Source organism: Kitasatospora sp. NPDC023118 (assembly GCF_055560875.1).
Genome location: NZ_JBVHHW010000025.1, coordinates 1 through 56,643, shown reverse-complemented (window position 1 = coordinate 56,643; position 56,643 = coordinate 1). Strand labels below are relative to the sequence as shown.

The 56,643-nt window shown below is 71.7% G+C and carries 52 protein-coding genes and 2 pseudogenes (1 of these 54 only partly in view); 23 read left to right on the top strand and 31 right to left on the bottom strand.

What is annotated here, in order from left to right; genetic code table 11:
- From tpiA to uvrA, 9 genes are all read right to left on the bottom strand, one after another.
- A protein-coding gene (gene tpiA, locus ACZ3UD_RS28060) for a triose-phosphate isomerase (RefSeq protein WP_465593433.1) crosses the window boundary here: on the bottom strand, positions 1-479 show its 5' portion. Its footprint begins 307 nt before the window's first position; only the first 479 of its 786 coding nucleotides appear in the window; its start codon is at positions 477-479; the stop codon falls past the left edge of the window.
- Between the two features lie 5 nt (positions 480-484).
- Complete coding sequence (locus ACZ3UD_RS28055; RefSeq protein WP_465593430.1) at positions 485-1,687, bottom strand: phosphoglycerate kinase; 1,203 nt, start codon at positions 1,685-1,687, stop codon at positions 485-487.
- A gap of 152 nt (positions 1,688-1,839) precedes the next feature.
- Positions 1,840-2,847, bottom strand: coding sequence for a type I glyceraldehyde-3-phosphate dehydrogenase (gene gap, locus ACZ3UD_RS28050; protein WP_465593427.1), 1,008 nt, complete (start codon positions 2,845-2,847; stop codon positions 1,840-1,842).
- A 442-nt stretch (positions 2,848-3,289) separates the two neighbouring features.
- Positions 3,290-4,270, bottom strand: a complete 981-nt coding sequence (gene whiA, locus ACZ3UD_RS28045) for a DNA-binding protein WhiA (protein ID WP_188308910.1) — start codon at positions 4,268-4,270, stop codon at positions 3,290-3,292.
- The gene (locus tag ACZ3UD_RS28040; RefSeq protein WP_465593618.1) at positions 4,261-5,346 is read right to left on the bottom strand and encodes a gluconeogenesis factor YvcK family protein; all 1,086 of its coding nucleotides are present in this window, start codon (positions 5,344-5,346) and stop codon (positions 4,261-4,263) included. The genes whiA and ACZ3UD_RS28040 overlap by 10 nt, the downstream gene beginning before the upstream one ends.
- A gap of 65 nt (positions 5,347-5,411) precedes the next feature.
- Positions 5,412-6,419, bottom strand: coding sequence for an RNase adapter RapZ (rapZ, locus tag ACZ3UD_RS28035; RefSeq protein ID WP_465593423.1), 1,008 nt, complete (start codon positions 6,417-6,419; stop codon positions 5,412-5,414).
- On the bottom strand, positions 6,416-8,440 hold the full coding sequence (gene uvrC / locus ACZ3UD_RS28030) for an excinuclease ABC subunit UvrC (RefSeq protein ID WP_465593420.1): 2,025 nt from the start codon (positions 8,438-8,440) through the stop codon (positions 6,416-6,418). The genes rapZ and uvrC overlap by 4 nt, the downstream gene beginning before the upstream one ends.
- Positions 8,441-8,506: 66 nt before the next feature.
- The gene (locus tag ACZ3UD_RS28025) at positions 8,507-8,962 is read right to left on the bottom strand and encodes a Rieske (2Fe-2S) protein (RefSeq protein ID WP_465593417.1); all 456 of its coding nucleotides are present in this window, start codon (positions 8,960-8,962) and stop codon (positions 8,507-8,509) included.
- 116 nt (positions 8,963-9,078) lie between these two features.
- On the bottom strand, positions 9,079-11,988 hold the full coding sequence (uvrA, locus tag ACZ3UD_RS28020) for an excinuclease ABC subunit UvrA (protein ID WP_465593414.1): 2,910 nt from the start codon (positions 11,986-11,988) through the stop codon (positions 9,079-9,081).
- A gap of 267 nt (positions 11,989-12,255) precedes the next feature.
- Here uvrA and ACZ3UD_RS28015 point away from each other — a divergent pair, with 267 nt between their 5' ends.
- From ACZ3UD_RS28015 to cutA, 3 genes are all read left to right on the top strand, one after another.
- Positions 12,256-13,020 (top strand): maleylpyruvate isomerase family mycothiol-dependent enzyme, encoded by a 765-nt coding sequence (locus tag ACZ3UD_RS28015; protein WP_465593411.1) that lies wholly within the window; start codon positions 12,256-12,258, stop codon positions 13,018-13,020.
- Between the two features lie 48 nt (positions 13,021-13,068).
- Positions 13,069-13,722 carry an MBL fold metallo-hydrolase gene (locus tag ACZ3UD_RS28010; RefSeq protein ID WP_465593408.1) on the top strand — a complete coding sequence of 218 codons (654 nt, stop codon included), beginning with the start codon at positions 13,069-13,071 and terminating at the stop codon, positions 13,720-13,722.
- Between the two features lie 120 nt (positions 13,723-13,842).
- Entirely contained in the window at positions 13,843-14,169 is a 327-nt protein-coding gene (gene cutA / locus ACZ3UD_RS28005; protein ID WP_465593405.1) for a divalent-cation tolerance protein CutA, read from the top strand.
- A 4-nt stretch (positions 14,170-14,173) separates the two neighbouring features.
- On the opposite strand, the gene ACZ3UD_RS28000 is transcribed toward cutA, so the two are convergent.
- The gene (locus ACZ3UD_RS28000) at positions 14,174-15,415 is read right to left on the bottom strand and encodes a helix-turn-helix transcriptional regulator (RefSeq protein ID WP_465593402.1); all 1,242 of its coding nucleotides are present in this window, start codon (positions 15,413-15,415) and stop codon (positions 14,174-14,176) included.
- A 259-nt stretch (positions 15,416-15,674) separates the two neighbouring features.
- On the opposite strand from ACZ3UD_RS28000, the gene ACZ3UD_RS27995 reads away from it, so the two are divergent.
- The 7 genes from ACZ3UD_RS27995 to ACZ3UD_RS27965 all read left to right on the top strand — a co-directional run bounded on the left by ACZ3UD_RS27995 (position 15,675) and on the right by ACZ3UD_RS27965 (position 19,502).
- Positions 15,675-15,914: a hypothetical protein gene (locus tag ACZ3UD_RS27995; protein ID WP_465593399.1), complete on the top strand. Its 240-nt coding sequence runs from the start codon at positions 15,675-15,677 to the stop codon at positions 15,912-15,914.
- 106 nt (positions 15,915-16,020) lie between these two features.
- On the top strand, positions 16,021-16,215 hold the full coding sequence (locus ACZ3UD_RS27990; protein ID WP_465593396.1) for a hypothetical protein: 195 nt from the start codon (positions 16,021-16,023) through the stop codon (positions 16,213-16,215).
- 48 nt (positions 16,216-16,263) lie between these two features.
- The gene (locus tag ACZ3UD_RS27985; RefSeq protein ID WP_465593393.1) at positions 16,264-16,848 is read left to right on the top strand and encodes a hypothetical protein; all 585 of its coding nucleotides are present in this window, start codon (positions 16,264-16,266) and stop codon (positions 16,846-16,848) included.
- Positions 16,845-17,606, top strand: coding sequence for a radical SAM protein (locus tag ACZ3UD_RS27980; RefSeq protein WP_465593390.1), 762 nt, complete (start codon positions 16,845-16,847; stop codon positions 17,604-17,606). The genes ACZ3UD_RS27985 and ACZ3UD_RS27980 overlap by 4 nt, the downstream gene beginning before the upstream one ends.
- An 8-nt stretch (positions 17,607-17,614) precedes the next feature.
- Positions 17,615-18,037, top strand: coding sequence for an SPASM domain-containing protein (locus tag ACZ3UD_RS27975; RefSeq protein WP_465593387.1), 423 nt, complete (start codon positions 17,615-17,617; stop codon positions 18,035-18,037).
- Positions 18,034-18,303 carry a phosphopantetheine-binding protein gene (locus ACZ3UD_RS27970; protein WP_465593384.1) on the top strand — a complete coding sequence of 90 codons (270 nt, stop codon included), beginning with the start codon at positions 18,034-18,036 and terminating at the stop codon, positions 18,301-18,303. Before ACZ3UD_RS27975 ends, ACZ3UD_RS27970 begins: the two co-directional genes overlap by 4 nt.
- A 2-nt stretch (positions 18,304-18,305) precedes the next feature.
- Positions 18,306-19,502, top strand: coding sequence for an enoyl-[acyl-carrier-protein] reductase FabV (locus ACZ3UD_RS27965; protein WP_465593615.1), 1,197 nt, complete (start codon positions 18,306-18,308; stop codon positions 19,500-19,502).
- A 313-nt stretch (positions 19,503-19,815) separates the two neighbouring features.
- On the opposite strand, the gene ACZ3UD_RS27960 is transcribed toward ACZ3UD_RS27965, so the two are convergent.
- The 6 genes from ACZ3UD_RS27960 to zapE form a co-directional block, all read right to left on the bottom strand.
- Positions 19,816-20,796 (bottom strand): TerC family protein, encoded by a 981-nt coding sequence (locus ACZ3UD_RS27960; RefSeq protein ID WP_465593381.1) that lies wholly within the window; start codon positions 20,794-20,796, stop codon positions 19,816-19,818.
- 189 nt (positions 20,797-20,985) lie between these two features.
- On the bottom strand, positions 20,986-21,564 hold the full coding sequence (locus ACZ3UD_RS27955; protein ID WP_465593378.1) for a TerD family protein: 579 nt from the start codon (positions 21,562-21,564) through the stop codon (positions 20,986-20,988).
- A gap of 233 nt (positions 21,565-21,797) precedes the next feature.
- Entirely contained in the window at positions 21,798-23,891 is a 2,094-nt protein-coding gene (gene uvrB, locus ACZ3UD_RS27950) for an excinuclease ABC subunit UvrB (protein WP_465593375.1), read from the bottom strand.
- 44 nt (positions 23,892-23,935) lie between these two features.
- Entirely contained in the window at positions 23,936-24,244 is a 309-nt protein-coding gene (locus ACZ3UD_RS27945) for a helix-turn-helix domain-containing protein (protein ID WP_465593372.1), read from the bottom strand.
- Positions 24,241-24,618, bottom strand: a complete 378-nt coding sequence (locus ACZ3UD_RS27940) for a type II toxin-antitoxin system RelE/ParE family toxin (protein ID WP_465593370.1) — start codon at positions 24,616-24,618, stop codon at positions 24,241-24,243. Before ACZ3UD_RS27940 ends, ACZ3UD_RS27945 begins: the two co-directional genes overlap by 4 nt.
- A gap of 57 nt (positions 24,619-24,675) precedes the next feature.
- The gene (zapE, locus tag ACZ3UD_RS27935; RefSeq protein WP_465593368.1) at positions 24,676-25,761 is read right to left on the bottom strand and encodes a cell division protein ZapE; all 1,086 of its coding nucleotides are present in this window, start codon (positions 25,759-25,761) and stop codon (positions 24,676-24,678) included.
- Between the two features lie 85 nt (positions 25,762-25,846).
- Here zapE and ACZ3UD_RS27930 point away from each other — a divergent pair, with 85 nt between their 5' ends.
- From ACZ3UD_RS27930 to msrB, 4 genes are all read left to right on the top strand, one after another.
- The gene (locus tag ACZ3UD_RS27930) at positions 25,847-26,638 is read left to right on the top strand and encodes a pyrimidine reductase family protein (protein WP_465593366.1); all 792 of its coding nucleotides are present in this window, start codon (positions 25,847-25,849) and stop codon (positions 26,636-26,638) included.
- A gap of 51 nt (positions 26,639-26,689) precedes the next feature.
- Positions 26,690-27,151 carry an indole-3-glycerol phosphate synthase gene (locus tag ACZ3UD_RS27925; protein WP_465593364.1) on the top strand — a complete coding sequence of 154 codons (462 nt, stop codon included), beginning with the start codon at positions 26,690-26,692 and terminating at the stop codon, positions 27,149-27,151.
- A gap of 129 nt (positions 27,152-27,280) precedes the next feature.
- Complete coding sequence (murC, locus tag ACZ3UD_RS27920) at positions 27,281-28,669, top strand: UDP-N-acetylmuramate--L-alanine ligase (RefSeq protein WP_465593612.1); 1,389 nt, start codon at positions 27,281-27,283, stop codon at positions 28,667-28,669.
- A 22-nt stretch (positions 28,670-28,691) separates the two neighbouring features.
- The gene (gene msrB, locus ACZ3UD_RS27915) at positions 28,692-29,096 is read left to right on the top strand and encodes a peptide-methionine (R)-S-oxide reductase MsrB (protein ID WP_465593361.1); all 405 of its coding nucleotides are present in this window, start codon (positions 28,692-28,694) and stop codon (positions 29,094-29,096) included.
- 42 nt (positions 29,097-29,138) lie between these two features.
- Here the strand turns inward: msrB and ACZ3UD_RS27910 are convergent, their stop codons facing one another.
- The 8 genes from ACZ3UD_RS27910 to ACZ3UD_RS27875 all read right to left on the bottom strand — a co-directional run bounded on the left by ACZ3UD_RS27910 (position 29,139) and on the right by ACZ3UD_RS27875 (position 36,630).
- A complete protein-coding gene (locus ACZ3UD_RS27910) occupies positions 29,139-30,332 on the bottom strand; it encodes a cytochrome P450 (protein ID WP_465593358.1) in 1,194 nt (397 codons plus the stop codon).
- Positions 30,329-30,979, bottom strand: a complete 651-nt coding sequence (locus ACZ3UD_RS27905; protein WP_465593355.1) for a GTP-binding protein — start codon at positions 30,977-30,979, stop codon at positions 30,329-30,331. Before ACZ3UD_RS27905 ends, ACZ3UD_RS27910 begins: the two co-directional genes overlap by 4 nt.
- Positions 30,957-31,319: a DUF742 domain-containing protein gene (locus ACZ3UD_RS27900; RefSeq protein WP_465593352.1), complete on the bottom strand. Its 363-nt coding sequence runs from the start codon at positions 31,317-31,319 to the stop codon at positions 30,957-30,959. The genes ACZ3UD_RS27905 and ACZ3UD_RS27900 overlap by 23 nt, the downstream gene beginning before the upstream one ends.
- A 179-nt stretch (positions 31,320-31,498) precedes the next feature.
- Positions 31,499-31,930, bottom strand: coding sequence for a roadblock/LC7 domain-containing protein (locus tag ACZ3UD_RS27895; protein ID WP_465593349.1), 432 nt, complete (start codon positions 31,928-31,930; stop codon positions 31,499-31,501).
- Positions 31,927-33,606, bottom strand: coding sequence for an ATP-binding protein (locus tag ACZ3UD_RS27890; RefSeq protein WP_465593346.1), 1,680 nt, complete (start codon positions 33,604-33,606; stop codon positions 31,927-31,929). The genes ACZ3UD_RS27895 and ACZ3UD_RS27890 overlap by 4 nt, the downstream gene beginning before the upstream one ends.
- A gap of 46 nt (positions 33,607-33,652) precedes the next feature.
- Entirely contained in the window at positions 33,653-34,663 is a 1,011-nt protein-coding gene (locus tag ACZ3UD_RS27885) for an MBL fold metallo-hydrolase (protein WP_465593343.1), read from the bottom strand.
- A gap of 121 nt (positions 34,664-34,784) precedes the next feature.
- Complete coding sequence (locus tag ACZ3UD_RS27880; protein ID WP_465593340.1) at positions 34,785-35,588, bottom strand: hypothetical protein; 804 nt, start codon at positions 35,586-35,588, stop codon at positions 34,785-34,787.
- Positions 35,589-35,703: 115 nt separating this feature from the next.
- Positions 35,704-36,630: a GNAT family N-acetyltransferase gene (locus tag ACZ3UD_RS27875; RefSeq protein ID WP_465593337.1), complete on the bottom strand. Its 927-nt coding sequence runs from the start codon at positions 36,628-36,630 to the stop codon at positions 35,704-35,706.
- 267 nt (positions 36,631-36,897) lie between these two features.
- Here ACZ3UD_RS27875 and ACZ3UD_RS27870 point away from each other — a divergent pair.
- From ACZ3UD_RS27870 to ACZ3UD_RS27860, 3 genes and pseudogenes are all read left to right on the top strand, one after another.
- Positions 36,898-38,399 (top strand): annotated as a pseudogene (locus ACZ3UD_RS27870) (MbnB/TglH/ChrH family RiPP precursor modification enzyme).
- A gap of 27 nt (positions 38,400-38,426) precedes the next feature.
- Entirely contained in the window at positions 38,427-39,446 is a 1,020-nt protein-coding gene (locus ACZ3UD_RS27865) for a TIGR04222 domain-containing membrane protein (RefSeq protein ID WP_465593334.1), read from the top strand.
- 69 nt (positions 39,447-39,515) lie between these two features.
- On the top strand, positions 39,516-40,298 hold the full coding sequence (locus tag ACZ3UD_RS27860) for a TIGR04222 domain-containing membrane protein (protein WP_465593331.1): 783 nt from the start codon (positions 39,516-39,518) through the stop codon (positions 40,296-40,298).
- Positions 40,299-40,363: 65 nt separating this feature from the next.
- Here ACZ3UD_RS27860 and hemQ read toward each other — a convergent pair whose 3' ends face one another.
- The 3 genes and pseudogenes from hemQ to ACZ3UD_RS27845 form a co-directional block, all read right to left on the bottom strand.
- Positions 40,364-41,089: a hydrogen peroxide-dependent heme synthase gene (gene hemQ, locus ACZ3UD_RS27855; protein WP_380614165.1), complete on the bottom strand. Its 726-nt coding sequence runs from the start codon at positions 41,087-41,089 to the stop codon at positions 40,364-40,366.
- Entirely contained in the window at positions 41,086-42,516 is a 1,431-nt protein-coding gene (gene hemG / locus ACZ3UD_RS27850; protein ID WP_465593326.1) for a protoporphyrinogen oxidase, read from the bottom strand. The genes hemQ and hemG overlap by 4 nt, the downstream gene beginning before the upstream one ends.
- Before the next feature lie 34 nt (positions 42,517-42,550).
- Positions 42,551-42,844: pseudogene (locus ACZ3UD_RS27845) on the bottom strand (Uma2 family endonuclease); the annotation flags it as partial.
- 39 nt (positions 42,845-42,883) lie between these two features.
- Between ACZ3UD_RS27845 and ACZ3UD_RS27840 the strand changes: the two are divergent.
- Positions 42,884-43,114 carry a 2-thiouracil desulfurase family protein gene (locus ACZ3UD_RS27840; RefSeq protein ID WP_465593323.1) on the top strand — a complete coding sequence of 77 codons (231 nt, stop codon included), beginning with the start codon at positions 42,884-42,886 and terminating at the stop codon, positions 43,112-43,114.
- 174 nt (positions 43,115-43,288) lie between these two features.
- Here ACZ3UD_RS27840 and hemE read toward each other — a convergent pair whose 3' ends face one another.
- Entirely contained in the window at positions 43,289-44,335 is a 1,047-nt protein-coding gene (gene hemE / locus ACZ3UD_RS27835; RefSeq protein ID WP_465593609.1) for a uroporphyrinogen decarboxylase, read from the bottom strand.
- A gap of 203 nt (positions 44,336-44,538) precedes the next feature.
- Here hemE and ACZ3UD_RS27830 point away from each other — a divergent pair, with 203 nt between their 5' ends.
- The 5 genes from ACZ3UD_RS27830 to ACZ3UD_RS27810 all read left to right on the top strand — a co-directional run bounded on the left by ACZ3UD_RS27830 (position 44,539) and on the right by ACZ3UD_RS27810 (position 51,332).
- Positions 44,539-45,201 carry a DUF3000 domain-containing protein gene (locus ACZ3UD_RS27830; protein WP_465593320.1) on the top strand — a complete coding sequence of 221 codons (663 nt, stop codon included), beginning with the start codon at positions 44,539-44,541 and terminating at the stop codon, positions 45,199-45,201.
- 320 nt (positions 45,202-45,521) lie between these two features.
- Positions 45,522-46,238, top strand: coding sequence for a LuxR C-terminal-related transcriptional regulator (locus ACZ3UD_RS27825; protein WP_465593317.1), 717 nt, complete (start codon positions 45,522-45,524; stop codon positions 46,236-46,238).
- A 206-nt stretch (positions 46,239-46,444) separates the two neighbouring features.
- Entirely contained in the window at positions 46,445-47,692 is a 1,248-nt protein-coding gene (locus tag ACZ3UD_RS27820) for a ribonuclease D (RefSeq protein ID WP_465593314.1), read from the top strand.
- A 245-nt stretch (positions 47,693-47,937) separates the two neighbouring features.
- Positions 47,938-49,182, top strand: a complete 1,245-nt coding sequence (locus ACZ3UD_RS27815; RefSeq protein ID WP_465593311.1) for a thiolase family protein — start codon at positions 47,938-47,940, stop codon at positions 49,180-49,182.
- 2 nt (positions 49,183-49,184) lie between these two features.
- A complete protein-coding gene (locus ACZ3UD_RS27810) occupies positions 49,185-51,332 on the top strand; it encodes a 3-hydroxyacyl-CoA dehydrogenase NAD-binding domain-containing protein (protein WP_465593308.1) in 2,148 nt (715 codons plus the stop codon).
- Positions 51,333-51,417: 85 nt separating this feature from the next.
- Here ACZ3UD_RS27810 and ACZ3UD_RS27805 read toward each other — a convergent pair whose 3' ends face one another.
- The 3 genes from ACZ3UD_RS27805 to ACZ3UD_RS27795 all read right to left on the bottom strand — a co-directional run bounded on the left by ACZ3UD_RS27805 (position 51,418) and on the right by ACZ3UD_RS27795 (position 56,438).
- Positions 51,418-52,944: an ArnT family glycosyltransferase gene (locus tag ACZ3UD_RS27805; protein WP_465593305.1), complete on the bottom strand. Its 1,527-nt coding sequence runs from the start codon at positions 52,942-52,944 to the stop codon at positions 51,418-51,420.
- 161 nt (positions 52,945-53,105) lie between these two features.
- Positions 53,106-55,010, bottom strand: coding sequence for a 1-deoxy-D-xylulose-5-phosphate synthase (dxs, locus tag ACZ3UD_RS27800; protein ID WP_465593301.1), 1,905 nt, complete (start codon positions 55,008-55,010; stop codon positions 53,106-53,108).
- Between the two features lie 249 nt (positions 55,011-55,259).
- On the bottom strand, positions 55,260-56,438 hold the full coding sequence (locus tag ACZ3UD_RS27795) for an ROK family transcriptional regulator (RefSeq protein ID WP_380614155.1): 1,179 nt from the start codon (positions 56,436-56,438) through the stop codon (positions 55,260-55,262).
- Positions 56,439-56,643: the final 205 nt, after the last annotated feature.

Sequence of the window (56,643 nt, the reverse complement as noted above, 5' to 3'; positions counted from 1 at the left end):
ATGCCCTCCAGCGCGCCGTCCAGCTGGGCCAGGGTGTACTCGACGTGGTTGCCCGCCTTGCGGACCTCCAGCGGCTCGCCGATGCACAGGATCGGGGTGACCCCGGCCCGGTAGGCGGCCTTCACCTTGGCGTTGACGATCTCCTCGTTCTCGCCGTGGTACTGGCGGCGCTCCGAGTGGCCGATCACCGCGTAGGTGCACTGGAGCTTGGCCAGCATCGGGCCGGAGACCTCGCCGGTGTAGGCGCCGCCGTCGTGCTGCGAGATGTCCTGCGAGCCGTACTTGATCTTCAGCTTGTCGCCGAAGACCAGGGTCTGCACCGAGCGCAGGTCGGTGAACGGCACCAGGACGGCGACCTCGACGGCCTCGTAGTCCTTGTCGGCCAGCGCGAACGCCAGCTTCTGGGTGTGCTGGATGGCCTCAAGGTGGTTGAGGTTCATCTTCCAGTTGCCCGCCATCAGCGGGAGACGCTCAGTCATTGTTTTCAGTCCTCCAGAGCGGCGAGACCGGGGAGGGTCTTGCCCTCCAGGTACTCGAGGCTCGCGCCGCCGCCGGTCGAGATGTGTCCGAACGCGTTCTCGTCGAAGCCCAGGATCCGGACGGCCGCGGCGGAGTCGCCGCCGCCGACCACGGTGAACGCGCTGCTGTCGATCAGGGCCTGCGCGACGGCCTTGGTGCCGTTCGCGTAGTCCGGGTGCTCGAAGACGCCCATCGGGCCGTTCCAGAACACGGTGCCGGCGTCGGCCAGCTTCGCCGCGTACAGCTCGCGGGTCTTCGGGCCGATGTCCAGGCCCTCCTTGTCGGCCGGGATCGCGTCCGAGCCGACGAGGTCCGGGTGCGCCGGGGTCTTGCCCTTGAGGTCCGGGAACTCGGCGGAGACCAGGACGTCCACGGGCAGGACGAACTCGACGCCGCGCTGCTCGGCCTGCGCCAGGTACTCCAGGCAGACCGGGATCTGGTCCTCCTGCAGCAGCGAGATGCCGACCTCGTGGCCCTTGGCCTTGAGGAAGGTGTACGCCATGCCGCCGCCGATCAGGATCCGGTCGGCCTTCTTCAGCAGGTTGTCGATCACGCCGAGCTTGTCGGACACCTTGGCGCCGCCGAGCACGACCACGTAGGGGCGCTTGACGTCCTCGGTGAGCTTCTTCAGCACGCCGACCTCGGTGGCGATCAGGTCGCCGGCGGCGTGCGGCAGGAGCTTCGGCAGGTCGTAGACCGAGGCGTGCTTGCGGTGCACGGCGCCGAAGCCGTCGCCCACGTACAGGTCGGCCAGGGCGGCCAGCTGCTCGGCGAAGGCCTTGCGCTCGGCGTCGTCCTTGCTGGTCTCACCGGCGTTGAAGCGCAGGTTCTCCAGCAGCACGACCTCGCCGCCGGCCAGCGCGGCAACGGCGGCCCCGGCGCTCTCGCCCACGGTGTCGGCGGCGAAGGTGACGCTCGTGCCGAGGATCTCGCCGAGCCGCGTGGCGACCGGGGCGAGCGAGAACTTCGGGTCCGGCTCGCCCTTGGGGCGGCCGAGGTGGGAGGCGACGACGACCTTGGCGCCGCGCTCCAGGAGCTTGGCGATGGTCGGCGCGACGGCGCGGATCCGGCCGTCGTCGGTGATCGTCTGGCCGTCCAGCGGGACGTTCAGGTCGGCGCGCACGAAGACGCGCTTGCCGGCGACGTCCAGGTCTTCGATGGTCTTCACTGGTTCTTCGGTCTCCCGGGGAGATGGTTGATGCGCAGAGGCGGCACGGCGCAGGGGCCGCCTGAGAAGTCCTTGTACGCGGAGCGAGGGCCCGGTCGGCACGATTTCGCCGTCCGGGCCCTCGCCCCTACATCACGTCAGCTCCCACTGCGTCAGAGCTGCTCACCGACGAGGGCGGTCAGGTTGACGAGGCGGTTGGAGTAGCCCCACTCGTTGTCGTACCAGCCGAGCACCTTGACCTGGTTGCCCTGGACCATGGTGAGCTGGGAGTCGAAGATGCAGGAGGCCGGGTCGTTGACGATGTCCGAGGAGACGATCGGGTCCTCGGTGTAGGCCAGGATGCCCTGGAGCGGGCCCTCCTGCGCAGCCTTCTGGAAGGCGGCATTGACCTCGTCCTTGGTGACCTCGCGCTCCAGGGTGACGACCAGGTCCGTGATGGAGCCGGTCGGGACCGGGACGCGCAGCGAGGTGCCGTCCAGCTTGCCCTTCAGCTCCGGCAGAACCAGGGCGGTCGCCTTGGCGGCGCCGGTCGAGGTCGGGATGATGTTCTGCGAGGCCGCACGAGCACGGCGCAGGTCCTTGTGCGGGAAGTCCAGGGTCACCTGGTCGTTGGTGAACGCGTGGACGGTGGTCATCAGACCCTTGACGATGCCGAAGCTCTCGTTCAGCACCTTGGCCATCGGCGCCACGCAGTTGGTGGTGCAGGAGGCGTTGGAGATGATGTCGTGCTTGGCGGCGTCGTACTTGTCGTCGTTGACGCCCATGACGATGGTGACGTCCTCGTCGGTGGCGGGCGCCGAGATGATGACCTTCTTCGCGCCGGCGGCGAGGTGCTTCTTCGCGGCCTCGGCCTTGGTGAAGATGCCGGTGGACTCGACGACGATGTCGGCGCCCAGGGCGGCCCACGGCAGGTTGGCGGGGTCACGCTCGGCGGTCACCTTGAAGGTGCGGCCGTCGACGGTGATGCTGTCCTCGGTGTGCGAGACCGTGCCCGGGAAGGTGCCCAGGGTGGTGTCGTACTTGAGCAGGTGAGCCAGGGTCTTCGTGTCGGTGAGGTCGTTGACACCGACGATCTCGATGTCCGCGCCCTGGGCCTTGACCGCGCGGAAGAAGTTGCGGCCGATGCGGCCGAAGCCGTTGATGCCTACCCGGATCGTCACGAACCGATCTCCTCGTTAGGTACGCCGGCGTGAAGCCGACGGGGATGAGATTTGGGAAGTCCCCGACCGCCTATGACCCTACCCCTCCCGACGCGACGAGGGCACATCGCGCCACCTCGTGAGACTGGGCGTGGCGCACCGTAAACCCGATTTCAGGCCGTCCGGCCTTGGCCCGGCAGGCAGTTGGCCCCGGGCCAATGGTCTCTACCAATTCGGCGCCGTCGGACCGGCCGGAAACGACTACGGCCGGTGCCCGTCATCCGGACACCGGCCGCTGTGATTCGCCCACTCGTCGCTGTGATTCGCCTGCTCGTCTCCGGGCCGCGCCTGGCCCGGTGCCGACGGTCGGCGCTCCGGCGCTCGTACCTCGCTGGCCGCCTCCCCCTTTCGGCACCAGCGCGCCCCTTCGACTCGGGGCGGGAGCGCTCACGGAGCGTGATCGTCAGTTGAGCGCCATCTCATCGGTCAGGTTGGCCTCGGTGCTCGGCAGGCCGAGCTCGGCGGCGCGCTTGTCGGCCATCGCCAGCAGCCGGCGGATCCGGCCGGCCACCGCGTCCTTGGTCAGCGGCGGGTCGGCGAGCGCGCCCAACTCCTCCAGCGAGGCCTGCTTGTGCTGCATCCGCAGCTGGCCGGCCGCGGCCAGGTGCTCGGGCACCTCCTCGCCGAGGATCTCCAGCGCGCGCTGCACCCGGGCGCCGGCCGCGACCGCGGCGCGGGCCGAGCGGCGCAGGTTGGCGTCGTCGAAGTTGGCCAGGCGGTTGGCGGTGGCCCGGACCTCGCGCCGCATCCGGCGCTCCTCCCAGGCGAGCACCGACTCGTGCGCGCCGAGGCGGGTCAGCAGCGCGCCGATCGCGTCGCCGTCGCGGATCACCACCCGGTCCACGCCGCGCACCTCACGGGCCTTGGCCGGGATGCCGAGCCGACGGGCCGCACCGACCAGGGCGAGGGCGGCCTCGGAGCCGGGGCAGGTGATCTCCAGCGAGGAGGAGCGGCCCGGCTCGGTGAGCGAGCCGTGCGCCAGGAAGGCCCCGCGCCAGGCCGCCTCGGCGTCGCAGGTGGCACCGGAGACGACCGCCGGGGGCAGGCCCCGGATCGGGCGCCCGCGCCCGTCCACCAGTCCGGTCTGGCGGGCGAGCAGCTCGCCGTCCTTGACCACCCGGACAACGAAGCGGCTGCCGCGCCGCAGTCCGCCGGGGGCCATCACCACGAGGTCGGAGGAGTGCCCGAAGATCTCCAGCAGGTCCTTGCGCAGCCGCCGTGCCGCCGCCCCGGTGTCCAGCTCCGCCTCGATCACGATGCGGCCGCTCACGATGTGCAGTCCGCCCGCGAACCGCAGGATCGCCGACACCTCCGCCTTGCGACAGCAGGCCCGGGTGACCGGGAGCCGGCTGATCTCGTCCTTCACCGCTGGAGTCATCGCCATGGCCCGATCCTTCCATGTGTCCGGAAAATCCGGTCGTACGCGGCCGCCAACAGCTCCGGGTCGTGTCGCGGGGTGCCGTCGGTGCGGGCCACCGTGCCGAGCACCAGAGCGGCGCCCATCCGTTCGGCGGCCTTCTCCAAACCGGCCAGGTCGGCCTGGCCGAAGGCGCCGCCCGAGACGGCGCGCTCGTCCACCAGGATCGCATCCACGGCGAGCTCCGGAGCGTGGTCGGCGATGACCTCCAGGTGACGCTGCGGGGTGAAGCCCTCGGTCTCCCCGGGCTGCGGGGCCAGGTTGAGGGTGAGCAGCCGGCGGGCGCGGGTCTCGACCAGCGCCTTGGCCAGCTCGGGCACCAGCAGGTGCGGCAGCACGCTGGTGAACCAGGAGCCGGGGCCGAGCACCACCCAGTCCGCCTCGCGGACCGCCGTGACCGCCTCCGGGACGGCCGGCGGCTCATCCGGCAGCAGCCGGATCGACTGCACGGTGCCGGGGGTGACGGCCACGTTGGCCTGGCCGCGGACGGCCGAGACCTCGGCGGGGCGGGCCGGGTCGTGGCCGCGCACGCTCGCCTCGATGTCCAGCGGCACCGCCGACATCGGCAGCACCCGGCCCTGGACGTTCAGCAGCCGGCCGACCCAGTCCAGCGCCGCCACCGGGTCGCCGAGCTTCTCCCAGAGCGCCACGATCAGCAGGTTGCCGACCGCGTGCCCGCCCAGCTCGCCGTTGCCGGTGAAGCGCTGCTGGATCACCTCGGACCACGTGCGGCCCCAGTCGTCGTCCCCGCACAGCGCGGCCAGGGCCTTGCGCAGGTCGCCGGGCGGCAGCACCCCCAGCTCCTCGCGCAGCCGGCCGCTGGAGCCACCGTCGTCGGCGACGGTGACCACGGCGGTGAGGTCGCTGGTGAGCCGGCGCAGCGCGGACAGCGAGGCCGACAGGCCCTGGCCGCCGCCGAGCGCGGTGATCCGGGGTGCCGGATTGGCCCGGGCGGGGCTGCTGCGCGGACGGCCCGGCGCCGGGCTGCCCGCCCGTTCGCCGGTCCTGCTCTGCGGCTGTCGCCCGGGCACGTATCCCGCCACACTCACCTCGCGTTCCTCGGCCCCGCCACCGGCTCCGCCGGGGGGCCCGGCAGGGAAGGCGGCGGTTACTCCCGTCCCATGTCACGGTGGACGAGCACCGTCTCGACTCCGTCGGCGATGAGACGCTTGGTCAGACGCTCGGACATGGCGACGCTACGGTGCTTGCCACCGGTGCAGCCTACGGCAAGCGTCATGTAGCGCTTCCCCTCCCGCCGGTACCCCTCGGTCACGATGCGCAGCAGCTCGGCGTAGCCGTTCAGGAACTCGTTGGCCCCGGGCTGCTGGAACACGTAGTCGGCGACGTCCGCGTCGGTGCCGGTCCGGGCCCGCAGCTCGGGCACCCAGTGCGGGTTGGGCAGGAAGCGGCAGTCCACCACGAGGTCGGCGTCGACCGGCAGGCCGTACTTGAAGCCGAAGGACATCACGGTGGCGCGCAGCTCGGGCTCGTCGTGGTCGGCGAACTGGGCGTCCAGCTTGGCGCGCAGCTGGTGCACGTTGAGGTTGGAGGTGTCGATCACCAGGTCGGCCTCGCCGCGCAGGTCGCGCAGCAGGTCGCGCTCCTGGGCGATGCCGTCGACGATCCGGCCGTCGGCCTGCAGCGGGTGCGGACGGCGCACGCTCTCGAAGCGGCGCACCAGCGCATCGTCGGAGGAGTCCAGGAAGACCACCCGGAGGCGGACGCCGCGCTTCTCCAGCTCGTCCAGCGAGGTGAGCAGGTCGTCGAAGAACTGGCGGCCGCGGACGTCCACGACCACGCCGATCCGGGCGACGTTGCCCTGGGAGCGGGCGCCCAGGTCGACCATGGTGGGGATCAGGGCCGGCGGCAGGTTGTCCACCACGAACCAGCCGAGGTCCTCCAGGCACTTCGCGGCGGTGGAGCGGCCGGCTCCGGACATGCCGGAGATGATCACCAGCTCCGGCGCGTTCTCGGCCACGTCTGACACGGTCACTTCGGTTCCCCGCTCTCGGTCTTTCTGCTGGGGAGAACGCGCACGGCACGGCCGCCCTTCCCCCGTCCCGGGCAGGCGGGCGGAGTCGGGGCGCGCCGGCAGACGGGCGGCGTCGGCCGTCATGGCGTCTCCTGGGATGGTGCGGTCTGGGGTGCTGCGGCCACCGGCTCGGCCCCGTCCTCGATGATCTCGCCGGTCGCGGTGTTGACCGCGGGTGCGGCGGGTGTACGGGACGACAACGCCGCCGCAACAGTCTCCGCGGTGCGGCGTCCGATGCCGGGTACCGCGCAGAGTTCGTCGACGGTGGCGGCCCGGAGCTTCTTCAGCGAGCCGAAGTGCTTGAGCAGCGCCTGGCGGCGAGTCTCGCCGAGGCCCGGGACGGAGTCCAGCTCCCCGGCGGTGAGTCGCTTGGAACGCTTGTTGCGCTGATAGCTGATCGCGAAGCGGTGGGCCTCGTCGCGGACCCGCTGGAGCAGGTAGAGGCCCTCGCTGGAGCGCGGCAGTACGACCGGGTCGTCCTCGCCGGGCAGCCAGACCTCCTCCAGTCGCTTGGCCAGGCCGCACAGCGCGACGTCGTCGATGCCGAGCTCGTCCAGGGCGCGCTTGGCGGCGGCGACCTGGGGCTGGCCGCCGTCGACCACCAGCAGCTGCGGCGGGTAGGCGAAGCGCTTGGGGCGGCCCTCCTCGTCCCGGGCGCCGGTTCCGGCCTCGGGCTCCGCCTCGGGGACGGCCCACTCGCCGGTCTGCTCGCGCTCCTGGAGGTAGCGGCGGAAGCGGCGGCTGATCACCTCGTGCATCGAGCGGACGTCGTCCTGACCCTCGAAGCCCTTGATCTGGAAGCGCCGGTACTCGCTCTTGCGGGCCAGGCCGTCCTCGAAGACGACCATGGAGGCGACCACGTCCTCGCCCTGGAGGTGGGAGATGTCGTAGCACTCGATCCGCAGCGGGACGGAGTCCAGCTCCAGCGCGTCGGCGATCTCCTGCAGGGCGCGGCTGCGGGTGGTGAGGTCGGAGGCGCGCTTGGTCTTGTGCAGCGCCAGCGCCTGCTGGGCGTTGCGCTGCACGGTGGCCATCAGGTCCTTCTTGTCGCCGCGCTGCGGGATGCGCAGGTCGACCTGGCTGCCGCGCAGGGCGCTGAGCCACTCCCGTAGCGGGGCGACCGGTTCGGGCAGGGCGGGGACCAGCACCTCCCGCGGGACTGACTCAGTGGCCCCGCCGTAGAGCTGCTGGAGGGCGTGCTCGACCAGGCCGGCGGTGTCGACGTCCTCGACCTTGTCGGTGACCCAGCCGCGCTGGCCGCGCACCCGGCCGCCGCGGACGTGGAAGATCTGCACGGCGGCTTCGAGTTCGTCCTCGGCCAGGGCCAGCAGGTCGGCGTCGGTGGCGTCGGCGAGCACGATGGCGTTCTTCTCCATCGCGCGCTTGAGGGCGCCGATGTCGTCCCGCAGCCGGGCCGCCTTCTCGTACTCCATCTCCGCGGCGGCCTCCTGCATCCGCTCTTCCAGCCGGCGCAGGTAGTTGCCGGTGCGCCCGGCCATGAAGTCGCAGAAGTCCTCGGCCAGCGCCCGGTGTTCGTCCGCCGAGACCTTGCCGACGCAGGGCGCGGCGCACTTGCCGATGTAGCCCAGCAGGCAGGGCCGGCCGACCTGTCGGGCGCGCTTGAACACGCCGTTGGAGCAGGTGCGGACGGGGAAGACGCGCAGCAGCAGGTCGACCGTCTCGCGGATCGCCCAGGCATGCCCGTACGGGCCGAAGTAGCGCACGCCCTTCTTGTGCGCCCCGCGCATCACCTGGACCCGCGGGTACTCCTCGTTGAGGGTGACGGCGAGTTCCGGATAGCTCTTGTCGTCGCGGTACTTGACGTTGAACCGCGGATCGAACTCCTTGATCCAGGAGTACTCCAGCTGGAGCGCCTCGACCTCGGTGCCGACCACGGTCCACTCCACCGAGGCGGCGGTGGTGACCATGGTCGCGGTGCGCGGGTGCAGGCCGGCCAGGTCCTGGAAGTAGGACGACAGGCGCGGGCGCAGACTCTTGGCCTTGCCGACGTAGATGACCCGGCCGTGGGCGTCACGGAACTTGTAGACGCCCGGGGAGGTCGGGATCGCGCCCGGCGCCGGGCGGTAGGTGCTCGGGTCAGCCATGTGTCCACCGTACCGAGTGCGGTCGGGGCCGCGGGGGCAAGATCAATCGAGAGGCGCTCAACTGCTTCAGCTCGGGGTGACCTTGAGGTTCCCGCCCTCGACCGTGACGGCATAGGCGGGCAGCGGGCTGGGGGCCGGGCCGTCCTGCACCGCGCCGTCGGCGATGCCGAACCGGCTGCCGTGGCAGGGGCACTGGATCTGCTCCTTCGTGACCTGGTCCACGATGCAGCCGGCGTGGGTGCACTTGGCGCTGAAGGCCTTGTACTGGCCGGCGGTCGGCTGGGTGACGACGATCTTCTGCTCGCGGAAGACCTTGCCGCCGCCCTCCGGGACCGCCGAGGCCGGGCCGAGGTCCACCGGGCCCTTGGCGGCGCTGCTGCCGTCCGAGGAGCCGGCGGAGGAGCCGGAGGAGGAGCCGCAGCCGGTGAGCGCCACGGTGCCGCCGGCCGCCAGGACGGCCGCGGCCCCGCAGAGCAGGGTGCGGCGGGAGGTGGCGGGGCTGTTCTCGGGGGCCTCGGACATCGGTGCGCTCCTGGCGGGTTCGGCTGCGGGACGGGCCACGGCTCGGTGGCCCGTGGAAGTCTATGCGGCACGCGCCCCGCCGCTCCGGGGTGGGAGCGGGCGGGGCGCGCTCCGGCCTACTTCTTGGCGACGGCCCGCTTGCGCGGCGCCTTCTTGACGGCTGCGACGACCGGGGCGTCCGCGAAGTCGCCCGGCAGGATGTCCCGCAGGAACTTGCCGGTGTGACTCTCCGGGACGGCCGCGATCTGCTCCGGAGTGCCCTCGGCGACCACCGTGCCACCGCCGGAGCCGCCCTCGGGGCCCATGTCGACGACCCAGTCGGCGGTCTTGATCACATCGAGGTTGTGCTCGATGACGATCACCGTGTTGCCCTTCTCGACCAGCCCGCTGAGCACCTTGATCAACTTGCTGATGTCCTCGAAGTGCAGGCCGGTGGTGGGCTCGTCCAGCACGTAGACCGTCCGCCCGGTGGAGCGCTTCTGCAGCTCGGAGGCGAGCTTGACGCGCTGCGCCTCGCCGCCGGAGAGCGTCGGCGCGGACTGGCCGAGCCGGACGTAGCCGAGGCCGACGTCGTTGAGCGTCCTGAGGTGGCGGGCGATCGCCGGGACGGCCTCGAAGAAGCCCAGTGCCTCCTCGATCGGCATGTCCAGCACCTCGGCGATGGACTTGCCCTTGTAGTGCACCTCCAGCGTCTCCCGGTTGTACCGGGCGCCGTGGCAGACCTCGCACGGCACGTAGACGTCCGGAAGGAAGTTCATCTCGATCTTGATGGTGCCGTCGCCGGTGCAGTTCTCGCAGCGGCCGCCCTTGACGTTGAAGGAGAACCGGCCGGGCAGGTAGCCGCGGACCTTGGCCTCCTGGGTCTCCGCGAAGAGCCGGCGGACGTGGTCGAACACCCCGGTGTAGGTGGCCGGGTTGGACCGCGGGGTGCGGCCGATCGGCGACTGGTCGACGTGCACCACCTTGTCCACCAGGTCGGTGCCGGTGATCCGGGTGTGTCGGCCGGGCACGCTGCGGGCGCCGTTCAGCTCCCGGGCGAGGTGGGTGTAGAGGATGTCGTTGACCAGCGTCGACTTGCCGGAGCCGGAGACGCCGGTGATCGCCGTCAGGGTGCCGAGCGGGAAGCCGACCGTGACGTCCTTGAGGTTGTGCTCGCGGGCGCCGTGGACGGTCAGCTGGCGCTTCCTGTCCCGGTCGCGGCGGGCGGCCGGGATCGGGATGGACCGCTTGCCGGAGAGGTACTGGCCGGTCAGCGACTCCTTGTTGGAGAGCAGCTGCTTCAGCGAACCGGAGTGCACCACCTTGCCGCCGTGCTCGCCGGCGCCCGGGCCGATGTCCACCACCCAGTCCGCGGTCTTGATGGTGTCCTCGTCGTGCTCGACCACGATCAGGGTGTTGCCGATGTCGCGCAGCCGCACCAGCGTCTCGATCAGCCGGTGGTTGTCCCGCTGGTGCAGGCCGATGGACGGCTCGTCCAGCACGTACAGCACGCCGACCAGGCCGGAGCCGATCTGGGTGGCCAGCCGGATGCGCTGGGCCTCGCCGCCGGACAGGGTGCCGGCCGCGCGGTCCAGGGAGAGGTAGTCCAGGCCGACGTCGACCAGGAACCGCAGCCGCTCGTTGACCTCCTTGAGGACCCGCTCGGCGATCTGCTTGTCCCGGTCGTTGAGCTTCATCGCGCCCAGGAACTCGGCGCAGTCGCTGATCGACATCGACGAGACGTCGGCGATCGACTTGTCCTCGACGGTGACCGCGAGCACCACCGGCTTGAGCCGGGTGCCCTGGCAGGTCGGGCAGGGCACCTCGCGCATGTAGCCCTCGAAGCGCTCGCGGCTGCTGTCGCTCTCCGCCTCGGTGTGCCGGCGCTGGATGAACGGGACGGCGCCCTCGAAGCCGGTGCTGTACGAGCGCTCGCGGCCGAAGCGGTTGCGGTAGCGGACCTGCACCTGGTGCTTGTGCCCGTACAGCAGCGCCTTCTTGGCGCGGGCGGGCAGCCCGGCCCAGGGGATGTCGGTGCGGAAGCCGAGCTCCTCGGCGAGGGCGTCGATCAGGCGCTGGAAGTACTCCTTGGCGTGCCCGGCCGACCACGGGTGGATCGCGCCCTCGTCCAGCGAGCGCTCCGGGTCCGGCACGACCAGCTCCGGGTCGACCTCCATCCGGTTGCCCAGGCCCGAGCAGTCCGGGCAGGCGCCGAACGGCGAGTTGAAGGAGAACGAGCGCGGCTCCAGCTCCTCGAACGACACGTCGTCGTACGGGCAGTAGAGGTGCTCGGAGTACATCCGCTCGCGGTCCGGGTCGTCCTCGGGGAGATCGACGAAATCGAGGACGACCATGCCGCCGGACAGCCGCAGGGCCGTCTCCACCGAGTCGGTGAGCCGCCGCTTGGCGCTCTCCTTGACGGTCAGGCGGTCGACGACCACCTCGACGGTGTGCTTCTCCTGCTTCTTGAGCTTCGGCGGCTCGGCGAGCTGGATCGTCTCGCCGTCGACGCGGGCGCGGGAGTAGCCCTTGGACTGGAGGTCGGCGAAGAGGTCGACGAACTCGCCCTTGCGCTCGCGCACCACCGGGCTGAGCACCTGGAACCGGGTGCCCTCGGCGAGCTCCAGCACCTTGTCCACGATTGCCTGCGGCGACTGCTTGGCGATCGGGCGGCCGCAGTGCGGACAGTGCGGCTTGCCGATCCGGGCGAACAGCAGGCGCAGGTAGTCGTAGACCTCGGTGATGGTGCCGACGGTCGAACGGGGGTTGCGGTTGGTGGACTTCTGGTCGATTGAGACGGCCGGGGAGAGGCCCTCGATGAAGTCCACGTCGGGCTTGTCCATCTGCCCGAGGAACTGGCGGGCGTACGAGGACAGCGACTCGACGTAGCGGCGCTGGCCCTCGGCGAAGATCGTGTCGAAGGCGAGCGAGGACTTGCCGGAGCCGGAGAGGCCCGTGAAGACGATGAGGGAGTCGCGGGGCAGGTCGAGCGAGACGTTCTTGAGGTTGTGCTCGCGAGCTCCGCGGACGATGAGGCGGTCGGCCACTGCTTCTGGCGCCTTTCTCCGGGGCGAGATGGCTTGCGGTGAGATTCGGTCTTCTTCCAGCATGCGGCAGCCAGCCTATAGCTCAGACGTTCGAATCTCGACTCTGTCCAGTGGAGACCACCCGAACGAGTGAGGGCCACCCCGGGGCCGTCCGTACCCGGACCGAAAAAGGCCCTGCTCAGAGGCCTGATTCGGCGATAGCGTCGTCTGGTCAACGAGCGAAGCCCGCTCCGGGCAACGCGCCGTCTCGCACAGAAGGCAGATTCGATGTCCGACTCGCACTCCGCCGCCGCTCTAGCCACCGAGCGACTGCACCTGGTCGAGGCAAGCACCCGGCGGATGCTGGAGACCGTCTCCGCGCTGAAGCCGGAGGCCGTCGCCGAGCCCTCCGCGCTCCCCGGCTGGACCCGCGGCCACGTGCTGGCCCACATCGCCCGCAACGCCGATTCCCTGGTCAACCTGCTGACCGGCGCCCGCACCGGCACCGACATCCCGCAGTACGCCAGCGAGCAGGCCCGCGACCAGGGCATCGAGGACGGCGCCGGCCGCCCGCTGGACGCCCAGCTCGCCGACCTGCGCGACTCGCACGAGCGCTTCGCCGCGGCCGCCGCGCTGATGACCGACGAGAACTGGGCGGCCGAGGTGCGCCACCGCTCCGGCGCCGTCTTCCCGGCCGGCGAGCTCGTCTGGAAGCGCCTCGCCGAGGTCGAGTACCACCTGGTCGACCTGGACGCCGGTTACACCCCCGCCGAGTGGCCGGAGGAGTTCGCGGTCACCGAGTTCCACAAGCTCTGCGTCAAGCTGCACAACACCGAGCTGCCCCGCGTCGAGCTGATCGCCGAGGACACCAAGGACGGTGGCCTGATCGGCACGGCCTCGGGCGAGCGGACGCTGGCCGTCGAAGGCCCGGTCCGCGCCCTGACCGCCTGGCTCTCCGGCCGCTCCGACGGCGCCGACCTCAAGGCCCGCTTTGAGTGTGTCGAGTTCGAGGACAGCCGTACCGCACTCCCCCAGCTTCCCCCGCTGGGCTGACGGCGCGACGATGATCCTGACCCCTTTAGCCGGACTAGGAGCGGACTGATGACGTACCACGGAGCGGTCAAGGTCGGCGGACCGCCGGACGTGCGGGAGCTGGCCCACCTGATCATCACCAAGGTGGCCGTCGGCCCGTACGACAACAACGCCTACCTGCTGCGTTGCCGGGCCACCGACGAGCAGCTGCTGATCGACGCGGCCGCCGACGCCCCGGTGCTGCTGGAGACCGTCGGCGACGACCTCGAAACGGTGGTCACTACCCACCGGCACCACGACCACTGGGGCGCGCTCGCCGAGGTGGTCGCCACCACCGGCGCCCGCACCGCCGCCGGGGAGCACGACGCCGAGGGCATCGACGTGCCCACCGAGCTGCTGCTCGCCGACGGCGACAAGCTGCGGGTCGGCGACGTCGAACTCACCGTCCGGCACCTGGTCGGGCACACCCCCGGCGCGATCGTCCTGATCTACGACGACCCCCAGGGCCACCCGCACGTCTTCACCGGCGACTGCCTCTTCCCGGGCGGCGTCGGCAACACCTGGGGCGACCCGGCGGCCTTCAAGACGCTCTTCCGGGACGTCAACGAGAAGATCTTCGACGTGCTGCCGGACGAGGCCTGGGTCTACCCCGGCCACGGCAACGACACCACCCTCGGCGCCGAGCGCCCGCACCTTGAGGAGTGGCGCGAGCGCGGCTGGTAGCGGATTCCGGGCCGGTCGGCTCCCGCTTGAGCCGACCGGCCCGGAAGCCACCATCGGCCACCACTCCGCCCGAAACTGGAAGGGGCGTTCAAGGGGAGTCGTGCCGGGTAGCGTTCTGCCATGACGAACCGTGACTTCATCGTGGTCACCACCACTCATGACGACGAGACGAAGGCCCGCAACCTCGCGGCGGCGGTGGTGCGTGACCGACTGGCCGCATGTGCGCAGGTCTACCGCATCCAGTCCGTGTACTGGTGGGACGGCGAGGTCCAGGATGCCGCCGAGTGGCGGGTCGACTTCAAGACGCGTGCCGACCTCTCGGACCGCTTGGCCGCCCGCATCACAGAGTTGCACGACTACGACACCCCGGAGGTCGTAGGCGTTCCGGTAAGCACTGGCTCGAATGCGTACCTGGACTGGGTGAACGCGGAGACGAGCGCGGAGTAACCGGCTACGCCAAGGCAGCCCGGATCTCTGCCCGGAGGTCACGGGCCGCTGTTGTCTCCGGGAGTCGATCGGCGAGTGCGGACAGTCGGACGTGGCCCATCATGGTCTCGCTCGCTACCGTCGCGGCGAGGGCCCGCCGACCGATCTCCACGGCCTGGTCGACGGCGCCAGCGGTCAGGTATCCGGCCGCAACGTCGCCGAGCACCGCGACGCGAACCTTTCGGTCGTCCTCGCCCAGGTCGGACAACGTCTGATCAGCTGCGGCCCCGAGACCCTGATGCCGGAGACGGGCGTACGTAGAGACCTGCATCGAGCCGAGCCTGGCGCGCCCGAAGAAGGACATCCAGGCAGGGGCGGTCGCAGGGTCGGCATAGTCGAAGGCAGTTTGGGCGCGGTCGAGCGCACACACCGCAGACTCCCTGTCACTGGCAGCTGCGGCTTCCTCGGCCTCCCGCGCGGCGAGCCATGCCCGGGCCGCCGCGTGGTCGCGGCCACGCACGTGTTCCTGCGCGGCAGCCAGCATCGGCCGCGACTGATTGGGTGCAACGCCGTACGAGGCGTACCCCAGCACCAGGGCATGCAGCGGGCCGTGCCCGGACCAGTCGGCGGCCATCCGGGCCGTGCGGTAGTACTCCTTCGCCCGCTCATAGTCGCCCAGGTCCCAGCAGGTCCAACCGGCCAGCGCAGCCGCCTCCCCCGCTGCGATGGTCAACGCTGTTCGGTACGTGCCCGCGTTTGGCAGGACAGCGGTGATCGTGTCCAGGTGTGCGGACAACCGAGTCGCGAGTAGCCGGGACGGGGTGTGCTCTTCGACGCCGAACATGCTCGCGGTGATGTCCTCCAGGTGCGTCACCGTTGCTTGATCGACGCCGCTGCCGTCCAGTGCAGCGGCCAGCCGTCCCCACGGCTCGATCGCCACTCCAGCCGCTATCGCGACCGCGTCACGAGTGAAGCCGCGCCTGTTCACGTCGTCCTCCGGTACATCGTTGATCAGCAGTGCAGTTGACGCCGGGTTGGATGGTGTAGCCACTGTGACCGTATCGAGGACGAGAAGTTCCGCAAGCCCCGCTGGCGAGACCCGTAGAAGCTTCGCAATCTTGGGCCGCTGGTATGGCAACGGGGTGGCTTTGCCGGTCTCCCACCGCACAACCGTGGATGTGGCGACGCCGATCGCAATGGCGAACCGTTCCTGACTGTAACCGAGCGCCGCACGGCGCTCCGCCAGTTGATCACGCCTGGACGTCATCCGGCCCCCGGTTTGTGGATGGCGTTTCCCCTGGTCACATGCCGGAGTGCACAGGAGACGCCCGAGGAACGCTTCAACTCTGCTCTGGGAAAAGGTAGCTGACAGTTGCTTACTGGTCACGCTGAACTGCAGGAAACAGCCGGTCGCCCGGGCCTGGGACCTGCGGAGCGGCCGCCAGCGGCGGTCTTGCCTTGCATCCCCAGACGATGCGGGGCCGCCGCGCCAACTCCCTTACGCGACCGATCTGGAGCGCTTCCCCATGACCACCGTCGGCCGACCCCCGCATCCCTGGAGCCTCAACGGCGCCGCCGAACTCGCGAACCTCGACCCCGGCGGCGGGCGCCGACCGCCGCGTCAGGTCTCGCAGGAGAACGCCGCCGCCACCCGAACCCGGATGCTGCTCGACGACCACCGCAGCAACGGCGACCGATGCGTCCGCTGCGGCACCGCGTGGCCCTGCACCATCACGGCCGACGCGCTGTACAGGACCGCGTCGTGACGCCCTGCGCAGTCGACCTGGACCGAGCCCGACGCCGGCCCCTGGTCCTGTGGCAGATTTGGCAGATCAGCGAAGAGCACCGCCGTCTGCGCCTGCGGGGGCTGCGATGAGCCTCTCCCCCGACTTCGTCCCACCGGCCGCGCGCCGCCGCGGCCTTCACCTTCGCACCTACCAGGTGGACTCCGACGGCCGCCGGTACGACGTCTCGCCGGTCGTTGAGGTCCAGCCCGACGAAGGGGCGCCGGTACCGTCGCTCGACTTCTGGCCCGACCGCGTCTGCCCTCGGCACCGCGACGACTGACCCTGGCAACTACACGGACGTGGAACGCAACGAGGAGAGGAGAAGGACATGACGCAGAGCCTGTTCCCACCGGCTCCGGTGGAACAGTGGGTGCGCCGCCCGTACTACGAGCGCTGCGAGCGCTACGCGGTGGCGGCTGACCGGCTGATGACGGGTGGCCTGTCCGACCGTCACGCGCTGGTGGACATCGGCGCCGGGCACACCGAGTTAGACGTGTGCCTGCGGACCGTGCATGGCTGGCGCGGCCGGTATGTGCCGGTGGACCGGTGGACCGGCCACGTGGACCTGGAGACGTGGGTTCCTCCGGTGTGCTGGGAGTGGGTGGCCGCGCTGGAGGTCCTAGAGCACCTGCACAACCCGTTCCGGCTACTGCTGGACCTGATGGCGAGCGCCACTTTGGGGGTTGTGGTGACGACTCCCAACCCGGAGATGGTCGACGTGCTGGCCATGGACCCCACACACGTCACCCCGATCAGCCGCGAGCAGTTGGCGAAGGCCGGCTTGTACACGTCGCTGCACAATCTGTACGGCTCCGAGGACGACGGAATCTGCGGCGTCTGGTACCGGGAGGGCCTGCACGTGGTGGAACGCCAGATCACGGTCGAGTCCTACGAGGGCAGGGGGCGGCTGTGATCAAGGAAGGCGCATACACCTTCATCGCCGACCGCGGCCCGGTGACGCCGTTCCTGGGCAAGTACGCACCCAAGCGCGCCGACGTCTTCGAGGTGATCGAGCGGCGGTTCGCGGCGGCCGGGCTGGAAGGTGTGCGGTTTCGGCCGTTGCGTGTCGAGGTGGAGATCACCACGAAGTGCAACGACTCATGCCCGTCGTGCGGGATGGGCGCGCTGCCGCTCGTCTCCGGCATCACCCTCACCCCCGAGCAGCGGGCCCACCTGGTGGACGAGTTCGACTCAGTCGGTCTGCCGACCGTCGCCATCACCGGCGGCGAGCCGTTCGTCGCCACCCACGCCCTCTTCCCGTTCATCAGCGCGCTGCACGAGCGCCGGATCGACATCAGCAAGCTGACCAGCAACGGCGTGTGGGGAGCCGGCGAGCGCCGCATGACTCGCACCTTCGCGCGGCTGGAGGCGGCCGGCTTCTTCGACGGCCGCCTGGTGGTGCCACTGATCATGCTCAGCGTCGGCGAGCAGACGATGCCGCTGGAGTGGGTCGCCCGGATCCTGCACCACGCCGTCACCCAGTACAGCGACCGCGAGCTGAACGTCGCCGTCTCCTCCCTCGCAGACCCCGCCAGCCGTGACCACCGCATCTACGACCTGGTCGACACCTACGAAAAGCTGTACGGGGCCTTCCCCCATGACCGAGTGCACTCGACAACGAACGGCTGCCGAAGCAGAAGAAGGTGCAACGGCCAGGACACACCACCGTGAAGCGGTGGATGGACGCATGCTTCGACTGCTTCGCCCCGACGATGGGCACCTACATCCTGCCCAGCTCGCTGCTCAAGCAGGACGGCCGCTTCTACGCCTGCGCCAGCTTCGACGTCCCCGAGTCCCTCGGCTTCGGGAACGTCTTCACCGAGCCGCTGCGCGCGATCATCGAGCGCGCCAACGACTCCGAGTACCTGCGGACGATCGCCGACGGCGGCGGCCTCAAGGGCCTGCACGGCAAGGTGTCGGCCGAGTTCACCCAGAGCACCACCTGCGGCGGGTTCTGCGACTCCTGCGGCCTGCTGTCCGACCGCTGGCGCACCGAACGTGGCCTGCCGCCGGTTGTCCCGCTGCCGACCATCCCCACCCAGGACCTGCTCCGGCGCCTCCCGGCAGCCGGGGTAGCCGACGAAGGACACCCACCGCAATGACGACCCCTACAACCACAGCGCACATCCTCCGTCACGCTCTGGCACAGGCGGCGGTCACCGGCGCCGATACGATCCCGAACGACGCACACCTGCAGCACGATCTCGGGATCGACAGCCTCGCCCTCCACGAGCTCGTTGTCACCCTGGAGACGCGCCTGAACACGGTCATCCCGGACGAGGAAGTCGGCCGCCTGCACACCATCGGCGACCTCAACGACCTGCTCGCCCGGCACGGCCACCCCACCGGAGAGGGCACCACCGCGTGAGCATGCAGCAGATCACCCCCAAGCAGCGGGGCTACCTGATCGTCAACTCCCACCCCGACGGCAACCAAGCCACCGTGCACCGGCTGTGGCAGTCCATCACCCCCGCCACCCCCACCGGGCGGGCCCCGGTTGCCCTGGTGCTGGGCTCCAGCGCCGGGTACGGTCTGGCGATCCTGCTGGCCGGGCTTCGCCGCCACGGCATCCGCGGCGTCGGCGTCGCCTACGAGACGCCGGCCAGTGAGCGGCGCACCGCCACCGCCGGCTGGTACCGCACCGCCGAGGCCGCCGCCCTGGTCGAGGAGACCGGAGGCGATTTCACCTTCGTCAACGCCGACGCCTACGCGGACGCCACGCGCGCCGAGATCCTCGAACTACTCGCCGACCGGTACGGCCCCGTCGACTACCTCATCTACTCCCTCGCCTCGCCGCGGCGTACCGACCCGGCCACCGGTGAGGTTCACCACTCGGTGATCAAGCCGATCGGCCACCCCTACACCTCGCCCTCCCTCGTCTTCGAGGACGGCGTCCCGCACATCAGCAGCGTCGACCTCACCCCGGCCGACGAGGCCGAGCATGCCGCGACCGTCAAGGTCATGGGCGGTGAGGACTGGCAGCTGTGGGTACAGGCCCTGGCCGACAGCAACCTCCTGGGCCCTGACTTCACCACCGTCGCGCTGTCCTACGTCGGCTCCGAGATCACCGCGCCGGTCTACCGGCAGGGCACCATCGGTGCCGCCAAGGAGCACTTGGAGGCCACCGCCGCCCGGTTGCGGAGCGGGGTACTGGCCGGCCGGGGCCGGGCATTCACCGTCGTCGCCGGCGCCGCCGTCACCCAGGCCTCCACCGCCATCCCCTCCATCGCCCTCTACACCTCGCTGCTGCGCAAAGCCCTCGGCGAGGACGGCTGGCGCACCACCGCCGACCAGGCCGTGGACCTGTGGGAACAGCTGACCGACGCGAAGACGCTCGCCCTGGACGAGCAGGGTCGCATCCGCCTGGACAGCTGGGAACTCGACCCCGCCGTACAGGACCGGGTGCGGGAGCTGTGGACGGACCCTGAGACGGCGCTCGACGCCGACCCGGCCGCGCCGGCCTGGTTCTACAACCAGTTCCGGCAGCTGTACGGCTGGGACGTGCCCGGCGTCGACTACACCGCTGAGGTCGAGACGGCGGTTCCCTGGCCCGCCCAGCAGCGATAGCCCGCACGTCGGCCAGCGTCGGACCCGCTCGACGGAGCGGCGGCCCGCCGTGCGATGTCCGCGCGGCGGGCCGGGTCGGTCAGCAGCGGGCCGATCGCGGCTTGGAAGGCGTCCGGGGACGACGCGGCCGAGTTCCGCGAGAGCGGCTGGTGAAGGAGCCCGGGTGGGTCGGCTCTGACCGGAGCCGACCCACCCGAAAGTAGGCTGCGTTTGTGCTCGGCTCGCGCTGGGGTAGCCGAGTTCGGCCGTCGCCCACAGAACTGAGCCCCGCTACCGGATCGATCCGGCGGCGGGGCTCCGGGTCTTACACCGCTCAGGCGTCCAGCTTCTCGGGCTCGCGCTCGGCCTGCTCGGCCTTCTTCGAGGCCATCAGGCTGGTCACCGTCGTCACGGCCAGGACCACCACGATGAAACCGAGCGAGAACGGGATGCCGATCTCCGGGACGTGCGCGCCGGCCTCGTGGGCGGCGTGCAGGACCAGCTTCACGCCGATGAAGCCGAGGATCACCGAGAGGCCGTAGCTCAGGTGGACCAGCTTCTTCAGCAGGCCGCCGATCAGGAAGTACAGCTGGCGCAGGCCCATGAGTGCGAAAGCGTTGGCGGTGAAGACGATGTACGGGTCCTGGGTGAGGCCGAAGATGGCCGGGATCGAGTCCAGGGCGAACAGCACGTCCGTAGTGCCGATCGCCAGCATGACGATCAGCATCGGGGTGATCAGCCGGCGGCCGTTCTCCCGGATAAAGAGCTTGGTGCCGCGGTAGTCATCAGTGGCGGGGAAGCGCCGGGTGATCGACTTCAGCAGGCGGTTCTCCTCGAACTCCTCGTCCTCCTCGTCGGCCCGGGCCTCCTTGATCAGCTTCCAGGCCGTCCAGATCAGGAACGCGCCGAAGATGAAGAACACCCAGGAGAACTGCGCCACCAGCGCCGCGCCGCCCGCGATGAAGGCCGCCCGGAGCACCAGGGCGATGATCACACCGAACATCAGCACGCGCTGCTGGTAGATCCTGGGCACCGCGAACTTGCCCATGATCAGGATGAACACGAAGAGGTTGTCGACACTGAGCGACTTCTCGGTGATGTACCCGGCGAAGAACTCGCCCGCCGGCTGCCCGCCGGAGTGCCACCAGAGGAACCCGCCGAAGAGCACCGCCAGCACGACCCAGACGGCCGTCCAGATCCCGGCCTCCTTGATCGAGACCTCGTGCGGCTTGCGCCCCCCGATGAAGAAGTCGGCCACCACCAGTGCGATCAGCACACCGATCGTGGTGACCCACATGGTTACGGAAACGTCCACTACTGCTCCTCCGGCAGCTAGGCGAGACAGGTCGTCACTGCCGGAGGTCTCTTCCGCCCGTCGGGCCAGCGCCCCGGGGTGCCACGACGGGCACCCGTGATGACGGGGTCGGCTGTCGAGGAATACTCCCCTCCGCTGTCATCAAGAGTAACAGGGGAGGCAAAGAAAGGTAAAGAAGGTAAAGAACCGTCAGAGGAACGGCTCGATGGCCGGCAGCAGGTCCTGGAAGGTCCGTCCCTTGGCCGGGGCGCCGATCGCCTGCATCTCCCAGCCGCCGTTGCCGTCCCGGACCACCTTCGCCATGATCTGCCCGGTGTGCGGCCCGCCGCCCGCCAGCTCGTACCGGGCCAGCTCCACCCCGGTGGTCTCGTCCACAAGCCGGCAGTGCGCCCGGCTCACCTCGGCAAAGGTCTGCCCGGTGTACGAGCTGACCGTGAACACCACCTGGGTGATGTGCGCCGGCACGTGCAGCAGGTCGACCAGGATCGCCTCGTCGTCCTCGGCGCCGGAGCCGCCCTCCAGGTTGTCCCCGGTGTGCCGCACCGAGCCGTCGGTGGACTCCAGGTGCTGGAAGAACACCACGTCGGACGGGGTCTTCTCGGCGTACAGCAACGCCGAGGCGTCCAGGTCGATCTTCCTGGTCCGGCTGCCGAACAGGCCCCGTTTGGGGGCGGCCTGCCAGCCGAGCCCCATCCGGACCACGGTCAGGGTGCCGCCCGCCCCCTTCTGGAGGCTGACCCGCTGCCCCTTGGCAAGGTTCACCGACACGACGTTGTCCTCTCTGCCGGCCGCGCGGTCACACCCGCACGGCTCCACGATGGAACACCCCGTCGCCGTCCCCCGGCTGAGGCCCCCTCTGCTGGCGGCCCGCAACCCCGTCCCGAGGGCACGATGCCGCAGGCCAGCCTAGGGCCTGCGGCACCCGCGACTCCTCCGGGTTAACCGGTTTGTGGCAAGGCTGAGACACCACCGGCCTTGACCGGTGTCATCCGGGGGCCCAATCAGGCCACACCCGCCTCGCGCATCTGCCGCAGCTCCTTCTTCAGCTCCTTCACCTCGTCGCGCAGCCGCGCCGCGACCTCGAACTGGAGATCGGCGGCGGCCGTGTGCATCCGGTCGGTCATCTCCTGGATCAGGTCCGCCAGCTCGGCGGCCGGCAGCGACTTGGCGGGCTTGCGCTCCGAGCCCAGCACCGGCACCGGGGCCTTGCCGCCCTTCGTGGACCCCCGGTAGCCGCTGGAGAGCAGCTCGTCGGTGTCCACGTCCTCGCGGGCGAGGGTGTCCAGGATGTCGCCGATCTTCTTCCGCAGCGGCTGCGGGTCGATCCCGTGCTCCTTGTTGTAGGCCTGCTGCACGGCACGGCGGCGGTTGGTCTCCTCGATCGCCTTCTCCATCGAGGGGGTGATCCGGTCCGCGTACATGTGCACCTGGCCGGAGACGTTGCGGGCGGCGCGACCGATGGTCTGGATGAGGGACGTGCCGGAGCGCAGGAAGCCCTCCTTGTCCGCGTCCAGGATCGCCACCAGCGACACCTCGGGCAGGTCCAGGCCCTCGCGCAGCAGGTTGATGCCGACCAGCACGTCGAACCGGCCCGCGCGCAGCTCGCGCAGCAGCTCGACCCGGCGCAGGGTGTCCACGTCGCTGTGCAGGTACCGGACCCGGATGTCCAGGCCGAGCATGTAGTCGGTAAGGTCCTCGGCCATCTTCTTGGTCAGCGTGGTGACCAGGACGCGCTCGTCCCGCTCCACCCGCTTGCGCACCTCGTGCACCAGGTCGTCGATCTGGCCCTCGGTCGGCTTGACGATCACCTCGGGGTCGATCAGGCCGGTCGGGCGGATGATCTGCTCGACCTGGCCGTCGCCACGGGACAGCTCGTACGGGCCGGGCGTCGCCGACAGGTAGACCGTCTGACCGATCCGCCCCAGGAACTCCTCCCACTTCAGCGGGCGGTTGTCCATCGCGGACGGCAGCCGGAAGCCGTGCTCGACCAGGGTGCGCTTGCGCGAGGCGTCGCCCTCGTACATCGCGCCGATCTGCGGGACGGTGACGTGCGACTCGTCGATGACCAGGAGGAAGTCCTCCGGGAAGTAGTCCAGCAGGGTGTTCGGCGGGGAGCCGGGCTCGCGGCCGTCGAAGTGCATCGAGTAGTTCTCGACGCCCGAGCAGGTGCCGATCTGGCGCAGCATCTCGATGTCGTAGGTGGTGCGCATCCGCAGCCGCTGGGCCTCCAGCAGCTTGCCCTGCTTCTCCAGCTTGGCGAGCGTCTGCTCCAGCTCCTGCTCGATGCCGGTGATCGCCCGCTCCATGCGCTCGGGGCCGGCCACGTAGTGCGAGGCGGGGAAGACGTAGATCTGCTCGTCCTGGCTGATGATCTCGCCGGTGAGCGGGTGCAGGGTGTAGAGCGCCTCGATCTCGTCGCCGAACATCTCGATCCGGACGGCGAGCTCCTCGTAGACCGGGAAGATCTCGATGGTGTCGCCGCGGACCCGGAAGGTGCCCCGGGTGAACGCCACGTCGTTGCGCGCGTACTGGATGTCCACGAAGCGGCGCAGCAGCACGTCGCGGTCGATCTCCTGGCCGACCTTGAGCGGGACCATCCGGTCCACGTACTCCTGCGGGGTGCCGAGGCCGTAGATGCAGGAGACCGAGGCGACCACGATCACGTCGCGGCGGGTGAGCAGCGAGTTGGTCGCCGAGTGCCGCAGCCGCTCGACCTCCTCGTTGATCGAGGAGTCCTTCTCGATGTAGGTGTCCGTCTGCGGGACGTACGCCTCGGGCTGGTAGTAGTCGTAGTACGAGACGAAGTACTCGACCGCGTTGTTCGGCAGCAGCTCGCGGAACTCGTTCGCCAGCTGCGCGGCCAGCGTCTTGTTCGGCGCCATCACCAGGGTGGGGCGCTGCAGCTTCTCGATCATCCAGGCCGTGGTGGCCGACTTGCCGGTACCGGTGGCACCGAGCAGCACGACGTCCTTCTCCCCTCCCCTGATCCGCCGCTCCAGCTCGGCGATCGCCGCCGGCTGGTCACCGTTCGGCTGGAAGGGACTGACGACCTCGAAGGGCGCCACGGACCGCTCAATACTCGTGATGGGACGCACGCCTCCACCGTACGACCCACGACTGACAACCGGTGCCGCTTCCCTCAGGCCGCGTGCGCCTCGAACCTCATGGCGGGCTCCCGGGTGGGGTCGATACGGACCGTCGAGTCGAAGGCGGCAGCCAGCCGCTCGATCAGCGGCAGCGTCGGATCGACTCCGCTCTCCTCGATGCTCTCGACCGTCTCCTCGCTCAGCCCGGCCCGCTCCGCAAGCTCGGCGGGCGTCCAGCCGAGGGCGGAGCGGCGCGTGTACACGGCCTCGGCCAGCGCCATCCGCCGCCCGGCCGCCCGGTACTCCTCGGTCTCCCGGTGCTCCGGCGGTACGACCCAACGGGTGTGGTAGCCGCTGTTCATCGCTGCTCCTCCCGGTCGTAGACCTCGTGGTCGGCGGCGGGCAGGTGTTCCGCCTCGCAGACCTTCTGGGCCCGGTGTGCCCGCTCGACCTGATCGGTCTCGCGGTTCCTAGTCATGCGGAAGACCGTCAGCAGCACAGCCCTCCAGCCGGGTGCGAGCCAGTACGTGATCCGCATCGGCCCGACCCGCAGTTCCCGCAGCCCGCCGCCGAGGTGGCTGGAGAACGGGAATGACAGGAGTTCGCCGTCCTCGGCCAGTCGGTCTGCCGCGCGCTCGACCGCACGGTACTCGGGGAGCCGGCATTGCTGCGGCCACTCGCGTACCTCGGGTTCGATCTCGATCGAGTAGCCCGTTCCGCGCCCGCCACCGGCCATACGTCCCCCTCGTGCTCCGCAAGGGAGCAACGCCTGACCGGGGCGGAGGTTACTGGCTCAGCTCTTCGCGCTGTCGCGGGCGAGGGCGACCAGGCGGGATATCGCGCGCAGGTACTTCTTGCGGTAGCCGCCGCGCAGCATGTCCTCGGGGAAGACCTGGTCGAAGGGCAGGCCGGAGGCGGTGATGGGCAGCTCGCGGTCGTACATCCGGTCGGCGAGGACGACCAGGCGCAGCGCGGTGGACTGGTCGTCGACCTGGCGGACGCCGCGCAGGCAGACCGCGGTGACGTCGTCCAGCAGCGCGCCGTAGCGGCTGGGGTGGACGGCGGAGAGGTGGGCGAGCAGGGCGTCGAAGTCGTCCAGGGAGGCGCCCGGGGTACGGGCTGCGACGGCGTCGACGGTGTCGTCGGGGTACGGCGGCGGGGCATCGGGCAGGCCGCGGTGGCGGTAGTCCTGGCCGTCGATCCGCATCGGGCGGAAGTGCGCGGACAGGCCCTGGATCTCGCGCAGGAAGTCGGCGGCTGCGAAGCGACCTTCGCCGAGCTTCTCCGGCAGGGTGTTCGAGGTGGCGCACAGCTTGACGCCGTTCTCGACCAGACGGCCGAGCAGGGTGGAGACCAGCACGGTGTCGCCCGGGTCGTCCAGCTCGAACTCGTCGATGCAGAGCAGCGTGTGCCCGGAGAGGGTCTGGACGGCCTGCTGGAAGCCGAGCGCGCCGACCAGGTTGGTCAGCTCGACGAAGGTGCCGAAGGCCTTGGGGCCGGGGGCGGCGTGCCAGAGCGAGGCGAGCAGGTGGGTCTTGCCGACGCCGTAGCCGCCGTCGAGGTAGACCCCGGCGGGGCCGGTGGGGGCGGGGGCGGAGCGGCGGAACCAGCTGCGCTTGGGTGCGGAACCGTTTCCTCGTCCGAGGGTGCCGGCGAACTGCTCGAGGACCTGGACCGCCTCGTACTGGCTGGGCTGGGTCTGGTCCGGGATGTACGTCCCGAAGCTCACGTCGGCGAACCGGGGCGGCGGGACCATCTCCGCGACCAGCCGCTCGGCGGGCACGACGGGGCGGCGGTCGGTGAGCGCGATCGGGTTGCCGGCCGGGCTCGCGGCGGCTATCGGGTCGGTCGCGGTGGCGGGGCGGGAGGCTGCGGGCACGGTAGTAGAGGGTACGCCTGGTCCCGACCGCCCCCGAAACGCCTCCGGACCTCCTCCGGAGGGGCTCCGGTGGAACACTGAGGGCATGCAACAGTTGATCAGCCCGCTGGGTGCTCCGGTCGCCGATCCGTCCGATCTGGAATCGCTCGCCGCCGTCTACGCGTACCCCGACCAGGTGAATCAGGGGCGCCCGTGGCTGCGCGCCAACATGGTGGCCGGACTCGACGGCGGGGCGAGGCTCGACGGTCTGTCCGAGGGCCTGTCCGGCGACGCGGACAAGCGGATCTTCGGTGTGCTGCGCGCCCTGTCGGACGTGGTGCTGGTGGGCGCCGAGACGGTCCGTGCGGAGGGCTACCGGCCGGCCCGGGCCCGTCGGGAGTTCGCGGCGGCGCGGGCGGCGGCGGGGCAGGCCCCGGCCCCGGCGATCGCGATCGTGAGCCGCTCGCTGGACCTCGACCTGAGTGCACCGCTGTTCGCGGAACCGCTGGTCAGGACGGTCGTGATCACCGTCGAGGACGCCCCCGAGGAGCGCCGTCGGGCGGTCGCCGAGGTGGCCGACCTGGTGCTCGCCGGGCGGGGTTCGGTGGACCTGCGGGCGGGTGTGGCAGCCCTGGTGGAGCGGGGCTGGACCCGGCTGCTGAGCGAGGGCGGCCCGCGGCTGCTGGGACAGCTCGCGGCGGCGGACCTGCTGGACGAGCTGTGCCTGTCGCTGGCCCCGTTGATCACGGGCGGCGACGCGCCGCGCATCATCCACGATGCGGAAATGCCTGACGTGCAACGGATGCGGCTGGTCTCATTGATCGAGCAGAAAGGATTCCTCTTCACCCGCTACCTGCGTCACCTGGGTTCGGATGACCCCGTGACCCCCCGATCGTGATCCCGTTATGCGATGCCGGGGCCTGGGGGCCGGCCACTGGAAGGGACTCACGTGTTCAAGACGGTACTGATGATCGAAAAGGCTCTCTCGGACGCGGACGTGGAGCTCGTCACGACGCTCCACAGCGACGAGAAGGTGTCCTTCATCGTCCTGATGCAGCCGCGCGGCAAGCAGGACGAACTGCTGCGGGCGCTCGACGACGTCGCCCTCGGCCACCTGGACAAGGTGGTGCACGAGCACGACGAATCCGAGAGCGGCCCGACCCTGGCCAGCGAATCGCTTGAGCACAGCCTGCGCCACCTGCGCCGGGCCGGGGCCGAGGCGGTCGGCGAACTGGTCGAGGACAAGCCGCTGGAGCGGCTGCGCGCGGTGGTCGAGGAACAGCACGCCGACGAAGTGGTGGTGCTCACCTCACCGCACTTCGTGGAGGAGTTCTTCCATCGCGACTGGGCCTCCCAGGCCCGGCACAAGGTGGGGGTCCCGGTGCTGAGGCTGTTCGCCAGCGACTCCTAGCTCCGCGCGCCCGTGGTGCAGAATCGTCCTTGCGGTCCGCCCGCGAGGACGATTCGCACATCGCCGGACCCGCCTGCCCAATAGCCCCCGCCCGTACGGAGCCACGCCTTGAACGACGCCGCGCACGACCTGCACGCCCCGCACTTCATCGGCATCGGCGGCGCCGGGATGTCCGGCCTGGCGAAGATCCTCGCAGTGCGCGGTGCCAGCGTCTCCGGCAGCGACTCCAAGGAGTCCGAGACCGTCCTCGCGCTGCGCGCCCTCGGCGCGACGGTGCACGTCGGCCACGCCGCCGAGCACGTGCCGGACGGCACCAGCAGCGTGGTCGTCTCCAGCGCGATCCGCGCCGACAACCCGGAGCTGGCCGCCGCCCACGAGCGCGGCATCCCGGTGGTGCACCGCTCCGACGCGCTGGCCGCGCTGATGGGCGGCCGCCGGGCGCTGGCGGTGGCCGGCACCCACGGCAAGACCACCACCACCAGCATGCTCGCCGTCGCCCTCGGCGAGCTGGGCCTGGACCCGTCCTACGCGATCGGCGGCGACCTCGACGCCCCCGGCTCCAACGCGCACCACGGCACCGGCGAGATCTTCGTCGCCGAGGCCGACGAGAGCGACCGCAGCTTCCACAAGTACGCGCCCGAGGTGGCGATCGTGCTCAACGTGGAGCTGGACCACCACGCCAACTACGCCTCGATCGAGGAGATCTACGAGTCCTTCGAGACCTTCGTCGGCCGGATCACCCCCGGCGGCACCCTGGTGGTCTCCGCCGACCACGACGGCGCCCGCGAGCTGACCGCCCGGGTGGCCGCCCGCGAGGGGCTGAACGTGGTGACCGTCGGCTCCGCCGAGGACGCCGACGTGCGCGTCCTCTCGGTGGTCGCCCGCGGCATGACCAGCGAGGTCACCGTGCTGCTGGACGGCGCCGAGCTGGCCTTCACCGTCTCGGTGCCCGGCCGGCACTACGCCCACAACGCGGTCGCCGCGCTGGCCGCCGGTGCCGCGCTGGGCGTCCCGGCCGCCGACCTGGCCAAGGCGATCGGCGCCTACACCGGCGTGCGCCGCCGCCTGCAGCTCAAGGGCGAGGAGTCCGGCGTCCAGGTGATCGACTCCTACGCCCACCACCCGACCGAGATGACCGCCGACCTGGAGGCGATCCGCGAGGGCCTGGACGGCGAGGGCCGCGTCCTGGTGGTCTTCCAGCCACACCTGTTCAGCCGCACCCAGCAGCTCTCCGAGGAGATGGGCCAGGCCCTCGCGCTGGCCGACGCCTCGGTGGTGCTGGACATCTACCCGGCCCGCGAGGACCCGATCCCGGGCGTGACCAGCGAGCTGATCATCGACGCCGCCCGCCGGGCCGGCGCCGACGTCACCGCCGAGCACGACTTCGCCGCCGCCCCCGCCCTGCTGGCCGGGCTGGCCCGCCCGGGCGACCTGCTGCTGACCATGGGCGCGGGCGACGTCACCAACCTCGGGCCAGAAATTCTCAAGCACCTCGCGAACGTTGCCTCCAACGTCTGACGTACGCCGAGCGGGAGTCGTGATGAGCTACGAGATCCAGAAGTCCGAGGCCGAGTGGCGCGCCCAGCTCAGCCCCGAGGAGTACCACGTCCTCCGCGAGGCGGGCACCGAGCGCCCGTTCGTCGGCAAGTACACCGACACCAAGACGGTCGGCGTCTACAGCTGCCGGGCCTGCGGGGCGGAGCTGTTCAGCTCCGAGACCAAGTTCGACAGCCACTGCGGCTGGCCCTCGTACTACGCGCCGCTGGCCGAGGACCGGGTCGAGTACATCGAGGACAACTCGCTCGGCATGCGCCGGGTCGAGGTGCGCTGTGCCCGCTGCGGCGGGCACCTGGGGCACGTCTTCGAGGGCGAGGGCTACGGGACGCCGACTGACCAGCGATTCTGCATCAACAGCATCTCGCTGACGCTGCGGCCGACGGAGTAGGACGGACGACGGAAGGCCCGGACGATCGTCCGGGCCTTCCGGCTACCCGGCCAGCGGGGCGAAACGGACCGGCAGGTGCACCAGGGCGCGGTGGAACGGGCCCGGGCGCCAGAGCAACTCCCCCGCCGGGGTGGCCAGTTCGAGGTCGCTGAGCCGACTGGTCAGCTGCTCGATCGCGGTGATCGCGATCAGCAGGGCCGGGTCGCGGGCCGGGCAGGCGTGCGGGCCGGCCGCCCAGGCCAGGTGGGCGCTCTCGCCGCTGCGCAGTTCGGTGCCGTCGGTGGGCGGCGCGGCCCGGGAGTTGGCGGCCGCGTACGAGACCAGCACCAGCGAGCCGGCCCTGATCTCCCGGCCGTGGAAGGTGATGTCGTAGCGCGGGTAGTGGGCGGAGAGGTTGGCCATCGGCGGCTCGTGCCAGAGCACCTCGTCGATCGCCTGGTGGGCGGTCATCGCGCCGCCGAACAGCGAGCCGGCGTAGCGGGCGTCGGTGAGCAGCCGCAGCAGGGCGTTGCCGATCAGGTTGGTGGTCGGCTCGTGCCCGGCGATCATGGTCAGGGTGATCTGGCGGATCACCTCGTCGTCGTCCAGCCCGACCGGGTGGGTGACGAACCAGGAGGCGAGGTCGTTGCGGGGGCGCTCGCGCCGCTCGGCGACCATCGCGGTGACCACCCCGACGAGCTCCTGGTACGCGGCGCCGGCCCGTTCGGTGGACTCGATCAGCCCGGTGATCGCGGCCACCACCCGGGCGTGCTGCTCCTCGGGCACGCCGAACCACGTGGTGAGCACGAAGGCGGGCAGCTGGCGGGCGTACTCGGCGATCAGGTCGGCGCGACCGACCGCCGCGAACCCGTCAATCAGCTGGTGGGCGGCCTCGGCGACCTGGCGCTGCAGTCGGTGCGGCTCGAACAGGGCGAGGCCGTCGGTGATCACCGCGCGGTAGCGGGCGTGGGTCCCGCCGTCGCTGAACAGGGCGGTGGGGCGGTAGCCGAGCACCGGCAGCAGCGGGGAGTCCGGCGGGACGGTCCGCTGCCAGGCGCGGGAGTCCTTGGAGAAGGTGTCGGTGTCGCGCAGCAGGTCCAGGGCGGCCTGGTAGTCGGTGACCAGCAGGGCGTCCACGCCGGGCGCGATCTCCACCGGGGCGACGGCGCCGTGGCGGCGCAGCCGCTCGTACACCAGCTGGGGGTCGGCGGCGAAGACCGGGCCGTAAATCGGGGTCGGGCGGATCTCGACGGTCACGGGCCCTCCTGGGCGGCGGTGGAGGCGGCGGGCAGGGTGTCGAGGACGTGCTCGGCCAGGGCGATCAGCGCGTCGAGGCTGCTCCCGCGCTCGCGGGCGTCACAGAGCAGCAGCGGGGTGGCGGCGTGCAGGTCCAGGTGGGTGCGCAGCACCTCGACCGGATGGTCCGGGGAGTCCGGGAAGCGGTTGACCGCCACGGCGTACGGCAGGCCCTGCTCCTCGACCATGTCCATGATCTCGAAGGAGTCGGCTAGCCGGCGGGTGTCGGCGAGCACCAGGGCGCCCAGCGCGCCGCGGGCGACGTCCTGCCAGAGCGGGAAGAAGCGGCGCTGGCCCGGGGTGCCGAACATGTAGAGCACCAGGTTGCCGGGCAGGGTGAGCCGGCCGAAGTCCACCGCGACGGTGGTGGTGGACTTCTCGGGCAGGCCCGCCAGGTCGTCCACCGGCCGCCCGGTCTCCGTCATCGCCTCCTCGGTGTGCAGGGTGGCGATCTCGGAGAGGGTGCGGATCAGCGTGGTCTTGCCGACCCCGAACGGGCCGGCGACCACCAGTTTCATCAGCGTCTGGTCCCGGTCGGGCAGGTAGCCCACCCGGCTCGACCGCCCCTCGGGGGAGCCGGCCCGGTCACCGGAGCGCACGGAGTCCAACGAGGAGCCTCTCGACGATGGAACGGTCGGTCTGCCGGGCACGCGGGATCGGCGCGCGGGCGTGCAGGCAGCCCGCCTCGACCAGATCGGCCGCGAGGAAGACCGTGGCGCTGACCGGCAGGCACAGGTGCGCGGCGGCCTCCACCACGGTCAGCGCGCCGGGGCGCAGCAGTTCCCAGAGCCGGCGGTGTTCGGGTTCGAGTCCGGTCGGCGGTTCGGCGCGGCCGGAGCGGTCGGCGAACAGCACGGTCAGCCGCTCGAAGCCCTCGGTGCCGGGGCGGCTGCGGCCGCCGGTGGCCAGGTAGGCGGGCACCATCCGCCTGCGGGGGACGGTGCTCATGCGCCCACCTCGCTGCGCTCGGCAGGGGCATTCGCCCACGCACACCTCTCGACGGTGACCTCGCTCCGCTCGCTCACGCACACCTCTCGACGGTGACCTCGCTCCGCTCGCTCACGCACCCACCTCGCTGCGCTCGGCAGGGGCATTCGCCCACGCACACCTGTCAATGACGAGCTCGCTCATGACCCTGCGGTGGGATCCTGCCGCCGGGACGGGCTGGCGAGCGCGCGGCCCAGGGCGGCGACCTGGAGCTGCATCTGATAGGCCACGTTGCCGAGTTGGGCGTCCGGGGCGGTGAACACGGCGAGCGAGGTGTTCTCCCCGGCCGGGACGACGACGGCGTAGCCGAGGTCGGACTCCACCACGGTCTGGGCCAGTCGGGGCCGCTCGGCGTCGGTGAAGGCGGTGGTGAAGGCGCGGGCGGCGGCGTGCACGGTGGCGGTCATCGCGGCGACCCGCTCGGCGGAGGCCCGGCCGAGGCCTTCGGAGGCGGCCTCGACGAGTCCGTCACCGGTGGCGACGACCGCGTGCAGCACCCCCGGCAGCTCCAGCAGCGGGTTCAGCACCCAGGAGATCTCGTCGGTGGCGGTCGGGCTGGGCGAGCTGCTCACTGCTCGGCTCCTTCTAAGGTCGGGCCGGTGGTGTGGTCACCGGTGGTGCCGGGTTCGTCCGGTACGGCGCTCTCGCGGGCGGCCCGCGCCACGGCGGCCCGGCCGGAGCCGGTGCCCTGCTGGAGCGCCTGCCAGTGGGCGGCGGCCCGCTCGGGGCTTCGGTGGTTCGGTTCGGCCTCGGGCCCGCCGTTCGCGTCGGTGGGCGCCCCGGTCAGCTCCCCGGCGGGCTGCTCGGCCGCCGGCGGACGGCGGCGGCGCCGGGTGGGCAGGCCGCTGCCGTCGCCGGACCGGACCGCGGCCGGGGCGGGGTCGGGCACCGCGTGGATGGTCGGCGCCGGGAGCGGGCCGGGCTGGTTGTGGCGGTCGGCGAGCACCGGCCCGTCCTGCTCGTCGGCGTCGCGCATCGGCGGCACGGCCAGGCTGGTGGGCGCCGGGGCCGGGCCGCCGCCGGCCCGCAGCGGCAGCGGGGTGAGCACCGACAGCGGCTGCTCCTCGTCCACCACCGTCACCAGCGCGGCCGGGATCCGCAGGATGGTCCGCATGCCACCGTACGGCGAGGGCTCGATGTGACAGGTGAAGCCGTACTGCCGGGCCAGCTTGCCGACCACCGCGAAGCCGGTCTTGGGCGGGTTGCCGAGCTCGGTGAGCAGCACGTCCGGCGGGCCGGCCAGCAGCCGGCGGGCCCGGCGCAGCTGGTCCTCGTCCATGCCGATGCCGCTGTCGTCGATGATCACCAGCGCGCCGCGACCGCCCTGCTGGACGGTGACCGGGACGTCGGTCTCCGGGTGGGAGTAGGCGGTGGCGTTGGCGAGCAGTTCGGCGATCGCGATGGCGATCGGCTCGGCGGCCCGGGCGACCACCGCGAGCCGCTGCTCCCGCAGGTGGTTGGCGACCTTGATCCGGGCGTAGCCGGGCACCCGGGAGAGCGCGCCGACCACCACCTCGGTGAGCGGGGAGTCGGTGCGGGCCAGGCCCGGCCAGGCCTCGCAGAGCACGGCGACGGTCTGGATCCGGCGCAGCGCGACCTCGTTGCGGAAGTCGACCTCCAGCAGCCGGGGGTCGTCGTTGTCGTGCTGGAGCTGCTGGACCAGGCTCTGGATCTGGTAGAGCAGGGTCTGGATCCGGGAGGTGGCGCCGCGCATGGCGGCCCGGGCGGCGGCGTCGACCCGTTCGCGCTCGTCGGCGAGGGAGGCGGTGGCGGCGTCCAGGACGGACTGCAGGGCCCGGACGGCCTCGGCTCCGACGGCCTCCGGGTCGAGCGGGCCGACCAGCGGGGCGTTGGCGTGCGTCAGGCGTACGGCAGTGGCGGCGACCCGCTCCTGGGCGAGGTGGCCGATCTCGGCGAGCAGGGCGGCGCCCCGCTGCTCGGCCTCCCGCATGGCCTCCTGCGCCTCCCGGGCCTGCCGCTCGGCGGCCCGGTGGCGCTCGTCCGCGGCCCGGTGGCGCTCCCCGGCCCGGCGGGCCTCCTCGGCGGAGTGCCGCACGGCCTCCTGGGAGTCGTGCAACTCCTGTTCGGCGCGGGCGAGTCGGGCCTCGGCGGCCCGGGCGCGCTCCTCGCCGTGGTCGCGGGCGGTCTCGGCGGCCGTCGCCCGGGCGACGGCGCGGGCCCGGCCGCGGGAGAGCACGACCGTGGCCGCGGCGGCGACCAGCGCCAGGGCGATCAGCGCGATCTGCATCGAAGTCCTCGGGTGTCCTGGCCGGCTGGTGCCGGGGCCGCGGGGGTCAGTTCCGGCCGGAGCGCGGGCGCGGGACGCGGGCGGTCTCTTCGGCCAGTTCGCGGGCCACCAGGGCGACCTGGCCCATCGACTCCAGGATGCCGGGCTTGGCGGAGCCGTCCAGGTGCCGGTACTCGGCCGCGACGGTGAGCACCAGCCGCTCGGGCAGGCCGAGTTCGGGGTGGCGCTGCTCGGCGATCACCCGCCGGGCGGCGTCCAGTGCGGGTATCCCGGCGCCGTGCAGGGCGTGGGCGCGCTCGCGGACGTAGTCGAGGTAGCCGATGTGCCGGCGGACGCCGTCGCGGTCGAGCACCGGGCCGTGGCCGGGGACGAAGATCTCGGCGCCGGTGGCGAGGGCCTGCTCGCAGGCGCCGATGATGTTCGCCAACGGGCCGGCCCAGTGCGAGGGGTGGTCGCCGGGCTGCTCGGGGGTCGAGGAGAAGACCACGTCGCCGGTGAACACCGCGCGCTGGTGCGGGAGGTGGACCATCAGATCCCCACCCGTGTGGGCGGCGGGCAGGCTGGTGATCTGGACCGGGTAGCGGCCGACCTTGAGCTCCAGCTCGCCGGTGAAGACGGTGTCCGGGTGCACCGCCTCGGTCTCGGACCAGTCGAAGCGACCGAAGTGCTCCCGCAGGTAGCCGCCGAGCGGGGAGTCCGGGTCGCTGTTGGCGATCAGCGCGTGCTGCTGCTGCGGGGAGGGCTCCCAGTGGATGTGGTCCAGCGCCTCGCGGGTGGCGATCACCTCGGCGTCCGGGAGCACCCCGGCGCCCCACAGGTGGTCGCCGTTGGCGTGGGTGACGACCACCCGGTCGATCTCCACCCCGGTCGGCAGCAGGCGCCGGCTCGCGGTGAGGAACTCCCCGGCCAGCGAGGGGTCGTACGGGGTGTCGATCCAGAGCGCGGTGGTCTCCGAGACCAGCAGGCCGCAGTTGGCCAGGCCCCAGCCCCGCTTCGGGGGGAGCCACACGTACAGGTCCTCGGCAATCGCGCTCACGTTCGCACGGTTGATCGTCATGCGCGCGATTATGCCCATCTTGCGCCAGGAGTGGGGTAAAACCTTCACGGACGGCCGGAGTTCATGCCCCAGTCCCTCCCGGGCTGTCCGGTTTCGCGCCGCGTGGTCGAGACCAATCGTCTCAAATCTCGGTACGACCGATGGACACCTCGCCCCGGAAACCCGACGGGACGTCGGACCGGGGCGCGGGCAGGACGCGGCAGACCTCGACGGTGACGTCCACGGTGTCCAGACCGATCACCCGTCCCTCCACCGCGACGAACCCCTTCTCCCCCGAGCGGAACAGCGCCGCCAACGGCGAGTTCCGGCTCGCCGCGGTCAACGCCTCCACCGCCATCGCGGAGCCGAAGGCGAACACCCCGCACAGCACGATGCACGGCGCGTGCCGGGGCGTACGGGTGACGAAGATGAAGCCGTGATCGCGGATCAGCTCCCCGGCCGGGCTGTACAGCGCCTCGAAGGTCATCCCGCCCCAGCGGGCGCGGGCCTCGTCCGGGTACTCGATGGCGAAGTCCGGGAACACCGCGTCCAGCACGCCCGAGGAGTAGGAGTTGACGCTCGGACCGCCGATCGAGAAGGTCGGCATCCGTGGATCCTGGGCGCCGGCCACCACCAGTTCGATGGCGGCCTTCCGGTTGACCTTCCGCAGCAGGTCGGTGAGCTCAGCTATCGCCCTGGCCTCGGCCATCGGCACGAACAGCACGTTCTTCGGCTCGCGGCCGGTCAGCTGGCAGCCGTCCGTGGTGAACGCGAACTCCGCCACCTCAAGGCTCGGCGTGATGATCTGCACCCGGCTGTACGGCGCCAGCAGCACCCGCAGGAAGCCGTACCGCAGGAACAGTCTGGTCCGGGCCAGGGAACGGGCCGCGAGGAAGCCGATCACCGCCGGAACCGATGCGATCAGCACCTGGAGCAGGATCTCCATATCATCCCCCGGAGGAAGACTCGACCACGAACTGTGCGCCCTGGTTAAGTCCCCGCCCGTGGCCGAAAATACCCCCTCGCGGCGATTCCGGGCGTCAGGATCACCGCTCGGTGGACTACTTCAGGCGCTTGATCCCCTTGCGCTCCCCCGCACAGCGCTCGTACCCCAGCCACGCGTTGACCGCCAGCATCGGCGCGTTGGTGGTGTCGTTGCTGGTGTACGCGCGACGGTAGCCCGCCGCCGCGGCGAGCCGCAGCGACTCCAGCTTGGCCAGTTTGGCCAGACCGCGGCCGCGGAACTCCCGGCGGCAGGCGGTGAACGCGGACCAGTAGCGGTCCACCCCGTCGGTCTGCGCCATGGTGAACGCGGCCGGTTCGCCGTCCACCACGGCGACGACGGTCAGCCCCAGGTCCAAGTCCGGTCGGGCCCAGTCGCCCCGCAGCCACTCCTCGTACTCCAGGGCGTCCATCGACACCTCCCCGGGCTCGTCCCGGATGGCGTCCGCCTCCACCAGGAACAGCGGGCGCGGATCGTCCGCCCAGTCCGTGGCCGGGCGCAGCTCGACACCGGCCGGCCGGACCGGCGCCTGGGGCAGCGGCAGCGTCAGATCCCTCCCGCCGAACTGCGCCGCGCGCCCGAGCTCGTAGCCCCGGGCGGTGGCGAAGGCCAGCGAACCGGGCTCCTCGTCCAGCCAGCTGTGCAGCTCGGTCACCCCGTGCCCGGCCAGGTGCCGCTCGGCCGCGGCCAGCAGCGCGGTGGCCGCGCCGCGCCGCCGGAACTCCGGCAGCACACTGCCGTTGGCGTAGCCGACGCCGGTCGTCGTCGTCCCCAGCACCAGTCCGCAGCGCACCGCGCCGACCACCTGGCCGTCCAACTCGGCGACGAAGGTGCGGAAGTGCCGGTCGGGATTCTGCTGGGCGTTCAGCCAGAGCAGGGCCTCGGCGGTCATCACCAGGTGCTCGCGCCCGGCCCGGTGGGCGGCCGCCACCGCCTCGGCGTCGGCGGGGCGGAAAACTCGGATCGTCAGTTCAGTCGAAGTCATGGGTTCGCACGTTATCCGCACCGGCTCGTCGCCACCTCCGATTTTCCCGCCGACTGGCCACCCCACCTGCGGGGTTGCCCCGGGCCGGGGACCAGAGTCCGTCAACACCAGGACGGCAAGCTCAAATAATGCTCTGAGAAGACCTGATGAGGCTTGGCAGCCACCCCACCCGGGGACATCCTCAGCAGCACGGCCGCGCGGTCCTGGCGACGACGCCCGCACCGCCCGACGGCCGCCCCGTCCAGCCCTCCGAAGGGGGCGAAACCGATGACTTCCCCTGCCCTGGACCTGCCCGGCTCCGCCACCGCCACCGCCACCGCCACCCGACTCGGCGTGGGCCTCGGCTGGCGCACCGAGATCGACACCGTGGTCGAGCGTCAACCCGGCCTGGACTGGGTCGAGGTGGTTGCCGAGAACATCTGCGCCGACCACCTGCCCACCTCGCTCACCGTCCTGCGCGAGCGCGGCGTCACCGTCGTCCCGCACGGCGTCGGCCTCGGCCTCGGCGGCGCCGACCTGCCCGACCCCGCCCGGCTCGGCAAACTCGCCGGGACGGCGCTGGCACTCGGCTCCCCGCTGGTCACCGAGCACCTGGCCTTCGTCCGGGCCGGCGGCCTGGAGGCCGGCCACCTGCTGCCCGTCTCCCGCACCCGGGACTCGCTGCGGGTGATCGCCGAGAACGTCCGGATCGCCCAGGAGCAGCTGCCGGTGCCGCTCGCCCTGGAGAACATCGCCGCCCAGCTCGCCTGGCCGGACGACGAGTTCACCGAGAGCGAGTTCCTTGCCGAACTGGTCGAGCGCACCGGCGTCCGGCTGCTGATCGACGTCGCCAACCTGCACACCAACCGGGTCAACCTGGGCGCCGACCCGGCCGCCGAACTCGACCGCCTGCCGCTGGAGGCGCTCGCCTACGTGCACGTCGCGGGCGGCACCCTGGTCGACGGCGTCTGGCACGACACCCACGCCCACCCCGTCACCGAACCGGTGCTGGAGGTCCTGGCCGAACTCTGCGCGCGGGTCGCACCGCCCGGCGTCCTGCTGGAACGGGACGCCGACTTCCCGCCGCCCACCGAGCTGGCCGGTGAACTGGACGCCATCCGCCGGGTGCTGGAGGGGAGCACCCCGCGATGAACGACCTGAAAGGTGCATCCGCGACCGGCAATCGCGCCGAGGCGCTCGTCGGAGGCGAGTGCGCGACCGGCAACCGCGCCGAGGCGCTCGTCGGAGGCGAGTGCGCGACCGGCAACCGCGCCGAGCCAAAGAGGCGCGCCGGTGCCGAGAGGGAGAAGCGAGGAGGCCCCGAGGAACGAGGGGCATCGGAGCGCCGACCGTCGGCACCGGGTTCGGAGCACCTCGGAGGCGAGTGCGCGACCGGCACAGCCCGGGAGAGGTTGGCCCGGCGCCAGGAGGAGCTGATGACCGCCCTGGTGGCCGGCGGGCCCGTCCCGCCCGGCTTCGACCCGGACCAGGTCCGCGCCCAGTCCACCGGCCTCGCCGCCAAACGGCGCGACACCACCGCGAAGGTCGCCCCCGACCTGCCCCGCCTGCTCGGGGCACAGTACGGGCCGCTCTTCCTCGACTACGCCCGCACCCACCCGCAGACCGGCGGCTACCGCACCGACGCCCGGGCCTTCGCCGAGTGGGTGCGCACCCACGGCGGCCCGCTCGCCGCCGACCGCCGCCGGGCCCTGGAGCTGTGGCTCCACCCGGCGCCCGAGCGGCCGCCCGGCCCGCTCGCCCGCCTGCGCCGGGCCCTGCACGAACGCTGAACCGACGTCATCTCGGGGGAACCGCCCATGTGGCACAACAGCTACTTCCTGATCCCGGCCGTCCTGCTGGCCGCCGCCGCCCTGTACGCCGTCCAGACCCGGCAGCGGGTCGGCCACGTCCCGTCCCCGCAGGGCCTGCCCGGTCGCGGACTGCCGCTGCTGGACACCGCGTTCCTGGCCGGCGGCCCTGGCCGGGTCTTCGACACCGCGATGGTCCGGATGCACCTCGGCGAGCAGGCCGTGGTCAACCGCGCCGGCCTGGTCACCCTCACCGGCGCCAGGCCCTACGACGCCGTCGACCAGGCGATCCACGACGCCGTCGGCCCGACCGGCAGCCGTGAACTCGGCCCGCTGCGGCGCACGGTGATGCGATCGGCCGCCGTCCAGGCGATCGGCGACCGGCTCGCCGATCGCGGCCTGACGCGCCGCCCCGAACGGCTGGAGCACGCCCGGAAGGCCCGCCGGTTCCTCTGGCAGACGATGCTCCTCGTCGCGGCCTCCATCCCGGTCTCCCTGCTGCTCGACAACGGCGAGATCCTCTCCGACCGCCCCAACCTCTTCATCCCGGGCTTCCTGCTGTTCGCCGGCGCCGTCGCGCTGGTCACCACCGCGGCGCCCAAGGGCCGGATCACCCCGGCCGGGCAGCGCCAGCTGACCCTGATGCAGGGCAGCCCGTGGACGCCCAAGTCCGGTGTCTCGCCGAAGCTCACGGGCGGCGCGATGCTGGGCGCGGTCGCCCTCGGCGGGCTGGCCGCGGCCGCGCTGGACAACCAGGAGCTGGAGGCGGCGATGCTGGCCGCGGCGGCCGAGGAGGAGGCGATCCGGCAGGCTTCCTCGTCCTCGTCCTTCTTCTCCTCCTCGGGCTCCTCCTCTTCGGGCTCCTCCTGCTCGTCGAGCACCTCCTCCTGCGGCTCCCCCGGCTCCGGCTCCTCGCACCACTCCTCGTGCGGCTCCTCGCACTCCAGCAGCTGCGGGTCCTCGTCGAGCTGCGGCTCCTCGTCGTCCAGCTGCGGTTCGAGCTGCGGGAGCAGCTGTGGCGGCTCCTGACGTCACAGTTCGGTATCGCGCTCCGGGAAGCCGTTCCCCACGCTGTCGGCCCAGGCATAGAACAAGCCCATGTGGTTGCTGTTCCTGATCCCGGCCTGTGTCGCAGCGGTGCTGGCCTGCCTCCGGCTGGTGCGGATGACCGCCACCGCCGACGCCCTGGCCGATCAGGACCTGCTGCGTCCACCGGAGGCCGTCGGCATCGGCCTGTACGAAACCGCCTACCTGGCCGGCGGCCCGGACCGGGTGGTGGAACTCGCCCTCGTCCTGATGGCCGGCCGGGGACGCCTGCACCTCGCCCACACCGGCTGGACCACCGTGGTCGACCCCAAGGGCCGCAGCCGCCTGGAGCGCGCGATCATCGCCACCGTCGGCCCCGAGGGCCAGTGCCGCACGGACGAGCTGCGCCGGGCGATGGCCGAGCACCCCACCGTGCTGGAGATCGGCGCCCGGCTCTCGCTGGCCGGCCTGGCCACCCCGGCCCTGGTGCAGCGCAGCACCGTGGTGGTGGTCCGTCACGTCCGGCACGCCCTGCTGCTGACCCTGGTCCTGCTCGCCGCCGCCCTCTCCCTCAGCGGCTTCACCGGCGGTGACACCCTCGCCCCGCTCGCCTGGTTCTCCCTGCCGCTGATCCTCACCTCGGGCACCCTGCTGATGGCCCGCGTCGACGTCTACCCCTACACCCGCTGGGCCTCCCCCATCGGCCAGGAGGTCCTGCGCGAGGTCCGCCCCACCCGCCAACGCGGCCTCGCCGACGACGAGGAACGCGAACTCCTCACCGCCGTCGCCATGAACGGCCCCGCCGCCCTCCCCGACCCCCGCCTGCGCGCCGCCCTCCGCCCGCACCGGACGTGACCCGCGCCCGTAGCAACGACCGGAGGCCGGTCCCCCGTAGGGGACCGGCCTCCGTAGGACACGGGTCAGACCAGGCCGTTCAGCAGCTCGCTCACCGGCTTGCGGCGGCCGGTGAAGAACGGGACCTCCTCGCGGACGTGCAGCCGGGCCCGGGAGGGGCGCAGGTCGCGCATCAGGTCGACGATCCGGTGCAGCTCGTCCGCCTCGAAGGCGAGCAGCCACTCGTAGTCGCCGAGCGCGAACGAGGCGACCGTGTTGGCCCGCACGTCCGGGTAGCCACGGGCCATCTGGCCGTGCTCGGCGAGCATCGCGCGCCGCTCGGCGTCCGGCAGGAGGTACCACTCGTAGGAGCGGACGAACGGGTAGACGCAGACGTAGTCGCGCGGGCGCTCGTCGGCGAGGAAGGCCGGGATGTGCGACTTGTTGAACTCGGCCGGGCGGTGCAGCGCCATGTTCGACCAGACCGGCTCCAGGTGGCGACCGAGGCCTGTGCGGCGGAAGCGGTTGTACGCCTCCTGCAGGTCGTCCGAGTCGGCGGCGTGCCACCAGACGAGGATGTCGGCGTCCGCGCGCAGACCGGACACGTCGTACGTGCCGCGCACGGTCACGTCCTTCGCGGCCAGCTGGGCGAACAGCTCGTCCACCTCTGCGGCCAGGGCAGTGCGGTCCTCGGGCAGGCCGCCCTTGAGCTTGAACACCGACCACATGGTGTAGCGGATGACCTGGTTCAGGTCGCGCGCCTTCTTCTTCTCGGGCTGCTGCTCCGGCTGCTGCTCAACGGTCTCAGTCATGCGCCCATTGTCCTCTCCGTGGAACCTTCCCCGGTCGCCGGGGTCAACAGTTTGTCGATGGCCGCCGCGGCGGCGGCCGCCGAACCGATGCAGGCCGGAACGCCCACCCCGTCGTACGCGGCGCCGCACAGCGCCAGCGCGCCCACCGCCTCCGCCGCCGCCCGCACCCGGGCCACCCGGTCCAGGTGGCCCACCGGGTACTGCGGCAGGCCGGCGGTGAAGCGCGAGACGAAGGTGTCGTACGGCCGGGCGGTCAGCCCGATCGCCTCCTCCAGGTCCGCCAGCGAGCGGGCCACCAGCTCCTCGTCCGGCAGCTCCAGCGCCTCGTCCTCGCGGTAGCGGCCAAGCGAGGTGCGCAGCAGGAAGGAGTCCGGGGCGGAACGGTCCAGCCAGCCCCACTTGTTGGAGGAGAAGGTCGCGGCCTTGATCCGCCGCCCGTCCACCGGCGGCACCAGGAAGCCGCTGCCGCTGGGCGGCTCGGCCAGGTCGGCCCGGCGGAACGCCAGGGTCACCAGCGCCATGCCCGCGTACTCGACGGTGTCCAGCTCGACGGCGGCTGCCGGGGCATCCGCCCGCAGCAGCCGGGCCGCGGCTGGGGCCGGGACGGCCAGCACCACGGCGTCGGCGTTCAGCACCTCGCCGCCGGTCACCACGCGCCAGCCCTCGGGGGTGCGACGCAGCTCGTCCACCGGGGTGCCGGTGCGCAGGTCCACGCCCGCCTTGAGGCAGGCCTCGGCGACCGCCTCCGGCAGGGTGCCGAGGCCGCCGCGCAGCCCCTGGAACACCGGGGTGCCGACCACCGTCGGCCGGGAAACCAGCTCGCGCACCCCCTCGACCAGCGAGCCCCCGCCCTGCGCGATCGGCAGCAGCTGCGGCACGGCTGCGCGCAGCGAGATCTCGTCGGAGCGCCCGGCGTAGACGCCGCCCAGTAGCGGCTCGACCAGCCGGTCCACCACCTCCTGGCCGAGCCGGTCGGCGACGTAGCGACCGATCGCGACGTCCGCCCCGACCTCGGTCACCTGCTCGTGCCGGGCCCGCTCCAGCCCCTCCGCGGTGAGCACCCCCGAGGCGGCCAGCGCCTCCAGGTCTCCCGGGACGCCCATCACCTGCCCGCCCGGCAGCGGCCGCAGCGCGCCCCGGGTCCAGATCGCCGCCTTCGCGGTGGTCGGCGGCTCCAGCTCGTCCCCCAGCCCGACCGCCCGCGCCAGCTCCACCGCCTCCGGCCGCCGCGCCAGCACCGACTCGGCCCCGAGGTCCACCCGGACCCCGCCGACCTCCCCGCCCCACAGCTTCCCGCCGACCCGCCCCGACGCCTCCAGCACCGTCACCCGGGCCCGCGCCGGCCCCCCGGCCACCCCGCTCAGGAAGGCGGCCGCAGCCAGCCCCGCGATCCCACCACCGACGACGACGACCTGTGCATCCGACATGCCTCGCAGTCTCGCAGGTCTTTACGCCGAACCCTCAATCCGCTGCACACCCGCTGTTGGGCACCAGCCCGTCCAGATCGATCACGATCGGGAACGGCACGGGCCGCTGCAGCGCGCCCCGGAAGATCCCGGCAGGTACGTATGAAGAAGTCACCTTGTCCGGCTCGTAGACGTGTACGGCTGCCCGGCCTTCCTCCTCGACGATCCAGTAGTGCGGGATGCCCGCCTCGGCATACTTGCGGACCTTGACCGTACGGTCGCGGTGCGCGGATTCAGGCGAAACGACCTCAACCACGAGCAAGACCTCGTCGGCGGAGAACTGCGTGCGCTTTCCCTCGAAGTCAGCCCTCACGACGGGCGGGCGCGGGTGGTGGACACGACCGGCGCCGACTGCACCGAGGAGTTCGTGTCCGGTGCCCGGGCGGCGCTGGCGGCGGCCGAGGCGGCGGGGGCGCGGCGGGCGCTGCTGATGGCGCGCAGTCCGTCGTGCGGCTGCGGGCGGGTGTACGACGGGACGTTCAGCGGGGAGCTGAGGCCCGGGGACGGGGTGACGGCGGCGCTGCTGCGGCGGGCGGGGATCGAGGTGACCGCCGGATAGCCCGTGTCCGGCCCGCCGCCGAGCTGTGCTGCGGTCGCGATCTCCCGGACGGGTCCGTCCGGCCCCTCCCACCCGAATGGGGAGGACTGTCAACGGAGTTGGGGAGGCGCCGAGGGCTGGACGACGACGGCGGGCCCGCCGTGACCGGAGGGCCCGCCGCCGTGGTTCGACGCGTCAGCGCGCGCTGGCCTCGTGCACGAAGGCGACCAGGCGGGAGAGCGCGTCCGGGTCCATGGACGGCAGCACGCCGTGGCCGAGGTTGAAGATGTGGCCGCTGGTACCGAGCGCCTGGGCGGCGTGCAGCACCTCGCGGGCCTTGGTCTCCACGACCTTGGTCGGCGCGAACAGCACCGCCGGGTCGAGGTTGCCCTGCAGGCCCTTGCCCGCGCCGACCCGCTCGGCGGCGACGTTCAGCGGCACCCGCCAGTCGACGCCGACGATGTCCGCGCCGGCCTGGCCCATCAGCCCGAGCAGCTCGCCGGTGCCGACGCCGAAGTGGATCCGCGGCACCCCGTAGTGGGCGACGGCGTCGAAGACCTTGGTGCTGGCCGGCATCACCGAGCGGCGGTAGTCGTCCGGCGCGAGCGAGCCGACCCAGGAGTCGAACAGCTGGACCGCCGAGGCGCCCGCCTCGATCTGCACCTTCAGGAAGGCCGAGGTGATGTCCGCGAGCCGGTCCACCAGGGCGGCCCACAGCTCGGGCTGCCCGTACATCATGGCCTTGGTGTTCTCGTGGTTCTTGGACGGTCCGCCCTCGACCAGGTAGCTGGCCAGGGTGTACGGCGCGCCCGCGAAGCCGATCAGCGGGGTCTCGCCGAGCTCGTCAACCAGCAGGCCGACGGCCTCGGTGACGTACGGGACGTCGTCGGGCTCCAGCGGGCGCAGCCGCTGGAGGTCCTCGAAGGTGCGGATCGGATCGGCGATGACCGGACCGATGCCGGGCTTGATGTCCACATCGATGCCGACGGCCTTGAGCGGCACCACGATGTCGCTGTAGAAGATCGCGGCGTCCACCTTGTGCCGGCGCACCGGCTGCAGGGTGATCTCCTTGACCAGCTCGGGCCGCATGCAGGACTCCAGCATGGGGATGCCCTCGCGGACCTTCAGGTACTCGGGCAACGAGCGGCCCGCCTGGCGCATGAACCACACCGGGGTGTGCGGCACCGGCTCGTGCCGGCAGGCGCGCAGGAACGCGGAGTCGTGCGCGGCGCCGCGGCGCACGGGGGTGGGTCGGCCGTCGAGGGGGGCCGCCGTCGGGTCTGCCGTAGTCTCGCTCACGGGTCAAATCTTCGCATGCGCCTCGGACCGTCCTCCCCGGGCGGCCTCGTCGGTTCCTCCAAGATCTGTCCGGGTTTGCCGTTCCGGCACGCCGCTCGGACGGAAGTTGCGGCGATAACCCGGGCTTTCGACCTAGTCTTCGGGTCATGGCAGCGGTCGGCGGGCACCCCGCGCAGGGTGGCGGAGCAGGTGGCGGAACGGGTCGGGAGGGGGCGCCGAGCGAGTTCCGGGCCGCCGTGGAGGCCCTGAGCGGGGCGCGGCTGCGGCCCGAGCTCCAGCTCTCCCCCGCGCCGGCCCCGCGCCGGCTCGCCCCGCACGCGTTCGCGCTGACCGCCACCGTGGAGGTGGACGGCGAGGAGCTGGCAGACGGCCGGCTGGTGCTGCTGTACGACCCGGCCGGGCAGGAGGCCTGGAACGGGGAGTTCCGGGTGGTCACCATGACCCGGGCCGAGCTGGAGCCGGAGATGGCCGGCGACCCGATGCTCTCCGAGGTCGGCTGGGCCTGGCTGATGGACGCGCTGCAGGCGCAGGGCGCCGGGTACGCGGAGCCGTCCGGCACGGTGACCCGCTGCGCCTCACAGTACTTCGGCGCTCTGGCGGACCGTCCGTCCTCGACCGAGATCGAGATCCGGGCCTCCTGGACGCCGGCCGACGGCCGGTTCGAGCGGCACCTGGCGGCCTGGGGGGATCTCCTCTGCATCAGCGCCGGGCTGCCGCCGGCCACCCCGACCACGCAGCCGTCGGCCGAGGTCACGTCACTCGGTGGGGTGGTCCCGATGCCTGCCCGGCGACGCCCGCGATCGCACTGACGAGTGGCGTCCGGGCCGGGCGGCACCTCCCGCCCCGACGCCACCCCCAGGGCTGACGGAGTGTGACTTCGATCCCGCTCTGCGTCAATTAGCTGGTCAGAATCGACCGATCAGTGACGTTTCTGATCGATTTTGTGCGAATTCCAGGCATGTCGCATCAGTCATATGCGCGATTTGTCCGTATTGTTACTCACTAGATCGTGATCTTTCGCTAAAGCCGGGCACGGTTGCTGCCGAAGCAGACTGTGACCCTTTCCGAACGCGGAACACTCCGACCGCCCCCATCGGGGTTCCGTCCGCCACTCCCCGCAGGAGGCCTGGTGTCGGTCCTTCTTGAGCACCCCGCAAACGTGGTCGCCTACCGCCCGACCAAGCCCACCGCCATGGTGGTCATCGCCGATCCCCGCGTCCGAAACACCGTCACCCGCCACCTGTGGGCGCTCGGCGTTCGCGACGTGATCGAGGTGTCCTCTATCGCCGAGGCCCGCCCCCGGGTCTCCACCCCACGCGACATCTGCGTCGCCGACGTACACCTGCCGGACGGCTCCGGGCTGACCATCCTGGCCGAGACCCGCGCCGCGGGCTGGCCCAACGGCCTGGCGCTGTCGGCCGCCGACGACATCGGCGCGGTCCGCTCCGCGCTGGCCGGCGGCGTCAAGGGCTACGTGGTCACCGGCACCCGCACCAATGTCGCGATGCCCGGCCGCCCGGGCCTGCCGCTCGGCGCCGCCGGACTGGCCGGCCGGATGCGCCGCCCCGGGATGCCGGGCGTGCCGGGCGCCGCCGGCGCTCCGGGAGCGCCCGGGGCCCCCGGTGCGCCGGGCCCCCAGCAGGCCGCCTACCGTGAGCTGTCCGGCCGCGAGGTCGAGGTGCTGCGGCTGGTCGCCGAGGGCCAGTCGAACAAGGCGATCGGCGTGGCGATGGGCCTGTCCGCGCTCACCGTGAAGAGCCACCTGGCCCGGATCGCCCGCAAGCTCGGCACCGGGGACCGCGCAGGCATGGTCGCGGTCGCACTGCGCACCGGAATCATCCACTGAGCCGATCGGGCCCGAACCGCTTGTTGAACCACGACGGCGGCTCAGGAGGAACGTTCCTCCTGAGCCGCCGCAGGCATGGGAGCGGCCGCCGCAGGCATCGGGGCAGTCGCCGCGGCCATGTGCGGACGACACCTTCGTCTCCGTCCGTAACGGTCTGACCAGTCCGACAACACTCCCAGTTCCGGGGACCGTCGTACCCTTGGGGGGTGACCGACGCCGTAGCAGCCATCCCAGAAGAAGCAGCCCCGGTCCCGCTCCTCGAACCGAAGGAGGGGATCCCGCCCGTCGTGGCGGACGAGCGGGCGCTGGCCGCCACGGTCGCCGCCTTCGCCGGGGGCACCGGACCGGTCGCCGTCGACGCCGAGCGCGCCTCCGGCTACCGCTACGGGCAACGCGCGTACCTCATCCAGCTGCGTCGCGCGGGTGCCGGCTCCGCCCTGATCGACCCGATCGCCTGCCCCGACCTCAGCGGGCTGGGCGCCGCCATCGCGGACGCCGAGTGGGTGGTGCACGCCGCCACCCAGGACCTGCCCTGCCTGGCCGAGGTGGGCATGAGACCCCAGCGCCTGTTCGACACCGAGCTGGCCGGGCGGATCGCCGGCTTCGCCCGGGTCGGCCTCGGGCCGATGACCGAGAACGTGCTCGGGCTGAGCCTGGCCAAGGAGCACTCGGCGGTCGACTGGTCCACCCGCCCGCTGCCCGAGCCCTGGCTGCGCTACGCGGCTCTGGACGTCGAGGTGCTGGTCGAGCTGCGCGACGCACTCGAACAGGAGCTGGACGCCCAGGGCAAGCTCGGCTGGGCCCTGGAGGAGTTCGCCTCGATCGCCGCCGCGCCCCGCCCGGCCCCGCGCACCGACCCGTGGCGGCGCACCTCGCAGCTGCACAAGGTCCGCCGGCGCCGCCAGCTGGCCGTGGTGCGCGAGCTGTGGCTGACCCGCGACCGGATAGCGCAGGAGCGCGACGTCTCCCCCGGCCGGGTGCTCTCGGACGCCGCGATCGTCAACGCCGCGCTGGCCATGCCGCTGAACATCGCCGCACTGCAGGCCGTCCAGGGCTTCGGGCCGCGGCTGCACCGGCGCCAGCTGGACCAGTGGCTGGCGGCGGTGCAGCGCGCCCGGGAGATCCCGGAGAACCAGCTGCCGCCGGCCGCCGCGCCGCACGACGGACCGCCGCCGCCGCGGGCCTGGGCGGAGAAGGACCCGGTGGCCGCCGCCCGGCTCTCCGGTGCCCGCGCCGCCGTCAGCGACCTGGCCGAGCGTCACAACCTGCCGGCCGAGAACCTGATCACCCCGGACCTGGTGCGCCGGGTCTCCTGGGAGCCGCCGGCCGAGCCGAGCGCCGAGGGCGTGGCCGCCGCGCTGCGCCGGCTCGGCGCCCGGCAGTGGCAGGTCGACCTGGTGGCGCCGCCGGTGGCCGCCGCGTTCGCCATCGCCGCCGCCTCAGCCCAGGGCTGACCCGGCCGCGCTCCCGAGGCGTGGCTCCGAAAAGGGGATGTCGTCCGTCCGGACGGCATCCCCTTCGGCGTGTCCGGGAAGCCTTCCTGGTCGGACGTGTCGCGGGACACACGGTCCGAACCCTCCGAGGGGCCTGGGCAGGTTGGTTACCGACCGGTAGCATGACAGTGATGCGGCGCCGCTCGGGTCTTCACCGGCGGCAGCCCGCCCACCTCGAAATGTTGGTCCCTGGGAGGAGAGCCCCCGTGCCTCGTACCGCGAGGGACGTCGTCTTCGTCGATGGCGTCCGCACCCCGTTCGGCAAGGCCGGCCCGAAGGGCATCTACCACGAGACCCGCGCGGACGACCTCGTCGTCAAGTGCATCCGGGAGCTCGTGCGCCGTAACCCGAACCTGCCCGTCGAGCGCATCGACGAGGTCGCCATCGCGGCCACCACGCAGATCGGCGACCAGGGTCTGACCATCGGGCGCACCGCCGCCCTGCTGTCCGGCCTGCCGAAGTCCGTTCCCGGTTACGCGATCGACCGCATGTGCGCCGGCGCCCTGACCGCCGTGACCACCACCGCCGGCGGCATCGCCTTCGGCGCGTACGACGTGGTCGTGGCAGGCGGTGTCGAGCACATGGGCCGCCACCCGATGGGTGAGGGCGTCGACCCGAACCCGCGCTTCGTCTCCGAGAAGCTGGTCGACGAGTCCGCCCTGTTCATGGGCATGACCGCGGAGAACCTGCACGACCGGTTCCCGCACCTGACCAAGGAGCGCTGCGACGCCTACGCCGTGCGCTCGCAGGAGAAGGCCGCCAAGGCGTACGCCAACGGCGACATCCAGCCCGACCTGGTGCCGATCTCGATCCGCAACACCAACCCCGAGGTCGGCGAGACCGGCTGGGGCCTGGCCACCGTGGACGAGCCGATGCGCCCGGGCACCACGATGGAGAGCCTGGCGAACCTCAAGACCCCGTTCCGCCCGCACGGCAACATCACCGCGGGCAACTCGGCCGGTCTGAACGACGGTGCCACCGCCTCGCTGCTGGCTGCCGAGGACGTCGCCGAGGAGCTCGGCCTCCCGGTCAAGATGCGCCTGGTCTCCTACGCCTTCGCGGGCGTCGAGCCCGAGGTCATGGGCATCGGCCCGGTGCCGGCCACCGAGAAGGCGCTGGCCAAGGCCGGTCTGACCATCGACGACATCCAGGCCTTCGAGATCAACGAGGCCTTCGCCGTCCAGGTGCTGTCCTTCCTGGACCACTACGGCATCGCGGACGACGACGAGCGGGTCAACCCGTTCGGCGGTGCGATCGCCTTCGGCCACCCGCTGGCCTCCTCGGGCGTGCGCCTGATGAACCAGCTGGCCCGCCGCTTCGAGCAGCGCCCGGACGTCCGCTACGGCCTCACCACGATGTGCATCGGCTTCGGCATGGGCGGCACCATCATCTGGGAGAACCCGCATTGGAGCGGAGCGGAAGAGTCGTCCGAGCTTGAGGGTGGTAAGTGAACATGACGAACACCACTGAGCTGCTCCAGCACGGCGCCGAGCTGTTCCCGGGCGAGGTCGTCACGACCGCCCACGTGCGTCACCTGGACCTGCCGCTGCAGGCCGGCAAGCTGGCCCTGATCACCCTGGACAACGGCTTCGACCACACCAAGCCGACCACCTTCGGCCCGGGCTCGCTGCTCAAGCTGTCCGAGGCGCTGGACCAGGTCGAGGCCGAGGCCGCCGAGGGCAAGATCGTCGGCGCCGCGATCACCGGCAAGCCGTTCATCTTCGCGGTCGGCGCCGACCTCAAGGGCGTCGAGCTGCTCAAGCAGCACGCGGACGCGCTGGCCATCGGCAAGGGCGGCCACGAGGTCTTCAAGCGGATCGCCGCGCTGCCCGTCCCGACCTTCGCCTTCTACAACGGCGCGGCCATGGGCGGCGGCGTCGAGGTCGGCCTGCACTGCGACTACCGCACGGTGTCGGCGGGCGTTCCGGCCTTCTCGCTGCCCGAGGTCTTCCTCGGCCTCGTCCCCGGCTGGGGCGGCTGCACCATCCTGCCGAACCTGATCGGTGCCGGTAAGGCCGTCAAGGTCATCATCGAGAACTCGATGAACCAGAACAAGCAGCTCAAGGGCAAGGACGTGTTCGAGCTGGGGATCGCCGACGCGATCTTCGAGCCGGCCGACTTCCTGGAGCAGTCGCTGCTGTGGGCCGCCAAGGTCCTCAAGGGCGACGTCGTCGTCGAGCGCGAGGCGATCGACCGCGGCAAGGCCTGGGACGACGCCGTCGCCTGGGGCCGTCTGGTCGCCGACGGCAAGGTGCACGGCGCCGCTCCGGCCGCCTACAAGGCGCTGGACATCATCGCCGCGGTCAAGGACGCCAACTTCGCCGACAAGGCCAGCCTGCAGGCCGGCTTCGACGCCGAGGACGCGGCCCTGGCCGACCTCATCATGAGCGGCGAGCTGCGCAGCGGCATCTACGCCTTCAACCTGGTGCAGCGTCGGGCCAAGCGCCCGGTCGGCGCGCCGGACAAGTCGCTGGCCCGCCCGGTCTCCAAGGTCGGCGTCGTCGGCGCCGGTCTGATGGCCTCGCAGCTGGCGCTGCTGTTCGCCCGCCGTCTGGAGGTGCCGGTGGTCCTCACCGACATCGACCAGGAGCGCGTCGACAAGGGCGTCGGCTACGTCCACGCCGAGATCGACAAGCTGCTCGGCAAGGGCCGCATCGGCCAGGACAAGGCCAACCGCCTCAAGGGCCTGGTCAGCGGCTCGCTCGACAAGGCCGCCGCCTTCGGCGACGCGGACTTCGTCATCGAGGCCGTGTTCGAGGAGATGGGCGTCAAGCAGACCGTCTTCGCGGACCTGGAGAACGTGGTCTCGCCGACCTGCGTGCTGGCGACCAACACCTCCTCGCTGTCGGTCACCGAGATGGCCTCGAAGCTGAAGCACCCCGAGCGGGTCGTCGGCTTCCACTTCTTCAACCCCGTCGCGATCCTGCCGCTGCTGGAGATCGTCCGCGGCGAGCAGACCGACGACGCGTCGCTGGCCACCGCCTTCGCCGTGTCGAAGAAGCTGAAGAAGACCTCGGTCCTGGTCAAGGACGCCCCGGCGTTCGTGGTGAACCGGATCCTGACCCGCTTCATGGGCGAGATCCAGAACATCATCGACGAGGGCACCCCGATCGCCAGCGTCGAGAAGGCCGTCGAGCCGCTCGGCCTGCCGATGTCCCCGATCGTGCTGCTGGAGCTGGTCGGCCCGGCCATCGCCCTGCACGTCTCGGAGACCCTGCACGGCGCCTTCCCGGAGCGGTTCACCGTCTCCGAGAACCTCGGCAAGGTGGTCAAGGCCGGCAAGCGCGGCTTCTACACCTGGGTGGACGGCAAGCAGGTCCTCGACCCCGAGGTGCTGGAGCTGCTGACCTTCGGCGACTCGGTGCTCACCGAGGAGCAGGTCCTGAGCCGCGCCCTGGAGGCCGTGGCCCAGGAGATCGGCCTGATGCTGGAGGAGGGTGTCGTCGCCGAGGCGCAGGACATCGACCTCTGCATGATCACCGGTGCCGGCTGGCCCTTCCACCTGGGCGGGATCACCCCGTACCTGGACCGTGAGGGCGTCTCGGAGCGGGTGACCGGCAAGAAGTTCCTCGCCCCCGGCGTGGCCTCGGTGCCCGCGTAAGGCGTAGCGCTACGGAAGGAGCCCCCGGCGACCTGGTCGCCGGGGGCTCCTTGCGTAGCGTGCCCGGTGTTCGCGGCGGCTGTGCTCAGCGCTTGAGGCGGTACACCACGGTGTCGCCGATGACGCCGATCATCTCGTAGTGGGTGTCCAGCAGGTTCTCGATCCGGGGAACCATCACGGGCTGGTACGGGGAGATGCCGGAGTCGTCCACGAAGACCTCGGGCAGGCCGTTGGCCAGCTCCTTGTCGAAGGTCTGCCAGGCGTTGTTGACGCTGAACTGCTCGCCGACGTTCTGGCTGCCGTCCTTGCCGCCGCTGTAGTTGGTGAGGAAGCCCGCGGTCAGGTAGCGGGTGGCGGGCTTGCGGTCGGCCAGCCAGTACAGCTCGGGGTGCATGCCCCAGACCAGCACGGTGTCCTTGGGGGTGGTCTGGGCGGCGACCGCGGTGGCGACCTCGGTGTTGCGGTTCATCTGCTCCCCAGGCCAGGCCAGCGCCAGGCCCCAGAAGACCGTGGCGGCGACCGTGGTGTACACCAGGACGGGCTTCCAGCGGATCGCCGAGGTGGCCACCGCCCCGGTGCCCAGCAGCACCAGCGGGGGAATCAGCTGCAGGTAGTAGTGGCCGAAGAAGTGGAAGCCGACGCTGACCGCGACGGCCGAGGAGAGCAGCCAGACCCACAGGTCGGTGGTCGAGCCGTGCTCCTCGCCGGCCACCGGCAGCGGGCGGTGGCGGTACTTGAACCAGAGCCGGCGACCGACCGGGTAGAGGAAGCCGAGGCCCGCGGCGGCCAGGATGCCCAGGTTGCCGAAGGCGCGGCCGAGCATCTGCAGCCAGGCGCCGCCGAAGGAGGCGTAGTCGCCGCTGCCGGTGACGACCCAGAAGAGGAAGCCCTTGGGCTTGGTCAGGATGACCGCGACCAGCGCTATCGGCAGCGCGAAGCCGAAGCCGATCTTGAACAGCGCGGGCGGCCAGCGCACCCCTCGTCGGCGGGTGTCCTGCAGCAGCATCCAGAGCACCGGCAGCATGACGGCGCCGCCGGTCTGCTTGGTCAGCGAGCAGAGCGCGACCGCGATGCCGGCGGCCAGCCAGCGGCGGCGCTCGGCGTACCGGAAGGCGGCCACCATGGCGGGCAGCATGAAGACCTCGAAGGTCGCCGCCTGGGTGTCCTCCGGGGAGAGCCCGATGGAGACCAGCAGGTAGAGCAGTCCGGCGCCGACACCGGCGCGGTTGCCCCAGCGGCCGCGGGCGATCGAGGCCAGCAGGATCGCGGTGACCAGGTGGGCCACCACCGCGAGGGTGCGCAGCGGCCACAGCGAGGCGGAGCCGAAGACGGCGAAGCAGGCCTGGTAGAGCCAAGGGAGCAGCGGCGGCTTGCGGTCCACCACGGTGTCGTAGAGCACGCCGCCGTCCGCCAGCATCCGGGCCTGGGTGGCCAGGAAGCCCTCGTCCGGGCTCCAGACGGGCCGGGCGAAGGAGGGGATGTGGGTGAGCAGTGCGACCAGCGCGAGCGCCGGCACCAGCCTGGTCCAGTACCCCTGACGAAGGTGGGTACGGACACGCTCGGGCAGGCGCTCGGCCAGTCCGGCGGGGCGGAGGCGGGTGGGGGTCGGCACGGTTGACAACCTACCGGGCGGGATCGGCGCGGGTAGCGCCGGTCCCGCCCTTCAGTGCGATTGTCAGCTTGTTTCGCGGCGAACTGTTACGGAGTTACGACAACCAGTCGTCGGCGGAACGGGTTAGGACGGTTCCCGGGGCCCGTTCCGCCGGGCCGTTCTCAGGCCTCGACCGGCGCCACGTCCAGCTTGGCGACCAGGGCGGTCACCTTGCGGGCGATGTCGGGGGCGTTCAGGCCGATTTCGGCCAGGATCTCGTTCCGGCTGGCGTGGTCCAGGAACTCCTGCGGGATGCCGAAGTCGCGCACCGGCAGGTCCACGTCCGCGTCCCGCAGCGCCTGCGCGACGGTCGCGCCGACGCCGCCGGTGCGGCCGTTGTCCTCGATCGTGACGACCACCCGGTGCTCGGCGGCCAGGCCCGGCAGGGCCGGGTCGACCGGCTTGACCCAGCGCGGGTCCACCACGGTGGCGGTGATGCCCTGGGCGGCCAGCAGGTCGGCGACCTCCAGGCTGGTGGGGGCCATCGCGCCGACCGAGACGATCAGCACGTCGGCGCGGTGCGCACCGCTCGGCTCCTCGGCGGCGCGCAGCACGTCCATGCCGCCGACCTTGCCGACCGCGGCGACGGCCGGGCCGACCGTGCCCTTGGAGTAGCGGACCACGGTCGGGGCGTCCTTGACCTGGACGGCCTCGCGCAGCTGGGCGCGAACCTGGTCGGCGTCGCGCGGGGCGGCCAGCCGCAGGCCCGGGATGACCTGGAGGATCGACATGTCCCACATGCCGTTGTGCGAGGCGCCGTCCGTCCCGGTGACACCGGCCCGGTCGAGCACGAAGGTGACGCCCAGCTTGTGCAGGGCGACGTCCATCAGGACCTGGTCGAAGGCTCGGTTGAGGAAGGTCGCGTAGACCGCGAACACCGGGTGCAGGCCGTTGGTGGCCAGGCCCGCCGCGCTGGTGACGGCGTGCTGCTCGGCGATGCCGACGTCGAAGATGCGGTCCGGGAAGGCCTTGGCGAAGGGGGCGAGGCCGACCGGGTGGAGCATCGCGGCGGTGATGGCGACGATGTCCTCGCGCTCGTGGCCGAGCGCGACCATCTCCTCGCCGAAGACCGAGGTCCAGTCCTTGCCCGAGCTCTTGACCGGCAGGCCGGTGTCCGGGTGGATCACGCCGACGGCGTGGAAGCGGTCCTCGTCGTTGTTCTCGGCGGCGTGGTAGCCGCGGCCCTTCTCGGTGAGGCAGTGCACGATCACCGGGCCGCCGAAGCCGCGCGCCTTGGTCAGCGCGGACTCCAGGGCGGTCAGGTCGTGGCCGTCGATCGGGCCGATGTACTTGAGGCCGAGGTCCTCGAACATGCCCTGCGGGGCGATGAAGTCCTTGAGGCCCTTCTTGGCGCCGTGCAGCGTCTCGAACAGCTGCTGGCCGACCACCGGGGTGCGCTGCAGCGCGTCCTTGCCCCAGGACAGGAAGCGCTCGTAGCCCTGGGTGGTGCGCAGCGTGGCGAGGTGGTTGGCCAGGCCGCCGATGGTCGGGGAGTAGGAGCGCTCGTTGTCGTTGACGACGATCACGACCGGAAGGTCCTTGGCGTCGGCGATGTTGTTGAGCGCCTCCCAGGCCATGCCGCCGGTCAGCGCGCCGTCGCCGATCACCGCGACGACCGGGTCGTTCTTGCCCAGCAGCTGGTTGGCCTTGGCCAGGCCGTCGGCGTAGGAGAGGACCGTGGAGGCGTGCGAGTTCTCGATCACGTCGTGCTCGGACTCGGCGCGGGACGGGTAGCCGGACAGGCCGCCGCTCATCTTCAGCCGGGAGAAGTCCTGGCGGCCGGTGAGCAGCTTGTGGACGTAGCTCTGGTGTCCGGTGTCGAAGAGGATGCGGTCGCGCGGCGAGTCGAACACCCGGTGCAGCGCGATGGTGAGCTCCACCACGCCGAGGTTGGGGCCCAGGTGGCCGCCCGTCTTGGAGACCTCGGTCACCAGGAAGGTCCGGATCTCCTGGGCCAGTGCGGCCAGCTGTCCGGGCGTGAGCCGGTCGAGATCGCGCGGTCCCCGAATGCGGGTCAGCAGGGCCACCCGTTCCTCCTCGTTCAGTGTTCACGGACCGCGGACGGTCCGACGGGCGTCGCTGCCCGGTCCGGCGGCAGGCCGGCGGTCGCGGTCGGTGCCGACCGGTCGAGTCTAATGTCCGCTTGCCGGACACCGACCGGCACGCCCGGTGCCACCGACGGGTTACCGCCATTCCGGGAGGTGGGGCCGGGGGCGCGCGTCAATGCGGTGTTGACGGATGGGTGTTCCGGTCGGGCGGGCTGCACCCGGGAGCCCTCAGTGGCGGCCGAGGGCGCCGGACTCCCCCATCTCGCTCATCACCAGGGCCAGCGCGCCGAGCACCTCGGCCCGGCCGCCGAGGGTGCCGGGGACGACCGAGAGCTGGCGTGCGGCGCTGGGGATGGCGTAGCGGGCGACCGAGTCGCGGATCGGGGCGAGCACCAGCTCACCGGCCTCGGCGAGGTCGCCGCCGAGGATCACCCGGCGGGGGTTGAGCAGGTTGCACAGGGTGGCCACGCCCGTGCCGATCTGCCGGCCGGCGTCGGCGATCACCCTGCGGCAGCCGAGGTCGCCCTGGTGGGCCAGCTCGACCACCCGGGGCAGGGTGAGGTCGGGGCCGAGGGTGGAGCTGAGCAGCGAGAGCAGGTAGCGGGAGCCGACGAAGGTCTCCAGGCAGCCCCGGTTGCCGCAGCGGCAGACCGGGCCGGCCTCGTCCAGGGTGATGTGCCCGATCTCACCCGCGGTGCCGCCCGGACCGCGGTAGATCTGGCCGTTCACCACCAGCCCGGCGCCGACGCCACTGGCGATCTTGATGTACGCGAGGTCGCTCAGACCGCGGCCGGCGCCCCAGACCAGCTCGCCGAGCGCGCCCAGGTTGGCGTCGTTGTCCACGTGCACCGGCATGCCGAGCCGCTCGGCCAGCTCCCGGCCCGGGGCGATGCCCGTCCAGCCGGGCAGGATCGCGGTGGAGCCGAGCGCACCGGTCTCCACGTCGATCGGGCCGGGCACGCCGAGGCCGACGCCGATCACCTTCTCCGGGCGGAAGCCGGCCTGCTCCAGCAGCCGCTCGACCATCGCCTCGGCCCGGTCGAAGCCCTGCGCGGCGGAGACGTCCACGTCGATCGGGGCGCTCTCCTCGGCCAGCACCCGGTGCGCCAGGTTGCCGACCGCGACCCGCAGGTGGGTGTGGCCGAAGTCGATGCCGACCACGATGCCGGCGTCGCCGCTGAGCGAGACGCTGCGGGCGCGGCGGCCGCCGGAGGAGGTGTCGGCGACCACGACGGTGCCGCTCTCCTTCAGTTCCCGCACGATGTTGGAGACGGTGGCCGCGGAGAGGCCGGTGCCGCGGGCGATCTCGGCCTGGGTGAGCGAACCGGCCATCCGCACCGCCCGGAGCACCCGCTCCAGGTTCGCCCGGTGCAGGGACGACTGCGAGCCCGGTGTGTCCGTCGACATGATCCACCCTCCCAGGGCGGGGATCCCTCTGTCGGGCTTCCCCTTCAACTCCTGAAGCCTACGGCGCGGGGTGTCTGTTGTGGGGGGGGTGGCTCTCGGGAGGGTGGGTGGCCGGGGGCGGCTCCGGGGGTGGCCGCTCCGGGGGCTGGGTGATTTTCAGACTGCCCATTCGGTTGGGTGGGGCGTTGGGTGCGGTGGCAGTCTG

Bases quoted from the DNA above. Each gene is read 5' to 3' on its own strand.
- whiA (WP_188308910.1), bottom strand. From the start codon at position 4,270: ATGGCGATGACTCCAGCGGTGAAGGACGAGATCAGCCGGCTCCCGGTC.
- rapZ (WP_465593423.1), bottom strand. From the start codon at position 6,419: ATGACGGCCGACGCCGCCCGTCTGCCGGCGCGCCCCGACTCCGCCCGC.
- uvrC (WP_465593420.1), bottom strand. From the start codon at position 8,440: ATGGCTGACCCGAGCACCTACCGCCCGGCGCCGGGCGCGATCCCGACC.
- ACZ3UD_RS28025 (WP_465593417.1), bottom strand. From the start codon at position 8,962: ATGTCCGAGGCCCCCGAGAACAGCCCCGCCACCTCCCGCCGCACCCTG.
- ACZ3UD_RS28015 (WP_465593411.1), top strand. From the start codon at position 12,256: ATGTCCGACTCGCACTCCGCCGCCGCTCTAGCCACCGAGCGACTGCAC.
- ACZ3UD_RS28010 (WP_465593408.1), top strand. From the start codon at position 13,069: ATGACGTACCACGGAGCGGTCAAGGTCGGCGGACCGCCGGACGTGCGG.
- cutA (WP_465593405.1), top strand. From the start codon at position 13,843: ATGACGAACCGTGACTTCATCGTGGTCACCACCACTCATGACGACGAG.
- ACZ3UD_RS28000 (WP_465593402.1), bottom strand. From the start codon at position 15,415: ATGACGTCCAGGCGTGATCAACTGGCGGAGCGCCGTGCGGCGCTCGGT.
- ACZ3UD_RS27995 (WP_465593399.1), top strand. From the start codon at position 15,675: ATGACCACCGTCGGCCGACCCCCGCATCCCTGGAGCCTCAACGGCGCC.
- ACZ3UD_RS27990 (WP_465593396.1), top strand. From the start codon at position 16,021: ATGAGCCTCTCCCCCGACTTCGTCCCACCGGCCGCGCGCCGCCGCGGC.
- ACZ3UD_RS27985 (WP_465593393.1), top strand. From the start codon at position 16,264: ATGACGCAGAGCCTGTTCCCACCGGCTCCGGTGGAACAGTGGGTGCGC.
- ACZ3UD_RS27975 (WP_465593387.1), top strand. From the start codon at position 17,615: ATGGACGCATGCTTCGACTGCTTCGCCCCGACGATGGGCACCTACATC.
- ACZ3UD_RS27970 (WP_465593384.1), top strand. From the start codon at position 18,034: ATGACGACCCCTACAACCACAGCGCACATCCTCCGTCACGCTCTGGCA.
- ACZ3UD_RS27965 (WP_465593615.1), top strand. From the start codon at position 18,306: ATGCAGCAGATCACCCCCAAGCAGCGGGGCTACCTGATCGTCAACTCC.
- ACZ3UD_RS27945 (WP_465593372.1), bottom strand. From the start codon at position 24,244: ATGAACAGCGGCTACCACACCCGTTGGGTCGTACCGCCGGAGCACCGG.
- ACZ3UD_RS27940 (WP_465593370.1), bottom strand. From the start codon at position 24,618: ATGGCCGGTGGCGGGCGCGGAACGGGCTACTCGATCGAGATCGAACCC.
- ACZ3UD_RS27930 (WP_465593366.1), top strand. From the start codon at position 25,847: ATGCAACAGTTGATCAGCCCGCTGGGTGCTCCGGTCGCCGATCCGTCC.
- msrB (WP_465593361.1), top strand. From the start codon at position 28,692: ATGAGCTACGAGATCCAGAAGTCCGAGGCCGAGTGGCGCGCCCAGCTC.
- ACZ3UD_RS27900 (WP_465593352.1), bottom strand. From the start codon at position 31,319: ATGAGCACCGTCCCCCGCAGGCGGATGGTGCCCGCCTACCTGGCCACC.
- ACZ3UD_RS27890 (WP_465593346.1), bottom strand. From the start codon at position 33,606: ATGCAGATCGCGCTGATCGCCCTGGCGCTGGTCGCCGCCGCGGCCACG.
- ACZ3UD_RS27885 (WP_465593343.1), bottom strand. From the start codon at position 34,663: ATGACGATCAACCGTGCGAACGTGAGCGCGATTGCCGAGGACCTGTAC.
- ACZ3UD_RS27880 (WP_465593340.1), bottom strand. From the start codon at position 35,588: ATGGAGATCCTGCTCCAGGTGCTGATCGCATCGGTTCCGGCGGTGATC.
- ACZ3UD_RS27875 (WP_465593337.1), bottom strand. From the start codon at position 36,630: ATGACTTCGACTGAACTGACGATCCGAGTTTTCCGCCCCGCCGACGCC.
- ACZ3UD_RS27865 (WP_465593334.1), top strand. From the start codon at position 38,427: ATGTGGCACAACAGCTACTTCCTGATCCCGGCCGTCCTGCTGGCCGCC.
- ACZ3UD_RS27860 (WP_465593331.1), top strand. From the start codon at position 39,516: ATGTGGTTGCTGTTCCTGATCCCGGCCTGTGTCGCAGCGGTGCTGGCC.
- hemQ (WP_380614165.1), bottom strand. From the start codon at position 41,089: ATGACTGAGACCGTTGAGCAGCAGCCGGAGCAGCAGCCCGAGAAGAAG.
- hemG (WP_465593326.1), bottom strand. From the start codon at position 42,516: ATGTCGGATGCACAGGTCGTCGTCGTCGGTGGTGGGATCGCGGGGCTG.
- ACZ3UD_RS27830 (WP_465593320.1), top strand. From the start codon at position 44,539: ATGGCAGCGGTCGGCGGGCACCCCGCGCAGGGTGGCGGAGCAGGTGGC.
- ACZ3UD_RS27810 (WP_465593308.1), top strand. From the start codon at position 49,185: ATGACGAACACCACTGAGCTGCTCCAGCACGGCGCCGAGCTGTTCCCG.
- ACZ3UD_RS27795 (WP_380614155.1), bottom strand. From the start codon at position 56,438: ATGTCGACGGACACACCGGGCTCGCAGTCGTCCCTGCACCGGGCGAAC.